A 57,671-nucleotide genomic window follows, 5' to 3' on the forward strand; every position below is an offset into this window, starting at 1 on the left:
TATTTCTGAATGAAATGTCGTCTTTTTGATGAATTCTCTTTTGGCCCTCAGAAAAGCTATGTTTTTCAGTGGCCTCCTTCTGCGGGATCCAAAAGTTATATCAGCTAATTATTCAGATGGAACGTCTTTAATTCCACACCCGGGGCAATTTGCTGCACAGCTACAGGCCGGAACCCGTATTTCTGGTACAGGGAAACCGCGGGCGTATTCAAAGTGCCTGTGGAGACAATAAACAACGGAATGTTCCGGTGCAGCTCCAGCACATGCTCAATCAGCGACCCGGCAATTCCTTTCCGGAAATGCGCGGGATGAACCATCATTCTGGAGATCGTAAGCGAGCCGGGCTGCTCCGTCTCCGTTGCGATGGCACCGATAACCTCTCCATCCTCACTGACGGCTCCGTAAAATTGTTCGCCACAGGCGCGAAGGGTGTCCATCGTATCCATCAGCGGCGGTATTTTGTCGAATCCAATTTTCTCCGCTTCCAGACGGTATGCCACATGCTGCAGCTGCCACAGCTGCTCAAGCGTATCATCGTCCTGCAGGGATAAAGCTCGAATCATGAGTATCCCAGCACTTCAACAAGCAGCTTGTTCACAAGTCCGGGATTGGCTTTCCCCTTGCTTTCTTTCATAACCTGTCCTACCAGGAAGCCGATCGCTTTTTGCTTGCCTGCCTTATAATCCTCTACAGACTGCGGATTGTTGGCAACTACTTGCTCTACAATCGCCATAATGGCGCCCTCGTCACTGATTTGAACCAGACCCTTCTCTTCCACAATCTGCTGCGGAAGCTTGCCGGTCTCCAGCATTTCCTTGAAGACCGTTTTGGCAATCTTGCTGCTGATCGTCCCTTTCTCCAGCAGTCCAATCATCTCACCAAGCCCCTGTCCGCTCAGCTTTACATCAGACAGTTCTGCATTCATGCTGTTCAGATAGCCAAGCAAGTCCCCCATAATCCAGTTGGAGACCGCTTTGGCATCCTTCGTATACTGCAGACTGTTCTCGAACAGGTCCGCCAGCGCTTTGGAGGAGGTGATAACAGCCGCATCATACTCAGGGAGCCCGTATTCCGAAGTATAGCGGGCCTTGCGCTGATCCGGGAGCTCGGGGATAGAAGCACGGATCCGCTCCTTCCAATCCACATCGATGTGAAGCGTAACAAGGTCAGGATCCGGGAAGTAACGGTAATCATGCGATTCTTCCTTGCCGCGCATGGCAATCGTCTTGCCCTGCGCCTCGTCCCAGCGCCGGGTCTCCTGAACGACGGAATCACCCGCTTCAAGGACTTGCTCCTGCCGGAACTGCTCATACTCCAGTCCGCGCTGAACCCCGCGGAAGGAGTTCATATTCTTGAGCTCCGCCCGTGTGCCCAGCTTTTCTTGGCCGAATGGACGAAGGCTGATGTTGGCATCGCAGCGCAAGGAGCCTTCCTCCATTTTTACATCAGACACTTCGCAGTACTGCATAATGGAGCGCAGCTTCTCCAGGTAGGCACGCGCCTCTTCCGGCGACGAAATTTCCGGTTCCGACACAATTTCAACCAGCGGTGTGCCGACACGGTTAAAGTCAACAAGCGATGCGAATCCGCCGTCGACATGCGTCAGCTTGCCCGCATCCTCCTCCAGATGCAGACGGGTGATACCAATTCGTTTGGTTGTGCCGTTCACTTCAATATCAATCCAGCCGTTCTCGCCAATCGGCTGATCATACTGTGAAATTTGGTAGGCTTTTGGCGAGTCCGGGTAGAAATAGTTTTTACGGTCGAATTTGCTCACGTCGCCAACCGTACAGTTCAAGGCCATGGCCGCTTTCATCGCGTATTCCACAGCCTGCCGGTTCAGCACGGGCAGCACACCCGGATGACCGAGGCAGATCGGACAGGTATGCGAATTCGGCGGAGCTCCGAACTCCGTCGAGCATCCGCAGAAAATTTTCGATTGAGTATGAAGCTCCACATGGACCTCCAGTCCGATGACGGTTTCATACTTGGATGTTGTAGACATATCGGGATAACCTCCTTCTCTCCGGATTACAGCTGCGGCCGCTGCTTGTGAAACTCCGTATTCTGTTCAAATGCATGCGCCACCCGCAGCACCTGCGCCTCGTCAAAAGGTTTGCCGATAATTTGCAGGCCGACAGGCATCCCTTCCGCCAAACCGCAAGGAACACTGATCGCAGGAACGCCAGCAAGACTCACCGGAATGGTCAAAATATCGTTCAGGTACATGGTCAGCGGATTGTCTACCTGCGTGCCCAGCTTAAAGGCCGTAGTTGGCGCGGTCGGTCCGACAATGACATCGTACTTCTCAAACACCTGATCAAAATCACGTTTGATCAGCGTGCGCACCTTCTGTGCTTTCAAATAATACGCGTCATAATATCCGGAACTGAGCGCGTAAGTGCCAAGCATAATTCTCCGTTTCACTTCCGGCCCGAAGCCCTGGCTTCTGGATTGGTGGTACAGATCAAGCAGGTTCTCCGGGTTGTCCGCCCGCACGCCATAACGAACTCCGTCGAAGCGAGCCAGATTGGAGGACGCCTCCGAGGAAGCCAGCAGATAATAGGTTGCGACGGCATACTCCGTATGAGGCAGCGACACCTCTTCCCACACTGCTCCCATGCCTTCAAGCGTCTTCAACGCTTCAAGCACTCTCTCTTTCACCTGCGGATCCACGCCTTCGCCCAGATATTCCTTCGGCACTGCGATACGCAGCCCTTTCACATCACCGGTGAGGCTGGAAAGGTAATCCGGCACATCAACCTTGGCGGACGTGGAATCCATCCCGTCGTATCCTGCGATAGCCTGAAGCACATACGCCGAATCCTCGACATTTTTCGTAATCGGACCGATCTGGTCAAGGGAGGATGCAAAGGCAACCAGACCAAACCGTGACACAAGCCCGTAGGTAGGCTTAAGACCGACTACACCACAGTAAGAGGCCGGCTGCCGGATGGAACCCCCTGTATCCGAGCCCAGTGTAAAATAAGCTTCGCCCGCGGCAACCGCTGCGGCAGAGCCTCCGCTGGACCCGCCAGGAACCCGGTCCAGATCCCATGGATTACGAGTCGGGTAAAAGCTGGAGTTCTCGTTGGAGCCGCCCATGGCAAACTCGTCCATATTCATTTTGCCCAGAGTTACGGCGTCCGCAGCATTAAGCTTCTTCACTACGGTGGCATCATACACGGGATTAAAATTGCTCAAAAACTGGCTGGCACAGGTTGTACGCAACCCTTCTGTGACGATATTGTCCTTAATACCGGCCGGAAGGCCAAACAGTAATCCGCGCTCCCCTCCTGAAGCGAGACGATCGTCCAAACGGCGGGCAGCCGCCCGAGCCCCTTCCTCATCTATTGTAAGGTAAGCCTTCACTTTCTCCTCACGGGCTCCAATATTCTTCATAGCCTCGTCAACCAGGTCCGTGGCGGAAACATCCTTGCTATTCAGCCTGTTATGTAATTCCGGCAGCGTGTTATCAAACAAACTCAACTCAAACATCCTCCTTTCACCTTCGAACTATTCCAGTATCGCAGGAACCTTAAACTGTCCGTCTTCCTCTTCGGGAGCGTTGCGCATCACCTGCTCCAGTGTCAGGCTTGGACGCACCTCGTCTTCCCGCATGACATTGCTTACATGCAGTACATGAGTCGTCGGCTCCACATCGTCCGTATCAAGCTCATTCAGCTTCTCCGCATAATGCAGAATCGCATTTAATTGCTCGGTCATGAGCTCCTCTTCCGCAGAGGTCAGGTTCAATCGCGACAGCTTGGCCACGTGGCGTACGTTTTCCAAAGAAATGTCCATGCGGTGTTTGCCTCCTTTGTGTATGTAAAGCGCTAAATTCAGGAATGATGACTCTGCCTTGGCAGGCAGCCTGTCCGCTTATTCTTAAATAAGGGGAGAAGTCCTCCGTGCTTTTAAAATAACGTTTTAATTATAGGTTAGAACGTTTTACAATTCAATGTCGCGGGGGAAAAGTTCTTGTCCATCTTCGACCTGTCTTTCCCGCAAAAATTAAAAGGGCCGCCGGATCTGGCCCGACAGCCTCAGAACCGGCCTAAGCCGGTGGTTAAATCAAATCCATGCACGCAAATTAACCTGCTTGATAAAATCCGATGGTGATAATGATTCCGCTGCGGTTTCTTCTTCCTTATTCTCTATTCCACCGTTCATGACACTACGGAACAATTGCTCATTGTGAGTAGCAAGGGCGTAATCGATCAGCGCTTCACGTTCGACCCTTTCAGCTTCCCTCTTCAGCATTTGTGTCTCAAGTTCTACGTCTCCGGCTGGAACAAAGAAATTCCGGTTGATCTTCGGCACACGGATAACATAATCAAAGGCGTTATCCGGATTCCGGTCATAGGCGATAATATAACCGTGTTCCCCCACAGGAAGATTCTGCTCAAAGGCATCCGCGACGATCATTATTTTCTCCCCTAAACGATACATCGTCTACCTCCTGGCTGTCTTAGTTATCTGTTTAGTCTACTAAAAAACGATCAAAATGTCTATGAGCAAATTCAATTGATTCCAAGTGAATTTGCGGGAAATAATAATGCTGGATACCTCATCCTATGAATCGACCATTGGAAAGGTCTCCACGACCTTCCTTATATTAACGTCTAAACCGGTGCTCCGTCAGCCGGCGATGCCAATACTGATTGCTCCAGCCTCCACACCGTCTAACATGCCTCCAGCCCGCCGGAATCTCTTTATTGCTTTGCCCCGTGCTTTCCCCTCCGGTAATCGTCTGCGAATGCGGACATATTGCATTTCTTATTTGTTCCGCAGTAAGCCGGACCTGCTGTTCCAATAGCTTTCCCCCCCAAAAAAAGACAGCAAAAAAAGACAAAAAAAGAACGCAAACCGGGATTAATTCCTCAGTCTGCGTGCTTCGCGGATGGTTATATAACTTCTAAAGAGTATATTAGCAAACGGCACCGCTCTTGTCCAGAAGGTTTTTGAAAAAAACAGCGGGTTTTGACGAATACTTGCGTATTCCGTGTCAGCGGATATACGGATTGTTTGCTTTTTCGTAACCAATCGTTGTTTTGGGACCATGTCCCGGATACACCGTCACCTCATCATCCAACCGGTACAATCGATGCACTGAATCAATCAGATCCCTTTCCCTGCCGCCGGGCAGATCCGTACGTCCTACCCCCATCCGGAACAGCACATCACCGCCGAACAGATCCTTGCCACAGTGAAAGCTCACGCTGCCCGGGGAATGTCCTGGGGTATGGTACACCTTAAACTGATGGCCGATCAATTCCAGAACCTGACCTTCACCAAGATCGTACTCAGCCGGGGCCGCCGTCACCGGCTGCGAGATTTGCGGCCACATGAGAGAGCCGTTCAGCTTGGGAGAAGTCATCCATTCCTGCTCAAGCGGATGCAGATACACCGGACAGCCTGCGGCCCGGCGTACCTCATCAACTCCTGCCATATGATCGAAATGCGCATGTGTAAGCAAAATCGCTTCAATGGTCAAACCTTCGATGGCTCTAACCAGGGAGCCAGGATTCATCCCCGGATCGATAATAAAGCCGCGGTCCGTATCTTTGTCCTGCACAAGATAAGCATTCGTCTGCAGGGCACCGAGATTAAATGAGCGGATAGTTAATGCCATTGCTTACAGCCCCGAGATGAGCTCGCGCAGCTCTTTCACGATGACGCCGTGAATCTCCGTCCCTTCCCCGTATCTGGCACGAATCTCCGCGCGGGCAGCGTCCAGCTTATCCTGGTAGTCCGGTGCTTCACGTTCGGGATTTTCTTTTTTGAACTGAACCATAACCTCCTGAACATGCGCAGGGCGGGGCCCCCAGTGGCCAAGCACATGCCCCCCGGTATCTGCAAAAATAACGATAGGGATGGAACGGCTGCCCATGGTCAGGAAATCGTTCATCAACGCATCATGATTTTCAAGGATGAGTACCTCCGTCCGTATTCCTGCACTCTCCATGGCACGGAACACCACGGGCACACAGCGCACCACATCCCCGCACCAATCGGCAGCGAGAATCAGAACGCGCAGATCGTCGCGGTGATTCAAACTTGCAAAATACTCGCGGTCGCTTTCATCCTTCCACGCAAACCGGTCATACCAGGAGCGGAATGCCTCCTTGTTCTTTTCCATGCTGTCCATGAATTGCTCGGGCGTGAGCCCTTTGCCGAAATATTGGGAAACATTGCTGCGGGCCATATTACACACTTCCTTTCCTGTTTTTGGAGATGATCCATTTGATAAGAAAATAGGCAGCCAGCAGAACAACCGCAGCCAACAATATCGGGGTTACATAAGGGGCGGCCTTTTCATCGATATGTTCCCATTGGTTGCCGAGAAGCATTCCTAAATAAATAAACAATACGCTCCATGGAATAACAGCCAAAGTAGTTAAAATGATAAAACGCCAAACATTCATACGTGATATTCCTGCGGGGATGGAGATGGCATGTCTGACTACCGGAATAAAGCGGGCCGTGAAAATAACGCCTGTGCCGTATTTGTTAAACCAGGCTTCCGCATGATCGATATGCTTTTTGTTAATCAATATGTACTTCCCGTATTTCTCAAGCACAGGTCGACCGCCGTATCTGCCAATCCAATAGATGAATAACTGCGCCAACACGCCGCCCACGGTTCCGAAAAACACGGCCGGTATAAATTTCACCTGCTCACTGTAAACCAGAAATCCTCCATAAGCGAGCACGATTTCACTGGGAATGACTTCCACCATTAACCCCAGCGCGATTCCTATGTAGCCGAGATTACGAATCCATTCGAACAATTGATGAACGATATTTGAAATGATATCCATCGTTTCTCCGCTCCCTTTATCTTCTCGTCCAGCGTTTATTCTATCACAGCGGCAGAGCGGAATGCCACCAGCCTCCAGCCTCCAGCCCCGCTTCCGCGGGCATATCGCCGGGGTAGCCGCCCCGGACCTGCCAGCATATCATGAAATGTCTTGAAAGGAGGATGACCATTGCCTGCCAACCATTTGCCGAAGCACACGCAGGGACAATCCGCTCTGCCAACGGCACGCGGGATACGCCGGGCCTGCAGCAAGGAGCTGTACCGCACCTGCAAACGCCTCAAAACATATATCCCCCCCGAATTGGTGCGGAAGGGGGAGGAGCTGTACTGCCGCAAGGTAGCCGGGAATCTGATCTGGATCACTGAGAACAGCAGCAACCGGAAGCTGCTGTGCGATTGGTGGGACGAAGAGGTCGGACCTGAGCTTGCCGAACTGTGGCAGGTGGAGAAATCCGTATTATGCACCGCCTTCCGGAGCTCTTACGGCGGATAAGCTCAGTTTAGACACAGAGAGCGGCGCCGTGCACCGGCCCCGCTCTTGCAGCACTTATTTTATTGGGATTTGGATTGCGATGCTCCGGCTCCTTCCGGGAGCAGGTCAGCGCACGCACGTTCCAGATAAGGATCGGCATGCAAAAAATCACGGAACACCGTATATTCACTCCACAGTCTGGAGCGGTCTTCTTGCTGTCCTTTTACAGCCCGGATCAGGAGATTTTTGGGCGTATGCTCCAGATCAATAAACTCCAGCAGTTGTGTACGGTAACCGAGGATGTCCAACAGCTTGGCCCGGATTCCGTCCGTAGCCAGGGCTGAGAAACGTTCCTTCAATATTCCGTGCGACAGCATTGGCTCCATCACTTCATTAGAAATTTGATTGAAGAGCTCATGCTGGCAGCAGGGAACGGACAGAATGACCGAAGCGTCCCAGCGGACGGCCTTTTCGAGCGCCGCATCTGTTGCCGTATCGCAGGCATGCAGCGTTACGACCATATCGACCTGGTCCAGCTCGTTATAGTCGGCAATATCCCCGACCAGAAATTTCAGATTGCGGTACTGCAGCTTGCCTGCCAGAAGATTGCAGGTTTCGATCACATCCGCTTTCAGATCGAGACCGACCACGTTCAGAGGCCTGCGCTGCTGCACCGCCAAATAATGATACAGCGCAAACGTCAGATAGGATTTGCCGCAACCGAAATCGACAATCGTCAAAGGGCGGCCTGCCGGCAAATTGGGCAGCACATCCTGAACCATTTCAAGGAAGCGGTTAATCTGCTTGAATTTATCATATTTGCGGGCCAGCACCTTGCCCTCTTCATTCATAATGCCCAGCTCAACGAGAAATGGGACAGGCGCCCCTTCCTCAAGCACATAACGCTTTTTGCGGTTATGTGCCAGATTGGTAGCAGACTTGGAGGGAGATTTGGTCAATATGGAAACTTTGAATTTTTTGCTGATTAACACCTGGTAATCCGCCTCAGCCGTACACAGCAAGCCCTGACGGAACGTCTCTTCGAACAGGGCAGTCATACGCCCGGCCGCTTCAGGTGGGGTCAAATTTTCGTGAGTTACCTTATTGCTGTAAACATAGGCGAACTGGTAGAACAGCTCCTTCTTCAGTTCAACCGGTTTGATTTGCACCTTGGTGAAGGAGGCCTGCTCCTTCTTGCGCAGTTGACTGAGCGTTGCTGTGATCAGCGATCCCTCCGCCAGCATCTGGTTAACAAGATTACGCAGAGATTCCAAAACAATAACCCGCTTTCTGCCTCATTAGGCCTATTCTAGCTGCAGCAGCTCTTCCTTTCCCTGCTCCGCTTCCGTGCGGGAAAGGCCGCCGCGTTCCAATTCATCAGCCGGCCGCTGCAGAAGACGATCATAGAAAGCGACCGCTTCATGAAGCAGCGGCTTCTGTTTGACGCCAAGATCAAACCATATTTCATCCGCCTGGGCGTACAAGCCCTCTCGCTCAAAATAAGCCGCAAGAAGCTTGTCCAGCTCCAGGGGAAAAAGATATTCCTTCACCTGCTCATGAACAGCCGATATTCGTTCAGGCAGCATCTGCAGCTCCCTTGAAGCGCCATTCAAAGCGCTGTATACATATAAATGAAGAGCCTTCATCAGCAGCTGCAGCCCCTGATCCGGCTCTCCCGTGTCCATTCTGATCCTTCCCGCTTCCTCCAGCAGGCGGGACGCCTGCTGCAGCTTGTCCACTTCCACGGTCCCACCCATGCGGAACAGATCAATGATCTGTTCGGGGGGCAGCGATTCCAGCAGCGGGAGCGACAGCCTGAACCTTTTTTTCAGCAGCTCGTCCAGCCTGGCGAGCGCTTCTGTATGGCGATTCTGCTGCCGTAAACCGAGGGCTGCGCCCACCGCCTCCGTCATTTCTTCCATCATGCGGAGCAAATAATCTCTTCTGAACACGACCAAATCCCGTCCTTTCACACCCGGCAATATCATGCCCTATGCCAGGACTGCAAGCCTCTCCTGTTCCAATTGTAGTTCAAACTGCCGCAAAAACCAAAAAGCCCTTAATGACCTCGGCCAGTTCACGCGGAGCCTCCATCATGCTCATATGCCCCGCCCCGCCGATCACGCTCTGCCGAATGTTCGGCTTATCCGCGGTAAAGGTACGTGCAGCAGGGACCACCTGGTCATGCTCTCCCGCTGCCAGCAGCACCGGCAGCGGCGCGGCGGTCAGCACATCACGCCGGTCGGGACGGCTACGCATGGCGAGCGCCGCTCCGACAGCTCCCTGCGGAGGAGTCGCATAGCCGAGCTCCTTGGCCTTAATCACTTTGTCTGCCATAGAATCCAGATGCTGAGGGGCAAACAGTCCCGGAACCATGCCGTCCACAAAAGCCGTAATGCCTTCCGTTTCAATCGTGGATACGGCTTTGAGACGCTTTTCTTTGCCTTCCTCCGTATCCTCATGCGCTGTCGAGTGAATCAGTCCGAAGGCGTTGAACCGCTCCGGATGTCGCTGTACGGCGGACAGCGCAATATAGCCGCCCATGGAATGGCCGAACAGCGAAGCTTTGGCAATATCAAGCGCCTGCAAAAGGTTAAGCACATCATCCGCCATTTCTTCCATGGAATAGGCCCCTTTGGGCGCATCCGATTGTCCGTGCCCGCGCAAATCCGGCACGATGCAGCGATAATGAGGGGACAGAAGCGGAATCACGTCGTCCCAATAAGCCGAGCTGCCGCAAAATCCGTGCAGCAGCACAATGACGTTGTCACCTTTTCCCTCATCCGCGTAATAGATGGTCGTTCCTTCACACACCTGTTTATTCATGACGATCGCCCTCTTTCCATATCATTTTGTCCGGCTGCTTAAAGACAGCCCAAAGCCTGCGGATGCGGCATCCGCGATACAAGCGGCCATGGTCATTACCTGATGCAGTGACGTCGTCTGCAGGGTCCAGTAAGGCTTGGGCCCCATAATGTTAACCACACCCGCAACGCTGTAATGGCCGATCGGCGGAAGCTGAAGCCCCATGGATCGCGCCGGCGCAAGCGGAGCCTCCGCAACGAGGAACAGCCCGACCGAGCCCGGCTGGCCCAGGCAGGCATCAATGGCTATAATCCGCTGTTCCGCCGGAATTCCGCGGACCTCGGCTTCCAGAGTTACTGCATCGCATGGAGCAGCCAGTGTGCCGATCACGTGCGGAAAGCCCTTCTCCTTCAACAGCGTACCGGTCAGCGGCCCAAGCGCATCCCCCGTAGACCTGTCTGTTCCGATGCAGACAAAGGTCACCTCGGCAGCCTCAAATCGCCTATGGATACTGTGAAAAAATGCTGCCAGCTCGCTGCCCGGCACCCGTTTCATACCAGACGGGTTCTTCCGTCCGCCATCCGGCGTTTCCCTCAACAACTTGTCTGTCCACCTCATCCCGTTCCGGTATTTGCTTTGATTCTAACGCATACCCGGGTGTTCAAGCAAAATAATTGGTGGCCTCTCCGCAAAACATGATACAATACTTCCAACCACCCCTTGTGAAAGGATGAATGAATACCGATGGATTTATCGCAGAAATCCCAGGCCAATATCGAATATATGATCGAAGCCATCAAGAATAAGCTGCGCATGGCAAGCGGCGCCGCTATGCAGTCCTCCGCTTTCTCCGTGGAGCAGTATGAAGATCTTCATGACATTTATGAAATGGTGATGAACAAGCCCAATCTCAGTATTTCAGAGGTTGAAGCGGTTGTTTCCGAGCTTGGACGGTTGCGCAGCTCCTAAATCGTCAAACCTGAAGCAGCTAAAGTAAACGCAGATTATGGGCCCGGGCTCATAATCTGCGTTTTTTTGTGCGGCTCCCCTTGCAGAACTTACTGTGGTTTGCGGCAGTTCTCCGGCTTTTATTATAATAAAAACGTCTATCGACGTATATGCACAGAAGACAGACCGCGTTTAGCAGTAGTTTCTATTGCGATTCTCTTACCCGGTTTTTACAGCCCTTAACCAAAGAATGGATGACAACGGACATAACGAACGAAGGACAGGAGGCTGCCAGCAAAAATGAATCATCAGACCACCCATTATTACCGTTATCTTCGCCGCATTGCCCTTGCAGTGCTCATCATACCTTGCATCCTTTGCATGCTTGTGCTCCTCGCCAGAATGATCGGAACAGGGCCGCTGCTCCGGCTGGATGTATGGCTGCAATCCTTGATATTTCCCGTCTCCGGTGACATCCTTCACCGCCTTCTCCCGGCAGCCCTTTTTATTACAACACCCGGTTCCTTCTGGGTTACCCTGCTTGCAGCGCTTGCTTCTGCCTTATGGCTCTGGCTCGGAAGAAAAAACAGGATCACCGCGTTTTCCGTTCTGGTCAGCTTTACAGCCATGTGGGGTCTGAACACCCTGGTCAAGTTGCTGCTTCAGCGCGACCGGCCAAGCCTGCAACATCTAACCGAAGCGGGAGGCTACAGTTTTCCCAGCGGACATGCCATGGTCGCCATGGGCTTTTACGGAACGCTCTTTGCGATCTGGGCCATGCACAACCGCGAGCACGGCCGCTCCATTTCTTTTCCGCTCGTTGCAGGAGCTTTATTGATATTGCTGATCGGCCTGAGCCGTATCTATCTTGGCGTTCATTATCCGAGCGACGTGGCGGGAGGATATATTGCAGGAGCCCTCTGGCTGTGGTTTACATTGCCTCCCCTGTATACATGGATTCGGGACAGCCGCGCCACGGGAAAACGGTAGGCTTGGACGCATCATGCCATCTCAACTCCTGTTTCAGCCGGCAGCACTGCGTTTAATACGAAGGTAAGCGAAGGGAATGATACAAATCTTGAAGGAGTGATTGGGATGAACAAAGCGGAAACTCAGTATCCGGCACAAAGCGGTTCCACATTTGCCAAAGGCATATTTATCGGCGGTCTTCTTGGAGCGGTTGCTGCGCTGCTATTCGCACCGAAACCCGGACGCGAGCTGCGCAGCGATCTGTCCGATAAGATGACGACAGTAACAGACAAAACCAAAGACTATGCTGCCATGGTAGGAGCCAAGACAAAGGACGTTGCTTCGGCGGTGGGCGGCAAGGCAACGGATTTGGCCAAGACCGTAACCGTAAAAACATCTGATGTTGCCAAAACCGTCGCCGAGAGCAAAGACAAAATCGCATCAACCGCAAAACAGGCTTCCGAAGAAGTGATGGAAGAAGCCGCAAAAGCGGATAAAGACGTTATGAATGCTGCGCGGGGATAACATTCATGGGCAAAGTCAGCGGAGAACGCATGCCTGCCTATGAGGTGGACGAGCATCCCTTTGAACTGCGCCATGAGGTCAAAAAGCTCAACAACCGGCTCGACCAATTGGCGGATGCCCTGGAAAAGTCCCAGTTTCGCGATATCATCGAGAACTACTCCAATCCAAAAAAGCGCATTATCAGCAATTTGACAGCAGGCATCGCGAGAGGGCTGGGCTTGTCGCTTGGCACCATTTTGATTATCGCTTTGTTAGGCTGGCTGCTGTCCTTACTGGTGCAGCTCAATCTTCCCGGCATCGGCAGCTTCCTCGCCGAGCTGCTGAAGTATGTGGAAGCAGCCCGAAACGGCTGAATGATATACAGGGACCTCTCAACAGTGATTCATTGGTGAGGGTTCTCTTTTCTTTTTTTATTCCGGGTCAACAGCGATTGTAGGAATGCTTCGTTCTCGGAGCGCCTCCCAACATACGAAAGTAGCGCCTATGGATTTTCAGTGCCTAATTCAAATGTTCCTTTCTTTTTTGCCCGCTCGCAGCAGGTCCCCTGTAAAGCCCTTCTTCCTCATCCATATGTACATGCCAGCCATGCTGATCAGGGTCGTTATCATCACCACCGTGAAGCCCCAGGGTGTCTTGATCCATGGCAGATTTTCAAAATTCATGCCCCAAATCGCTCCGACTACCGTTGCAGGGGTAAAGACGGCCGTCACAATCGTCAGTGTCTTCGTGATTTCATTGCCCCGGAAACCCGAGATGGCGTTATCTATAGAGATAAGTGTATCAATCTCCCGCTCATAGTGCTCGAATAAACGCTGCATGCGTTCCACCCGGTAAAGCATCCGCTGAAAGAACGGATTATCGTCCAGAGCATCGAGATACGCTTCACGTGATGCCGAAATCAGCTCCTGGAACGGTACAAACATATTGCTCCAATAGAGCAGCTCAAAGCGGGAATCCAGTATTTTGTCCATCAGCGTTCTGGCGTTGTTCTTCTTCATGCTCTCTTCCAGGGGCCGCAGATTAAGCTCAAAATGATCCATCCCATTCTGAAAATAATGCAGCAGAATCCGTACCAGGACAAAAAGTCCGTCCGCCCCGCTCCCACACTCGTCCAACATGCGCATTCTGTCTTCCGAGCTCATAAACATTCTGGTCCTCTGATCCAGATTAAGTGTCACCAGCCGTCTGCCATGAACAAAAAAATGAAACATGCTGGCACTATAGTTGCTGGTAAGGCTTTCTTTAACCGAATACTGCAGCGTTCCGAAGAGCATCGGGTCCCTTCCATCCAGATAGTGAACGGACAAGTAGTTGGACTCTACTTCTTTAATCACTTCCAGCCATGCCCCTGTCTCGGGCATCTCTTCTTCCAGCACAGTCAGAATCGGGGTTGACCATGCATCGGTTTCAATGTCCCACCATTCCCATGCCCCTTTATTGAACTTATGTTTATAATATTCCGGTACGCGTTTACTCAAGAATCCCCCTCCTGATCAAAATATTCTTAAAAGGACACCCTTATTCAGTCACAGAATAATGGGTGTCCTTTATGTCGGGCATACAGGGTCATAACAGCAAAATATATTCTGTTTCATAAGGGAGAATTGGACATAATGCGCTTCAGCTTCTCGGTTGCTCTTTTCTGAATCCGCGAAACGCTCATCTGGGACACGCCAAGCTTCTGGGCGATCGCCCTTTGAGATTGTCCATCCTGAAAAGCCAGCAGCAGCACCTGCTGCTCCTGCTCCTTCAACTGGCTGAGTGCCTGCTGAAGATCCATACGCTTCTCAACTGCATCAAAATCATTCGTATCCGAGCTGATCAATTCCCCGAGCGTTGCGGCACTTTCATCCTGCGATAGCGGAGAATCAAGAGATACGTAATGATAACATTCACGTCCAGCCAGCACCTCAATCGTCTCCTCGACCGGGAGATCCAGATATTCGGCAATCTCCTTGACGTCCGGAGAACGCTCCAGCTTGACGGTCAGTTCGTCTATGGCGTGCTGTACGAGGGCACCCTTCTCCTTGATCCGGCGCGGAACCTGAATATACCATGATTTATCACGGAGAAAGTTCTTCATATGCCCGATCATGCTCTTCATGGCATAGGGCTCGAATGGAATCCCAAGCTTGATATCGTATTGCTGCAGAAGACGCACCAGGGCCATTTGACCGGTTTGATACAAGTCCTCGTACAGGTCGGGCCTGTTCCGGGCAATTTTCCCAGCCGCCATTTTGACCATAGGCTCGTACTTTTTGATCAGCACGGTGGCAATCTCATTATCCTTGGTTTGTTGGTACTCCCAGATCAAACCAACGGCTTCATCCATGGACTCTGGGGGAGTTACCTTTTCCTTCATACCTTCTCCTCACTTTTTGTCATGCGTTTTACAAGGATGACTTCCGTACCCTGCCCTGCCTTGTTAATCACGTTGACGTCATCCATAAGCGCCTGCATAAGATAAAAGCCCAATCCGCCAACCTGGACGTCATCCAGTTCTTTATCATGAAGTGTTGCCCCGGTACCCGCGCCATTCATCCGCTCAAAGCTCTCCCCTTCATCTTTTACACGGATGCTTAGCTCGGTATCATTAAATTCGAAGCTTACCTCAACAAACCCTCCTTTTTGGCTATATGCGTACAATACGGAGTTATTGCAAGCCTCGGATACAGCAACTTTCATATCTTCGATTTCTTCATAGGAGAACCCCATCTTGGAGGCAATGCCATACAGATTCAATCTCACAATATCCACAAAATCAGCGGTCGCCGGCAAATTTAACACTACTTTCTGAACTTCACCATTCATCCTCTTTTCGATCCTTTCCTATTGGGAATTCTCCTATGAAGCAAAGAACTTGGCAATACCCGTCATATCGAAGAGCTTTTGAATCCGAACTGGTACCTCTTCAACCATGAAGCGTGCTTCCATGCCGTTCCTTGCCTTTAAGATCGACAGCAGAATGCCAATCCCCGTACTGTCAATATACTTCAAATCCTTCATATTAATAATCAAATCCTGCCCGGCTTCTTCCACCAGGGGTTCCATGACCAAACGGAAATCGGGTGCTACCGACAAATCCAGCTCACCGCTCAAATAAACGGTGCATGCTCTGTCACGCAATTCGGTTTTGGCGTTAAACTTATCAGTTTTATTTGTATTCATATAGGCCTCTCCCCCCGAAAAATAGTTTCTTTATTCATAACCCGTTATGTCAGTTTCTGAAACAAAAACGGGGAATTCCATTCCTCCCCCTGCTCATCCTCAGGCATCGGCTCCTGATGCAGCCCCATTTGCACAGTGAACATAAATGTCGCTCCCTGCCTGGAAGTCGTATCCAGCCGAATATCACCGCCCATCATCTGAATAAGGTTTCTGCAGATGGCCAGTCCAAGCCCGGTTCCTCCGTATTTGCGCGTCATGGAGGAATCCAGCTGCGAGAAAAGCTGAAACAATTGATCCGCTTTGTCGGGTGGTATACCGATCCCGGTATCCTTTACCGTAAATTCCAGGGTGACCTTACCCTTGCCCGACTCCCCGGCAGACACCCGTAAATGGACGCCCCCCTGATCGGTAAATTTAATAGAGTTAGAGATCAGGTTGATCAGCACCTGGCGCAAACGCGCCATATCACCGAACACCACATTCGGAACACCAGACTCCACATGGAAACCCAGCTCCAGATTCTTTTTTTCGGCATCCCTGGAGAAGAGACTGAACACCTCCTGAATACAGGAATTAAGCTTAAACGGATGCTCTTCAAGCTCCATTTTGCCGGATTCCAGCTTGGTAAAAACAAGAATATCATTGATGACAGCCACCAGCGCATCTGCACTGCGGCGTATAATATCACCGTATTCCCGCTGCTCATCCTTCAACTCCGTTTCCATCAGCAGGTCAATCATGCTGATGACTCCATTCATCGGGGTACGGATTTCATGGCTCATCATGGCCAGAAACTCGGTTTTGGCTTTCGCGGCAACCTCCGCCACTTCCTTGGCGGTGATCAGCTCCTGGTTCATCTTTTCCAGCTCCAGCGTTTTTTGCTGCAGCAGCATGGACTGGGTTTTCAATCGTTTGTTGGTCAGATACATTTGCACGAAGCCTTCAATTTTCGACTTTAGAATTTGTGGAATAAAAGGCTTCACCATGTAATCGATTCCGCCTGCGGAATATCCCGCAAACAGATGCTCCGCTTCCTTGCTGTTGGCAGAAATGAAGATGATCGGGATATCCTTCGTCTTCTCTCTGGCTTTAACCAGCTTGGCTGTTTCAATACCGTCCATCCCCGGCATTTGCACATCAAGCACGATAACGGCAAAATCATCCTTCAGCAAACAGCGCAAGGCCTCTTCACCCGAAGTTGCCTTGACGAGATTATACTGTTCACTCTCAAGAACCGCTTCCAGTGCAAGCAGGTTCTCCGGTCGGTCATCTACCAGCAAGATATGAATCGGTTCATGCAACCCCATAGAATCCTCCTAAGCTCTCTATTTAATCTTCCGGTATATTTTCTCTACCCGGTCAAGCGGCTCGTAAAAGTCGCTGTAATCCGTAAAATGGATAGACTCCTTCGCCCCCAGCACCAGCACGCCAAAGCGGCTCAGGCTTTCATGAAACAAACCGTGCACCTGATTCCGCAGCTCATCGTTGAAGTAGATCATGACGTTGCGGCAGAAAATGACGTTGAATTCATTGAAGGACCGGTCTGTAGCCAGATTATGCTCCGCAAAGATCATATTTTTGCGCAGGAAAGGATGAAACATGACCGAGTTATATTTGGCTGTGTAATATTCCGAGAATGACTGTGCTCCGCCGGAAGCCAGGTAGTTTTTAGTATACAGCTTCATTTTATCGATTCCGTAAACCCCTTCTTTGGCCTGCTGCAGCGACCTGGCATTCATATCGGTGGCATAAATGCGCGCCTTGTCATAAAGCCCCTCTTCATGCAGCATCATCGCCATCGAATACACCTCTTCACCGGTCGAACAGCCCGCATGCCAGATTCTGATATACGGGTATGTGCGCAACATCGGAATGATCTTCTGACGAAAGGTGCGAAAGAACTGCGGGTCCCGGAACATCTCCGTAACCGGAATGGACAAGCTTTGCACCAGTCTCTCAAAGCAGACGCGATCGTGCAAAACCTTCTCCTGCAAACCCGATATGGACTTTACACCTTCCGACCGGGCACAGTGATGAATGCGGCGCTTCAGCGAAGGAAGGGCATAATTTCTGAAATCATAGCCATACAAACGGTGTATACCCTCAATCAGCAGCTCCAGCTCAATTTGCTCCCGCTCATCCGCATTCAGTCTCCCTTCCTCTTCAGATTTTCCTTCCACCAGATCTCTCGCTGTCATATACTCGCTCCACTTCCTAAAGGTTTTACAGGTTGCCGGTTCAATTCCGTTCCGTTTATATCTATTACCCCGAAAAGCCGGCTACGAATACAGCCACACTCTCATTAATGATAGGAGCTGATCCGTTTGAATCGGTTTTTTGACATAATCCGAAGCCCCTGCCTCAATGCACTTCGCCCGATCTTCCTTCATGGCCTTCGCCGTAAGCGCAATAATAGGCAGCCTCTCGTATTCCGGCATGTTCCGGATATGTCCCATCGTCTCGTAGCCATCCATTTCAGGCATCATCATATCCATGAGAACCAGATCGAACTTCGTATCTCCTTGAAGCAGCTCCAGAGCCTCCTTGCCGTTCTCCGCAAAGGTGACGTTCATGCGGTAGCCCTCCAGCACACTCGACAAGGCGAATATGTTGCGGATATCATCATCGACAAGCAAAATGTTTTTCCCCTCGAACAATTCCTCTTTGTTGTACAGCTTTTGCAGAATGCGGCGCTTGTCCTCTGGCAAATTGGCTTCCACCCGATGCAGGAACAGCGTCGTCTCATCCAGCAGCCGTTCCGGAGATTTGACATCTTTGATGATGATGGACTCCGCATATTTGCGCAGACGCATTTCCTCCTTGCTGTTCAGCTCTTTGCCTGTGTAAATAATAATCGGCAGATCGCTCAGGCTCTCATCATCCCGGATGCGGTCCAGCAGATCAAAGCCAGTCATGTCCGTCAGCACCAGATCGAGCACCATACAGTCATAGTGCTGGCTTTTCAGCTCATCCAGCGCTTCTTTGCCGGTAGAAACGGCTGTAATGGCAACATCATCATGCTCGATAAGTTCAATGATGGATTGCCGTTGGGTATCATTGTTCTCCACGACCAGCAGCCGCTTCAGCTTGCTGTCCATGTAAGATGAGATTTGGGCAAAAGCTTTGTCCAGGCTTTCTTTGGTCGAAGGCTTCTTCAGATAAGCAATGGCCCCCATCATCAAACCCTGCTTGACATCATCCATCACGGAAATGACATGCACCGGGATATGCCTCGTGGCAGAGTTGCTCTTCAGCTCGCCCAGAATGGACCATCCGTCCATCACAGGCAGCTGAATATCTAGAATAATGGCGTCAGGGAGGTAGGTTTTTGCCATTTCAAGCCCCATGTCTCCCTGCAGGGCGGACAATGCTTTGTAGCCGCGGTTTCTAGCCATTTCAATCAGAATATTCGCAAAATTCACGTCATCTTCGATGATCAGCAGTACTTTATCCTTGGGGCCAATCTGCTCCCGGTCATCTTCCAGCTTGGGCGTATCCGGTACAGGCTGCTCCCTGTCAGGCTTTCTGCTCACTTCGAAAGGGAAACGACCCTCCCTGATCCTTTGCATATCAGGGTCAATCATCGGAGCCGCTTCTCGTCTTGCGTACTCGCTCACCACAGGTCCGCTCCCGGCATCTTCCGGCACCTTCGCTGCAGCCTCCGCAGGCAGGTACAGCGTAAAGCAGCTTCCTTCTCCCTGCAAGGACTCAACCTCGATGCCGCCGCCAAGCAAGCGGGACAGCTCGCGGCTGATGGACAACCCCAGACCGGTACCACCGTATTTGCGGCTCATAGTCCCGTCTACCTGCTGGAACGCCTCGAAGATCAGATCCGTTTTGTCCGGCGCAATGCCGATGCCGGTATCACGAACAGACAGTGCCAGATAAGGCTGGTTCTCATTCAGATAGGCTGGCAGCTCTTCCTTGTTCGCCTCGGCTATCGTAAATTCCACCGAACCTGACGATGTGAACTTGAAGGCATTGGACAGCAGGTTGCGTATAATTTGCTTCACACGGTATCCGTCGCTGATGATGGCTTGCGGAAGCCTGCCTTCCCTTTTACTCACTAGCTTCAGTTCTTTTTTGGCCGCTACCGGCGCAAAGTTTTGCTCAACAAACTTCTCAAGCCCCTCCAGGCTGACGGATTCATAATTGATTTCCATCTTTCCGGCGTCTACTTTGGACAGATCCAATATTTCGTCGATCATTTTAAGCAAATCGGCCCCTGACATATAGATGGTCTGGGCGTACTCGACCTGCTTCGAATTCAGATTAGCATCCCTGTTCTCGGACAGCAGCTGGGACAGGATGAGCAAGCTGTTCAGGGGTGTGCGCAGTTCATGCGACATGTTCGCCAGAAACTCCGATTTGTATTTGCTGGTCACGGCAAGCTGCATCGCCTGTTGCTCAAGCTGCGCACGCGCCTTCTCGATCTCCAGGTTCTTCTCTTCCACTTCCTGAACCTGTTCCTCCAGCACTCTTGTCTTGGCCATCAGCTCTGTATTGAAATGCTCCAGCTCTTCCTGCTGCCGCTGCAACTCTTCCGATTGGCACTGCAGCTCCTCCGTGAGCGCCTGCGATTCGCGCAGCAGTTGTTCCACGCGCAAACGGCGCTGAACGTTGTTAAGAATAACGCCAAGATTCATCACCAGCTGTGAGAACAGCCTCTGTTCAAGCTCCTCGAACGGCTTGAATGCTGCCAGCTCGGCTACGCCCAGCAGCTCGTCCTCGAACACGATCGGATAAATCATAATGCCGGTCGGCTGCGCTGCCCCAAGCGAGGAACTGACGGATAAGTATCCAGGTGGCGCCTGATCCAGAATCACCGGTTTATGATCCATAGCGCTCTGGCCAATCAGCCCTTCCCCGAGCATGAACTCTTCCTTCCTTAACATCGATTTACCCGTCCCTGCGTAGGAGCCGAAAACAAATAACGTATCAGGCTGCTTCTCTTCATCCAACAAATAAATAGAGCCATAACTGGCGCCCAGAATAGGTGTGAATTCACTGATAAACATCTGGGCGATTTGCTCGCGTGAATTCACGCCCCGCAGCAGTTCCGTAACGCGTGCCGTATTGTTGCTGAGCCAGGTCTGGTCCTTCTGCGACTGGATAATGGATTGCTCCAGCTGACGTTTCTCCTCCAAATCGTCGGCCATTTCTTTGAATACCTGCGCAATTTGGCCGATTTCGTCCCTGGAGGTTACTCTCAGCCGCCTGATGGCTTTAAAACGTCCTTTGCCGAAGCCGTTAATCATCAGCGCCACGGTGTTAAGTCCGCGCGTAATGCTCGGAAGCACCCAGAGAATGATCAGCAGAGACAGTAGCAGACCGGCAGCCATAATGAGGGTTGACGTTTGGATGGCTTCGCGGAACACCTCTCTGGAAGCGGCTATTTCGTTGTCCACCTCGGTATCCTGATAATTGGAGAGCGTATTAATTCCCTCCACTACAGCTTCCTGGGCAACCAGCCCTGTACTGTTCCTGTACGCATTGGCTTGATCATAATCTCCCTGCCCAAGAAGCTGCATAAGGTGGGCTTCATATTGTTTAAAGCTTTCCCATGAGGTTTCCACATTGTCTATCAGCACCTGTTCAGAGGCGGAGGAAGGGCTCCCTTTAATCGCTTCAAAAGTAATATCCCCTGTGGCAATCATCTGATCGAGCTGCTGCTTTCCCTCGGAAACGGAAGCGCCTGGGTTAAGCAACAAATTAACCATAACTATAGCCATATCATTCACCTGGCTGCGGATCACAGCGGTCTGACGGACCTTCAAATAACGGTCTTCATATACTTTGCCCAGTTGACTGTTCATTGTACCCAAACGGTCATAACCGATCAGGGTCAGCACGATCATGACCGCCATCAGCGCCCCGAAGCCGATGAGCAGTTTATTTCTGATTTTCATGCCAAAGCCTCTCCTTCTTTCAGCGAAATCCACACCAGACACTTATCGTCATCGCGATCCAGCGGCACTTCCACTTCAAAGAAAGCCTTCCGCATGACGTCCTCTTCCCATTCACGATAGTCGCGCAAATGATGGATCAAATATTGCAGCTGCTGTTCATGATCCCCTTCCACCGCTTCGAGCAGCCCGTCCGTATACAGCGCAATCCGCTCGCTTCCCTCGTAGTGGATCGTTTCCGCCTGGACTTCGATTTTGTCGAACAGCCCCACCGGATAGCAGACGCTGTCCAGTGTGGCGACATTTCCGTCCTTCCCGATCATCAGCCCTGGGGGATGCCCGGCGTTAACATAGTCGATGCGCTTCATCCGGGTATCGATTACCATATAAATGGCTGTAAAATAGTATTGAACAAGCTGCTTGCCCAGATCCAGCTGATTAAAGCGGCGGTTCAGCTCCTGGATCACCTTCTCGGGATCCACGTAAGTGGTGACGGTGTCTTTGAGAACCGAAGCGATGAACATACAAAACAGGGAGGAGGAAATGCCGTGTCCCATCATGTCCAACAGAATGACAGCATAACGTCCATCCCCCAGTGGATACCATGAATATAAATCTCCAGCAAGCTCAAAAGACGGCTGGTACAAAGCGTGAATATGCAAGAGTGGGTCCTCTATGGCCGGACTGAGCACAGCCTGCTGCACCATCGCGGCCAGCTTGAGTTCGTCCTGAATCCGCTGGTCCCTTTCCTTATGCCAGTCCTTCTCCTGCTTCAGACGCAGCGCCAGCCGGATTCTCGCCATCAGCTCCACTTTATTGATTGGCTTGGTTACGTAGTCCATGGCTCCCGCATCCAGTGCCTCGGCCAGCTTTTTCGAATCGCCGACCGCCGTCACCATAATGATCGGGATGTCCTTGAGATGCTCATATTCCTGAACGATACTGCAGGCTTCAATGCCGTCCATTTCGGGCATCATCATATCAAGAAGTATCAAATCAATATCCGAAGGGTGGGGACGGATTTCAACCGAACGGTCCTCCAGGCCCAAATATTTGAACATTTCTGCGGCTGAGGTGGCGGAGACCACATTCCTATAGTTTTCCTTCTTCAATATCTCCCGGATAATGATCACATTCGTCGGATTGTCGTCTACGATTAAAATTCTCATCTCTCTCTCCTTCTTCATTTGTGACTGAGCTATCATAAACATAGATAAGGAATGAGACGAGCGTGCCCCATTCCTTATCTATGTTTACGGATGATTCCAGGTAATGCCTGGAAGAGCAGCCGGTTTGAATCAGGATTTTTTGGCAATCACAAGCACTTTGCCAAGATCAAGCTCTTTTTCATAAAATGCTGCTTCGGCTTCAGTGAAGCCCATCGACACGATTTTGGCACGCAGCTCGTCGCCACGTGAGCGGAACAGGTTAGCCAGAGAGTCAAACATGCCTTCTTCCTTCATGCCAATTTCTTGTGCATCCGCTGTCCCGGCAATACGGTCCGTACGGTCCTGACTATGCGCCAATACAAACACGTCTTCATAACGATAGCCTGTATTGCGCAACTCCTTAACCGTTTCCACGGCCTGCACCCCGTTTTCCACCACTTTTGCATAAGCCTGTGCATTCGTCGAATTCATCGTTCTCACTCTCCTTAACAGTATTCTGGTTGCACTGTTTGGGCCGGCTCAGGTACGTTGTATCATTAACCTGCTGCAGCGATTTTGAAACATTTACTGAGAATTTTCAGCAAAAAACTCCACGAACTGCAGCTCTCCATTCGCCTGATCAGTATAAACTTTGATGGCTTTGTGCCCACGAATGTACACATCCCCGTCTTCTGCCGCAAACTGGGCGCCCCCCAGTTCCTGAGCAAGCGTGCCCCGGTTCAGCGGCAGCCAGCGGTCATTGATCTTAACCCGCATGGCCTCCGGGTCCACATGCACGTAATCGACATACCCGTCCCGGATGCCTACCACGGCGTCAGCATAATGGTATTCGGTTGAGCGAAGCAGCCAGTCTTTCGTAACCTGCAGTGGTTTTCCTTTTTTATGCAGAACATCTTCTTCCCGGTCATCAAGCGAGATGCCATTCAGAGTAATGAACTGGGTCATGTGAGACGGCTGCCCCGGGAACCTTGCCACCGCCTGCACCGCCTTGCCCGCAGTTGGCGGCAAAGCAGCAGTCTGAACCGCATCCGCTCCGGAAAAAGGAGAAAGCAAAGCTGCAAGCATCATCAGTTGGATCAACATCATTCTGCTCACCCTTTCAATGAGTTTCATTGCTTCCGGTAGTGCGGATTCACCGGCGGTTTATCTGCTTCGCATTCTGCTCCATGCCCCGGCCGCAATGTCCACATAGGCCAGCCAGTTTCTCGCTTTACCGGATTTGCCGTACACCGCATCATAGCTTTGGAACGTGCGGTCTGCTGACTGGGACGGGCTTGCCGGCACCCGTTCCTTTGCTGCGGCGCGGGCCGTTTTCGTCTTTTGCAGCTTGGACATGAACGTCGTGGACAGTTGCTTGCCCGCTGCCGTGATTTCCGCCAGGACATCCCCCAGATTTTTTACCGTGGTCACGACCGGATCGATCTGCTTCATTTTGTTTTCCACGTCCACCGTGATGTCGTTCGCATGTCGCAGCATCTGTTTGACCTCATAGCTTAATTCATCAATCGTTTTTTGCACCTCTTGCAGCGTATCTGTTACCTTCTCCAATGAAGCCGAAGCCGATCGAAGAGTTCTGACCATAAAAAATACAAGCACCGCAAACGCGACCGCGATCATAAAAATACTGATTTGTGTTAGCATAGCCTAACCTCGCTTTCCTGTCGCAGATGTCTTCGTTCCCCTTGTACTGCTTAGTTACCCCTACCATTAGGGCACGAAACAAACGATATGCGAAACGATATGCGGGCTATAGCCCAGAAGTGCAAGTCCTCTGCCGGAAAGATATACTGCACAAAAAAAAGCCCTGAACTCAGGCGGACATAGACCCGCCAAAGCCAGAGCTTTGCTACGATTGTTTATTTTAAAATCCGGTCGGCCACACTGCCACCAAACAGGAAATGATCCTGCCAGGTTTTGCTGAAATCGGTGACCTTCACGCCTCCGGCAGCCGCCGAGAACGTATGCAAAAGCTGGTTGTTCCCCAGGTAAATCGCTACATGCGAAATGGTGGAATTCGGCAGGCCAAGCCCTGCTTCGGCTTCCGCCCTTGAGCTTGCATAGTCAAAGAATACCAGGTCTCCGCGCTTCAAAAGGGAAATGTCGTACACTGGCTCGCTGTTCTGCTGAACCCAACTGCCCTGCTGGCGGGAATCCGCCGGAAGCTGGTAGCCCAGTCCCTCCAGAAAAATTTGCCGGATAAAGTCCGAGCAGTCAAACGTATCTGTCGTGTTCCGGTCAGAACCGAATTCATATGGGGTGCCCAAATAACTCATTCCGGTGGCGATGACCGTTTCGATCCCCTCGGACACGTCCGTTCCGGTGTAAGCAGGCTCAATCTGCTTCACCGGCGGAGCGGAAAGAACAGGAGGCTCACTCCAGGAGGAAGCAGCAGACAAAGAAGATGTAGCAGCCGGAGAGGACCCAAGGATGCCTCCCTTCTTCAGAAACTTTTCCGAAGAGCTGACATAACCGCTCAGACCGCTGAAAGTCTGCACCTTATACCAGTAAGGGTCGGTTGTATCAAGAATGGAGACTACCTCACCCGTTCCAAGCACGCCCAATACAGCGGACTGCGTGGACGGCTGTTCGCGCAAATTGACGGTGGTCTGAATCGTTCCCGTCTGGCCGGCTTGTCCGGATAAAGCAGTGGCCGTTGAATTCACTGTCACATTGACGGAAGCTAATGAACCGGCAGGCTTCTGCGGGGCGGCTGCTGTAGCAGGGACGTTTGGTGTTGGTGAAGACGCGCTCCTGCCGATCTTTATGTATTGAGAGGAGCTGCTTGTGTACCCCGTTAGACCGGCGGCTGTCTTTACTTTGTACCAATAATTGTCCGCCTGTCCGAGGATGGTGACCGTTTCCCCCTGCTTCAGAAAAGCGGCGGTTTCGCTGTCCATCGACGGTGCCATTCGCAAACGAACGGCGGTTTGAATCACGGCACTCTGTTCGGAAGAAACAGCAACCGGCGCAGCCGAGGCAGAGCCAGAGAACGCTGCATCCGTTAAAATGCCTAATACCGAAGATGCGAGCAACAGGGTTAAAGCGCTCTTTTTCATGTGTTACCTCCATGCTTTCTGCAGCTTTATTTGCTAAATTCCAACATGATTTCTCTCAATTATAATAAAGCATGGAGGAGTTCGACATAGTTCTTATGGCCCATTACCTTTTGTAGTGTTATCCCTCACGCTCAGCATAACTCCGGCAATGATCAATATCCCGCCGATCCAATCGTAAATATGCATTACCTCCCCAAGGAACACAGACGAAAATAATACGCCGAATAGAGGAACCAAGTTCATCAGCGTCACAGCCGTACTGGAGCTGAGTCCGCGCAGCCCGTAATTATAGAGCATAAATGCTGCCACCGAGCAGAAAATCCCCAGATAAAGGAGCATCCATAGCGACTCCGCAGTTGGCGCCTGCCATCTGGACCTTTCGAGCAGGGCAAGCGGGATAAATGCAATCGTTCCGGTGATGGTCTGGTAAAATGAAACGGTGACCATCGAATAACTGCTGACCACTTTGCGTGTTGTAAAGTTGTAGGCAGCAAATACAACGCCGGCAGCAATCAAAATCAGGTTGCCTGTCAGCTGCCCCGAGCCGGCTCCCTGACTACCGCCTGAAATCTGGTATACCCCCGCTATAGCCATTACAATCCCCAGCCCCTTCAGCCAGGAAATTTTCACACGGTAAAATATAAATTCAAGCAGTGCGGTAATAGCCGGGTAAGAGGCGACGATCAAAGCGGCGCTTGAAGCCGTTGTCAGTTCAAGTCCGATATTTTCCAGCGCGAAATAGAGCGTTGTTCCCAGAATTCCGCTCAATGCCATCCACCCCAGGTCCTTCGGCGCGGGTAAGGCAAATTCTTTTCTGACCAGCATCACCACTCCCAAAATGACCGAAGCTATGAGAAAACGGGCTGCCCCCAATGTAAGAGGAGGAAAGGAATGATAAGCGACCTTGGTCCCTACAAATGAGGTACTCCAAATCAATATGGCAGCAACAGCGGCGGTCAAGTAAAGGCTTCTGCTGCTTTGTGCTTGTTCCATACCCGGCCTTCGGGCATCAGTTGAAGTATCCATGCTCTACCTCCTGGCTATTATGACTATAATAATTAGTCGCTACTTATGTAGTCACTACATAAAAGGTATAGCATTGGCATGATAGGGTGTCAAGTGTAATAATGGAGTATAATCGGATAAACGAACGAAAACGGGCTTTTGAGCGAAGCGAGGATCAGGAGGTTCAAGGATGAAATCGGAAATCATCAAAATGCTGCAGAATTTGAATTTTACTGAGTATGAAGCCAAAGCGTATTTGGCGCTGCTTGATAAATCGCCTTTATCGGGGTATGCGATTTCTTTGAATTCAGGCGTGCCCCGCTCCAAAATTTATGAGGTGCTGAGCGGCCTGGTGGAGCGCGGTGAGGTGATGGTCAGCCATGAAGATCCGTCGTTGTATACCCCGCTGCCGCCGCAGGAGCTGATCCGGCTGAAAAAAAGCAAAATGGAATCCTCTTTTGAGACTGCCGAAGCAGCGCTCTCCCACTACTCCTATGTTTCTCTGAACCGGGAAAATATTTGGAATATCACCGGATATGAGGCCATATTGAGCCGTACAAAGGAAGCGATCCACCGGGCGTCAGGGCGTATTTTGCTGGAGATCTGGACAGAGGAAGCACAGCTGCTGGAACCGGAACTACGGCAGGCGGCAGAGCGGGGCGTAGAGATTCTGATTGTTGTATACGGAGAATTGGAATTCGATTTTGCACAGATATATCCACATGATTCGAGTGAGGAGATTACGCAGGAATACGGCGGCCGTTGGATCGTAGCAAGCACGGACGACCGCGAAGTGGTCGCAGGCATCGTGTCCCTCGGCACCGACAGCCGCGCCGCCTGGACGATGCACCCCGGCCTCGTCATGCCGATCACCGAGGTCATCATCCACGACCTGTACATCTATGAGATGCTGCAGGCGCACCGTGAAACGCTAGAGCACACCTTCGGCCCCAATCTGATCGAGCTGCGAAAAAAATATAATTTCGGACCATCCGGCTACAGCATGGCGGTAAGGTTGGGGCTAGGAAAATAACACTATTCACTCATCCCGTTCCTGAGGAAATCCTTCGCTTTTTACTTCACGCTGCTCGGTTCTACGTGGACATGCACATGCATAATGTTGTGCGCCTTTTTCATCCGCTCTTCAATCTTGTCGCTGATTTGATGGCTCTCAATAAGCGTCAAATCGGGCTTGACCTCAATGACGACATCCACCAGCACGTGATTGCCATGGACACGCGCCTTCACATCCCGTATCGCTTCCACCCCCGGTGTTCTGGCTATCGTGCTGCGCAGGTCAGACAACTGACTTTCATCAAAGCCGTCCGTCAGCGTGTGCGTGCAATCCCTGAAAATTTCCCAGGCGGTTCTACAGATGAGCAAGCCTACAAGAATGGCGGCCACCGTATCCAGCCACGGCAGGCCGAACTGTGCGCCGATAATCCCGACCGCGGCCCCGATACTCACCATAGCGTCGGACAGGTTATCCTTTGCCGCAGCCATCAGGGCCTTATTGTTGATCGCGCGGGCAAGCCTCCGGTTATACAGGTACACGCCCATCATGGCGACGGCACTGATCACCGCAACTCCCGCACCAAGAATATCAGGCTCCTGTTTGCCGCCCTCGAAGATGGACCGGACAGCCTCCACCAGCACCTGCAACCCCACCGCAGCCATAATGAAGGACGCAATCAGGGCGGCTACTGTCTCTGCACGGAAATGCCCGTAGGCATGGTCGGAATCCGGCGGTTTTTGGGAAATGCGCAGGCCGATCAGCACAGCAACGGAAGCCACGATATCCGTCACGTTGTTAAATCCGTCCGCAAGCAGAGCGCTGGAGAACAGCAGGTACCCGCATATAATTTTAAAGGCCGAGAGAATAAGATAAGCCGCTATGCTGACCCAGGCTCCTTTTTCACCCCTGCGAATTTCCTCGTACACATCCGGCAATGTAGACACTCCTCACCCAAAATATAAAGGCCAAACCAATTTCCTTATGGTAACAGACAATGCTCCAGTGGGTCTAGAGAAACAGTGTTTCTTGTCTACAGGGCTGTAGTGACAGCGAAAAAATATTGCTTATGCTCATTCGTGTAGTGTATTAGAAAATATTTTTCCCTTGAACAAAATGTCTGTTTTAATCCTATCCGCTCTTATTCATATTGCCCTTGTCCAGCCTGTTAAAAACGTATAAAATGGGTTCAGTATGCGCCGCATGCAGTCCCATTTCCGGACCCAATCTGGCGGCATCAGGAGGAGTTTACAATGAGTGATAATCAGGATAACCAGAACCGTGAGGAACCCCGTAAAATTGATTTGGCGGAAGCCGTCCGGCAGAAGCTGGCCCAAAAGAAACAGCAAGCGGGCAACCCGCAGGGCGGCGGATTTCATGGTGGCCAGACCAAGACGCTTAAAAGTCAAAATACGAAAAAACCGAATAACCAGCGTCGTCGTACCGGAGGCTCCTGAGCTTGTGCCCGTAAGATAAAAAAGCGAAAAAAAGGGGAGTCCCGGGTCAATAGACCTTTGGGACTCCCCTTTTTTGTTCATATGAAAGTTCTGTGGAAAGTCATTAAGAGATTTCCACAGGGTACATGCGCTCACGCAGTTGCTTGATTTCTTCGCTCTCCAGATATTCGTCATAGGTCATCACGCGGTCGATGACACCGTTTGGCGTAATCTCCACGATGCGATTCGCTATGGTTTGAATAAACTGATGGTCATGGGAGGTAAACAGAAGGGTGCCGTCAAAGTCAATCAGGCCGTTATTGAGCGCCGTAATCGATTCGAGATCCAAATGGTTCGTCGGCTCATCCAGCAGCAGCACATTGGCTCCGTTCAGCATCATTTTCGCCAGCATGCAGCGCACCTTCTCGCCCCCGGACAGTACGCTGGCCTTCTTCAAGGCTTCTTCACCAGAGAACAGCATGCGTCCCAGGAAGCCGCGCAGGAAGGTCTCATCCTGATCCTTGGAATATTGACGCAGCCATTCGACCAGATTCAGCTCAACCCCGTCGAAATATTTGGAGTTGTCTTTCGGGAAATACGCCTGGCTCGTTGTAACTCCCCACGTGAATTCCCCGGATTCCGCCTCCCTCTCGTTCATCAGAAGTTCGAACAGCGTGGACTTGGGCAGCCCGTTCGGGCCGACAAATGCGATCTTGTCGCCTTTGTTGACCACGATGCTGAATTCGTCCAGTACCTTCTCCCCTTCCACCGTTACGCTCAGGCGGTCCACCGTCAACAGCTGCTTGCCGGCTTCGCGTTCAGGCTTGAAGTTGATGAAAGGATATTTCCGGTTGGAAGGCCTGATGTCCTCCAGCGTAATCTTCTCCAGCTGCTTTTTGCGGGATGTCGCCTGCTTGGATTTGGAGGCATTGGCCGAGAAGCGCTGGATAAATGCCTGCAGCTCTTTAATTTTCTCTTCTTTCTTCTTGTTCGCATCGCGTGTCAGCTGCAGCGCAAGCTGGCTGGACTCGTACCAGAAGTCGTAGTTGCCGACGTACATCTGAATTTTACCGAAATCGATATCCGCAATATGCGTGCAGACCTTGTTCAGGAAGTGCCGGTCATGGGATACAACGATGACGGTACCTTCATAGTCCATAAGGAAATTCTCCAGCCACTGGATCGACTCCAGGTCCAAATGGTTCGTAGGCTCGTCAAGCAGCAGATTGTTAGGGCGTCCAAACAATGCCTGTGCAAGCAGTACCCGCACCTTCTCATTGCCGCTCAGTTCGGCCATCTTCTTGTCATGAAGTTCGCGTGCAATGCCAAGGCCAATCAGGAGAGCAGCAGCGTCAGGCTCGGCGTCCCAACCGTTAAGCTCCGCAAATTCTCCTTCAAGCTCGCCGGCGCGCAGTCCGTCTTGCTCGGAGAAATCAGCCTTCGCATACAGTGCGTCCTTCTCCTTCATAATTTCATAAAGCCGGGTGTGTCCCATAATAACGGTCTCCAGCACCGGGTATTCATCGTATTCATAATGGTTCTGCTTCAGTACGGCCAAGCGTTCGCCCGGTGTCATATGGACCTCGCCGCTGTTAGACTCAATTTCCCCGGACAAAATTTTCAAAAATGTCGATTTGCCGGCTCCGTTTGCACCGATCAGGCCGTAACAGTTACCTGGTGTAAATTTAATATTTACATCTTCAAAAAGTGGGCGCTTGCCATATCGAAGCGTTACGCCGCTTGTACTGATCATATTTGCATTACCGTCCTTTATTCATTTTGGCATAAATCCGTGTCCTAGCTTCGTATTATAACACAGAACAAGGGCGGATTTGAACCTTCCGCCCTTGTTCTAGCTGATTTTCTATTTCCAGGATAAGGAACCCGCCTTAACCTTCCGGTTTTCAATCCGCAGCATTTCCCCATGTCCCAGCACACGGATGCGTTTTCTGGCGATGCCAAGACGCTTTCGCTCCGCCTCCAGCCTGTCAAGCGCTTCCTTCGGTGTATCGTCCGCCAGCTTGAACGTCCCGTAATGCATAGGCACCATCAACTCGGACCCGGTATCCAGAAACCCCTGCAGCGCTTCTTCCGGCGTAACATGCTGTGAGGTCATGAACCACTCCGGCTCATAAGCACCAATCGGCATCAAGGTTACATCAATATCAAACCGTTCCCCGATATCCTTAAAACCGCGGAAAAATCCGGTGTCTCCCACAAAGTACAGCGTAGGCGGCACAGGCTCCTCAGCCTCGCTGCCTTCATTCTGCAGGATTCTTCCATGGCTGGGCAGATGTTTCCCGGATTCCAGCACATATCCGCCCCAGTGGGAGGTGTTGGTATCCGTAAGCGTCCGGCGTGTCCAGTGCTGTGCAGGCACAAAGCTGATTCGTACCCCGCCGATCATGACATGCTCCCACCAATTCAACTCCACACAGTTATGGAACCCTTTTCTGATCATTTTGGATTTCAACCCGGACGGCACGATCAACTGGGTCTTCGCACTGTATAATTTGCGCAGGGAGTTGATATGCATGTGATCATAGTGGGAGTGGGACACGAGAATGACGTCAAGCGGAGGGACATCCTGAATGGGGATGCCCGGACGCGCAAGACGGCGGTTCAAGGCCATGCGTTCAGCCCATACCGGGTCGGTCACGATATTCAGCCCAAGGTACTGGATCAGAAACGTGGAATGTCCGATCCACGTCATTGTGGTCTCCTCCCTATTGCCATGAAGAAACTCCACATCCGCCGTATGGAACGGGACCGTAAAGGAATAATCTTTTATCTTGCGGCGGCGCTCTTCACGCCATTGCCGGAATTGTTTGAGCGTTTTATCCGTACTTACATTGTCGATGTTGTTGAAGCGGTACTTGGGCATTCCCTCATGGTCTCCTCTCCTTGATGGCATCCGTCCGGGAAGCTATATCTAATCGGCGGATGAATCCGGGTTATCTCTCTATATAAGTATAAATCAAGCAAGAGCAAAAGGAAAAAAGGCGTTTTTTTCCTCCAGATCATACGTATTATATGCATAATACACGCCTCTGATTGCAATCCGTACGAGTGCTTTCCGATACATGGCGAGCCCTCCTTTTCTCGATTGGAATATATATGCATTTTGTATATTCAAAGCAGCTTTTATCCGAACTCCCCGTTATACTTCAAAAATCAGTCATACTTTTGAAGCGCCAGACAAATGATGTACAATAGATTACAAGAAATTTTAAATTATTTTGCTGTAAGGAGGCTCGCTGGAATCCATGAAAATTACTTCAATCGAACCGACTCCGAGTCCGAACACGATGATGCTTCACCTGGACGAATCGCTGGAGCCGGGAATTCGCAAAACATATACACTGGAAACAGAACGTTCCGCGCCTCCTTTCATCCGCCGTATGCTGCGGATCGACGGGGTAAAGAGCGTATTTCACACCGCTGATTTTGTCGCGCTGGACCGCAAGGGCAATGCCGACTGGGCAGCCATTCTCGGAGAGGTGCGCGAGCAGTTCGGCGCGGACGCGGCGGACACGAACTGGGACATTCCCGGGGAAGGTGAAGTTGAAGCCTTCGGGGAAGCACACGTATTCGTGCAGTTCTTCCGCGGTGTTCCCATGCAGATTCGCGTCAAAGCAGGCGGACAGGAGGAGCGCATTTCCCTTGCCGACCGCTTCGTCAACGCGGTCACTGAGGTGGCCAGCGCTACCCTGATCAAGGAACGAAAGCTTGTTGATTACGGCATCCGCTATGGCGAGCTGGCTGATATCGCACGTGAGGTGGAGCAGGAGCTTGAAGCCGCATATCCGCCCGAGCGCCTGTCCAAGGTAGTGGAACAGGCCATTGCCCATGGCAAGGACAGCGGCGAATTCATCGAGCAGCGGCGCGCATACACCGACGCAGAGATTGAAGAAGCGCTGGGCAGCGAGGATTGGCGCGTACGGTATGCGGCCATTGATGCCATGGAGCCGGCCCCCGAGCGTCTGTCGCTGATCACCCGCGCGCTGCGTGATGAGAAGATGCAGGTTCGGCGCCTGGGCGTAGTCTATCTCGGCGATGTGCGCACTCCCGAGGCCATGGAGCTGCTGTATGAGGCGCTGCGCGACCCTTCGGCTTCCGTACGACGGACGGCAGGCGATACCCTCTCCGACATCGGCGATGCTGCCGCTACCGCTCCGATGATTGCGGCGCTGAAGGACAGCAGCAAGCTCGTGCGCTGGCGGGCAGCGCGTTTCCTGTATGAAGTCGGAACCGAGGATGCCCGCGATGCGCTGGAGCAAGCGGTGGAGGATCCCGAGTTCGAAGTCAGCCTGCAGGCCAGAATGGCCCTGGAGCGGATCGAATCCGGAGAGCAGGCCGCAGGTACGGTATGGCAGCAGATGGCGAAGCGCAATTCCTGAGGAAGCCTGAAAGGTATGATGCACAACGAAACATCCGCAGCTTCCCTGAAGAAGGAGCAACATAGCAATAACACAAAGACCGTCCCGGCAGCTATTTAGCTCCGGGACGGTCCTGCAATCCATTAATCCATTTCCATTATGTCTTTTGTTCTCTCAGATGCAGCAGCTATCAATAGATATACAATCACGATTCCGCACGAGATGGGTCCCAGCATACTAACACTCTCTCCTTTTTAACTAGGATATGCAGAGGTAAGCGGCCGAATGCTACTTATATTTTCCCCAGAATCTCGTTGGATAAACAAATACAGGTGAGAATCAAGTATAATTCCTTTGTAACTGTTTAGCATCAGGTCTGTCGAAAGAGACCATAAGGAATTTAGTGCAATAATCATGAAGAAATAAAGGATGAGGCGAGCTTCTTACGGTGTGGACTATATCGTAGGGAACCTTATGTTTGAATGCCACAACGGTATCTATTCGTTCGACCACGGGTTATAATGGGGATAAGGAGTTGATGAGAATGGCGGGTTTGAAGAAAGTCACCTTGGATAATCAGACGCAGGAAGCGCTTTGGAGTCTGCTTCATGATCAAAATGAAGTTATAGCCGATGTTTTGGGCACAGAAGTAAAATTGACAGTACTTGCGAAGCTTGCAGATCATGCCGATACGGATGATATTGTCGCCGAGATCGAGTCTGACCCGGAATTGAAGGCAATGCTGCTTGCATCTGATGAAGATATCAAGGCCGGAAGGGTATACACGGCAGAAGAAGCTATTCAGTATCTTAAGGATTACCATTCCAAGTAATGCGCAAGGTTAGCTTTTCCCAGAGCGTGTTAAATCGGATTGCCAATATACGAAGTATTCATTTTTCATCTCAAGAAACTGCACGTTTCCAAGTTGAACTGATCGGAACCATTCGTGACCGACTTTCCACGATCACGCCATTAGCGGGATACCATGAATACAAGAGAGGACCTTGGGCGAATACACGACGTATTCTTGTTTTTGATTATAAGGTCTATTACGTTTATCTCTATGAAAGTGATGAAATCATTGTAAAAGGTATTAAAGCGCCGTGTATGAAATGATACCTTTCTTCAGATGAGTCGATCACTTTTCGCAATTTTATTGAAATGGAATCTTTCCCTCGATACCTATACCGATAGTTAGTCCTCAGAGATTCGCGCGCAAGAGCCGAACACAGGTGACAGTGTTCGGCTCTTTAATTTGCCAAGGGAGGTGGGGTCAACTGCGATGGGAGGAACGCTTCGCTCTCGGAGCGCCTCACAACAGTCAAATGGAATCCCCTGGGCTTTAAATATGATTAGTCCAAAAAGCCAGTCGAGCCGGAGCTGTTGATTGCATCCGTCTTGCCGGAGTTGCCAGGCATTAATCCCAAGCGGTTATGTACCTGTTGATTAATTTCGTGCAGACGCTTGGTATGCTCGGTAGCCGATTGAATGATAATCCGGTTCGATTGCTCATATTGGTCCATGGCGCTGAACAGATCGCTCATGGCTCGGTCAATGGATTCGAGTTGAATTCCCGGCCTTCCCAGCAGTTCCGTCGTTTTTTGCGTCGTTTCCTTCAGTAAGCGCGCGTTGTCTTCAAACATATTTTGCAGCGTATGGTTTGCGGCATTCACGGCATTGATCGTTTCCACTTGATCCTGAAGCGCAAGGGCGATCATCGCGGATACCGTAATCAGATGCTGCGTTTTATCAATCGTCGCATCTACCGAGTCGATGAGTTTATCATTATTATCATTAATAATATCTGCACCGGCGATCGCTTGCTGGTACAGCATCACCATTTCCTCAAACGACTGAATGCGGGTTACAACCTTGCGCAGCCCTTTCTCCAGCTGTGTTTTGCGAAGCTCATTTGCCGGCTTGGCAATCTCGGCTTCAAACATTTCTTTCAATTTATGTCCCATTGCAATACGAACCTGCAAATTATAAACGGATTCGATAGAAGACCTTTTCAGATTCTTCATATAAGCAACGTTTTCTTCCAGCGTCTCTTTGCCATTTCGCAGCGAGGAGACGATGGCATCGACATTCGTTTTCACCGATTGATATTTATAAATATAATTTTTGAGCGGGCTTTTTTTCAGAAGCCTATCAAAAAATCCGATTTGCTTGCTCTTGCTTAATGAATCAATCTCGCTTCTCAGCTTCAGTATGCTATTGGGAACCTCGGACCGGTTACCGGACATTAAATCATTCACAGGACGCTGCAGCATGGCCAAGGATTGACCGGCCTGCTCCATCGTTTTTTGGCCCATTCTGCCGATGGAATCCATCAGAGTTTCAAGCTCAAGGTTGTCGGAGGTTGAGATTTTGGAAATGAGCTGCTGGGCTTCAGATTCAACCTTCGTTAAATCTACCGGTTTGATTTGAACAAGAGTTGTTGACATGCTGTTCCTCCTTAATTTGACGCACTGTATCTTTGCTGAATTAAATCCATGCGTGTTTTTAATTCAATTAAATCTTTTTGTTCGATGCTTTCGACGTATTGAGAGAGCTTCGAATTAATATCCTTCATTCCGTTCAGCAGCAGACGCCGGTTTTGGCGTTTCGCCTCAGGTCCCAAATTAAGAAACGGATTGACGGCTCCGTTAATATCTTTAAAGACCAAGCGCTGAATGTTGTGATTAATGTTGGGATCGTTCATCTTCTTTAATTGAGGAATCAGCCGCAGCACACGGGTGAGCACCTTTAGTGTCTTCTCTACAATTTCATCATCAAGGGTATTTTTCTGCCCTTCGGATATGATCATTTCTTCTAATACATGGATGTATTGAATCACCGGTCCCCAAAACGGATCATTTTCTTCTTGAGCACGCTCGTTCTGGTCATACACCTGATTGCTTGCCTGATTTTGTACCTGGTTATCGTTAGGTGAAGCCTGTGTTTCCCTCCGCTCATTCACAGGCAGGTAAGGCTTGTACTTGATTCCCTTTTGCGAACGGCGCAAGTAGCCAATACTCAATAATGCAAAAATTGTCGGTATACATAGGTTCAGGAAATCGGGAAGGATGCGGGATGTTATAAACTGTGAAATTAAAAATCCGACAATGGATATCCCTGCTGCTACACCATATCGCATAATTGTTCTCACCTCTTACTGATTGCTGTTGGACATGCAACGCCCTGCCATTACTTGGTATTCTCTAGCCTTCATGATACAGGGCGCCCTATTATACTGTCAATTTTTGAATATGCCCTTTATGGAAAGATCCGCTTCATGACCATCTCTTTTTCGACATGGGTTGCCATAATTCCGAATTCAGGATCAGGTACCTCCACCTCTTCATCCAGGAGCAATTTAATCGCAAGATAAGGAAAATTGATCCCGGTCAAGCAAGAGGTATAAAGACCGCCCGATGTTCTCGGGTTAATCTCAAGCAGCTTGGGCTTGTCCCCCTGATAAATCACCTGAATATTGAAGTTATACTGGAGTGGTAATACTTGATGGATTTGATGTGCCCAATCTATTAACAGCTCGTTCTTCTCCAACAGGCGCACCCGGCCTTCCACCTTTTTACGCGGTACAGCAGCCAGCAAGGAGGATGAGGACGCAAGGCAATCAATGCTGTATTCATGCCCCTTCATGAACTCCATCACCATCAGTGGCGGGAACGCGGGAACACTTGAAAGCAAACGAATCGCTTCATCCAGATGAATATAGGGTCCGCATGTGTCATAAAGACTCATAATCGATGGCCGTGCTTCCTGGATCACCCGAAAGCCTGCGCCCCCTTCTCCGCTCGCCGGTTTAAAGCAAACCTTGTACCCCTTTGCTTTCAGTCGGTGATAGGCTTCTTTAAATTCCTCCACAGTTGACACGACCTCATAATCCGGCAAAGTGATGCCCTCTAGAGCTGAGAGTGCTGAAAATAATTTGCCTTTATCAGATACCAGGCCGATAAGATCGGCATCTCCGGCAGCTAATAGCTTTGTCCCGATGCTGGCAAATTCCGCATGATGCTTTACAATTTCCGACATTCCGAAATGAGGGATGAAAATATCAATGCGATGTTTTTTGCAAAAATCGAGACAATACCCTGGATACTCATGAACAGGCAAGCTGGGCTCAAGCTCGGCATAATCTGCAATCTGTAACATCAGAGAGTGTTTTTTTGGATGTGTCACATAAATCTCAAACTGCCTTTGATCCGCGTTATGACGAATCATTTCAGCATAGTGGCTTGCGGTTGAAAAAGTCCGATTATACCAAATACGTAAGCCCATAAAGTTCTCTCCTTCATTATAAAATGCCGGAAACCTGCTGCTGTATATTCAAAAAATAGTCTGTAATCTCCTCAATGAGTTCTTCTGCAGCCTTTATTCCTGACAGCCGTGTATATCGTACCCCCTCGTTCTCCGGCTTGCGGGCATACAACTCGCCATGCCTTGGCGATAAAGCAAGATCGGAGATGCTCAGCAAACTTTCATCCAGCAGGGAATCCCCTGCCGAAGCAATATACCGTGCTCCCACAAGCTCGCGAATATAAAGAACCGCATCCCCTTTATTGACGCCGGCAGGCACTAAATACAGCTTTCTCCCCTGAAGTGATACATGCCAGCCCATGCCCTCCAAACGGTGCCTGAATTCTTCAATAATGGGAACCGGTACACGCTCGGGATCCAGAATAACGGTAAAGAACAGCTCATCCGAAAAATTCACTTTCTTGACCCACTCCGGTGAGCTAATCTGCTCAAACGCTCTTCTTACCTCCTCGAAAGAGGCGCTCTCCATCAAAGCTCTTTGAATTTGAGCCGACCATTCCCGATCCATGACCCCGTTAACCAAAACTTTCCCGCCGTTGCTTGTCACCGCATATTTCGGCTTCAGAAATTCCTGAATATAGAAAATCCGCTTATACTGCTCCTCTGTCCTGGTCGTAACGGGAATGAACAGCGCTTGATCAGCAAGGTTTTGCAGTAGTTCGATAGAGGTTTGAGTCATATACGAAATATATTCCCCTTGGTAAAGCTCAACCGGAACAAGCTCATGCTCCGGAACTGCGCCCATTGATTTTCTGGAATAAATAAGAGTCCTGTCCAGATCGCTTGAAAAGATCATACTTTCTCTCCTTTGGCCGGCCGAATGATTCCACAGCATGAGTATGTTAATTCAGGGTAAACCTCAACTGGGACATTTCTGTCCTGTGCCAGCAGACGAATATGCTCCAGATTCGGATTGTCCTCCCGGTCAACAAGTATCTTCCAGGGCACTCGTCTCAGCAGCACCCGGGTCGTTTCACCGACGCCCGGCTTGACCAAATTAACGTCACTGATGCCGAAGTCATGCTGAATGCGCGTTATATCCTGCATTCCCTTCCATGATTCTTCTTCCGGATACCGGTATAGCTGCTCGGCTTGCAGCTTCGCCTGCTCAGCAACTTCGGCGAAGAAGGCTGATACCTGATCGGCAAACAGATTCGACACATCTTCAGCCAACCATTCACGATAATATTTTGCTCCATGAAAATCATGTGGGCCAATAAGGTCAGGGCGTAGAACAGTCCGGCTTACCAATCCGGAGACAGTAGAATTTAATGCAGCGCTCGGGATCAGAAAATCTTCACGGGTTCCGAAGGTCAGGGAGCAGTGGCCGGGATCTGCAAGGACAGCCAAGTCATCGTTCAGGCGAAGTTGATATTTTTCGTAAAATGCTTGGCAAGCCTCTATAAGCACTTTGCGGATCGCTCCCTTGCCTGTCCAGCCGTCCACAAACTGAATCTCGCTGGATGGATGATTTTGCAGCATATAAAGAAGCGCATTTTCATCGATCCCTTTACCTCTGATAATCGAAATACTATAGTGCGGCAAGGCTGTATCATAAGTTTTTTCAATATAACGTTTGATCAGTATCCCAATGGGCGTTCCGGCACGGGCCAGAGATGCCAGCACCAGGTTAAATCCTCTTTTTTTCAGAATAAGCTCTGCAGCCACCGCCGCAGCCAGAGCCACCTTTTTGGCGGTGCTTTGCAATGTTCTGTGAAATAAATCAAGGTACTCCTGCGTAGGCTGGTATTCTACCGGAAGCATTTCGGAGTAATGCCTGCCCGCCTGGATCGCTTCTTCCCGGTCTTCTGTCGGAACTTCAAGCTTGGCGTCGCTTATATTCTTTAGCAGAAAAACAACATCCTCCGCTTTATAGCTGCCCATTAACGGCGGAGACAGCAGTCTGGTGTCTAGTATCATAATGTACACTCCTTATCCTTAAAACAAGACCATATTGATTTGGGGGATGCCCGTAGACAGAAGAGCCTTTTCATAAGATTTAAGAGCATCGGGATGGCTCGACCGTTCTATAAAAACAAAGAGCTCTCCGTACACTCCCTTGGGAACATTATAGAAATAGTAAGGAATCGCCGGATCATCCGGAGATTGAAAAGCAAATTTGTTCTTGACTGCATATGCTTCATCCGCAAACGGATGAATCGGGCTCCTTGTGCTTGACTGATAGAAAATACCTTCTCCCATTTCCGCCGCAATTCTCATGGGAATATACATGAATTCTCCCGTACCCAGACAGAGGGTGCTTTTGTCCGTTCGATACTGCATTAGACACGCTGCTGCATTCGAGATAGATTCATCCAATGCATAGCTTTCCTGGGCACTCATTCCAAATCGTCCCGATAGTTTCAGATACGGCTCTTTATTCACATCACCAAGAGAATTGACGGAAGAATAGCCGAGATGATCAAAATATTCAGACAGCGAGATACTGCGGATTCTCTGTTCTCCAGCCTCATCCGTCGGCAGATGCGAGAGGTTTGCCATAACCTCCGGCGTTCCGCTCACGCTAATTTTTCCTTGTATCAGGGAGATACAATCTATCGTAATGCCCATGCTTTGTTCAACCTGCGTGAATTGCGACTTTTGCTCTTCTGACCGCCAGTCCAGGAGACTTGCCAGCACATAGTGCCTTCTGGGATGCTTTTGCTGGATATCCTTAATAATGTTAAGGGCCGTTTTGCCGGTTGTGATTTCATCATCGACCAAAACAATCGTATCCTCACCCTTGAAAAAATCAGCATCAGCCGCATAACAACGGTGGGCTGTGGCATGAGAATGCTCCTCCTCGAAGCTCAAGCGGGGACTGGTTTCATGAATGTTCTCCCTTGTCGTATGAATAAATCTGGCTGGACCTGTAAACAGATCAAACATCCCATGTCCCAAAGCTGTCGCGGTTTCTGCAAACCCGATAAATATTGTGGGCTTGGGGACGGGAAGACGATTCTGCTTCAATTTCTCATGCAGCTTGGCAGCTTCCGCCGGATCGCTGAATCCCCGCACAATCTCGTCCATTTCGACCGGAAGCTGCTCCCCGTTTTGAGCCTGGAGCAGAAGCCCCAAGCTTAATGCGCCCAGCAAACCAGTGTGAGGCTTAACAGGGATATGCTTGCCGAGAATTTTGCTGACAAATAAAAAGCTTCTTTTCTTATTGATCCGCGCTGCCAGGGCAAAGAGATCATCCAGTGGAATCTGATACGGATTGTCCGTAATTTGAATATCCAGGTTTAATTGATCCAGCACATTAAATGAGTATTTGTTCATGTTCTTTTTCTCCAAGGAGTAGAGTTGTAAAATTAACGTTTTCTTGAAGCACGCCATACACCCTTGCCCGTGCCAGCATTCGCTGCGCCCAGTTGAGATGGGGTTTGATTTCATTCATTTTATTGGAATATTTGCTTTTGAATACGCCCAGCATACCGGTGTTATTGTCGATAATAGACAATGCGTCCATATATTCCTCATGTGTCACAACATACATCGATTGAACCGGCAGAATGTGGGTTGGATGAATGATCGTTTTTCCAATAATTCCATTTTCCTTGTCCATGGCTATCTCACGGATCAACCCGTCTACGTATCTATTCAAAATTTCCATTCTGCGCTTTCTGCCTACCCTGCCTGCGGTTTCTTCAAACAAGGTCTGTCTCAGTTGCGGCTTAAGCACCCGATCCGACTTGAAATACTCCCATACAGGCCCGGAAATGACATGTCCGTCTTCCGCACGTCCAAAGTAATTTATAATATCGGTAATACAATCCCGGATCACGGAGATATCATAAATCGTCATGTCAGGGCTTCTGCGCAAGCCAAACAAACTTGAAAAATCAGTAGCCCCAATCCGGATGTTCAATATGCAGCCTTTATACTGTGCGATGAGTTGTCTGAGTGCCGATAAGGTCTGGTATCTTACTTCTTTATAGATGACATCCGATGATTCAAGAATGGGCAGTCCATATAATGTCGGTGATGAGAGCGGCTTGGTATAATTATAGCTTTGGATGATTTCAAGATATTGCTGCCCATTGGAAAGCGAGAATTTCGGCAGCATAAATCCTGTAATCATTTCCGTCGTTTCTTCAAAGATCGTAATGATGCGTTTGAGCTGCTGCGGTGACCGTACCCGGATAAATATTAATGGGATGCTTTCTTCACTGACTGCTCCCAGCTTGATCATGGTGTAGAGACGATAGATTTGATCCAGCATGGAGGCCTCCGCCTGTTCAACTTGATGGTCGCCAACCGCATCTTCCAAGTCTATAACCATGGAGGTAAGGCCTTTGATTTTATTGTCTATAATGTCTTCCACAATAGCAGGCCTTGTAGCCGGCATGTATAAGGCGGCGCCCACTGCATACGCCAAGGTCTCTTTTGGGGTCCGGTTGGTAAAATGAGACGGGGCTATATGAAATATTCCGGCTTCCTCTTCCGGCTGCAAATAGTTAAAATAGCGCACATTTCTTCCTCCTTGACATGCAGCGTAATTCCAGGTTGCGGCACCTGCCAACAAAAATGCGAGTACACTCTAAAATCCAAAAAAAACCCTCCCAGTGAAAGGAGGGACCCGAAATTTAGACTATGCGGATTTTACAGAGCTGGATTTTTTGCGGATGGAGCTGAAAATAATGGTCCCGACAAATACAGCGATCAGGATAGCAAAGAAGAGATAATGCGACATCTCAAATCCTGCTACAGCCGCAAGCATTTTAGCCCCGATAATGATGATGAGAATAAACGCCGCTTGTTCAAGTTCCGGATACTTGTCAATCAATTTCAGGAATACCTGTGCGACCCCCCGCATCATCAGCACACCCAAAATGCCGCCAAGGAACAGCACCCAAACTTCATTGCTTACGCCAAAAGCTGCAATGACGCTATCAATACTAAAGGCAATATCCATAGCTTCTACGGCAAGCACGGTTTGCCAAAAACCTTTGCCTTTATTTTGGACCTCTTCTCCTCCCTCTTCCTCGCTGGCAGGCTGACGGCGAATATAAGGAAGAATTCCATAAAACTTGATTTCAAGCTTGAACAGGTGGCTGAGCGCAATCCACAAGAGATAAAGACCCCCGACAATCTTGACCCAAGTGATTTTAACAAGGAAGGTGCCAATGCCGATGGCGATGAACCTGAAGACGTAGGCCCCCAATAGACCATAGAACAATGCTTTCTTCTGCTGCTCTTTAGGCAAATGTTTGACAAGCACGGCCAGCACCAAGGCATTATCTGCCGAGAGCAGCCCTTCTATGATAATCAGAGAGAATATAATTCCCCAGCTTGCCGGCTCGCTTAAAACTTGCCCCATATGCTCCCAGTTAAAAAATGAAGAAAAATTATCTATTAAACTCTGGAAAAAACCGCTCACTTACTTTCCCCCTTTAAAATATCGGACCTATTTCCATCCGGTTGTCCACTGCATATTCCAGCCGTAAGCTCGATCAAGCTCCTTATGACCTGAGGTATAGTGGACCAGCTTTTCCACACTAAAGGTCTGATTGTTAACATTGGTAATTAATGCAATACCACACATGCCCTTTCGGTTATTATGCTCGTCCAGGCGAACCTCGATATCGGGGCCTCCGCTTTGCTTGATAGTAACGATACCATCAGCTTCCGCCCAATTCGCAATGCCTTCATAGATATAAGCGAAGACCAGTATACGTTTGATTTCCGAGAGATAATTGCCATTGATGCGAAGGTTTTCCCCAGTCTTCACCATCCCGGTCCGGTCGTCCCCATCCAGCGCAACATAGGGCTCGTCATCTAAAGAACCAAACTGTCTTCCCAGAGCTTGAACGACGCCTTTATAGCCGTCTTGTAATTCGAAGAGACACCCGAGATCCAGATCAATTTTTCTTGCAGAACCAAAGACAGACTTTTGGCCCTGGGTCCAATTTAGATTGATCAAAATCTCGCCCAGCGGGCCCGCACCCTTTTGCAGATTGATTTTGTCTCCGCGTTTCTTGAGCTCAATCTTCGACAGGTTGACAGGCTTAGGGGCCGGAAGTGGAGGCGTGTGCTTTTGCTCATTCACAGGCGCCGGAGCAAGAACGCTCTTGGACGGTTGAGGAGCCGGTGAAGATGCGGATTCTTCCTTGACTTCGATGCCATAGCTTTGACAAAGGGCTTCAAGCCCGCCGGAATAGCCTGCAGCGATGGAATTGAACTTCCATTGCCCCTGATGCCGGTAGAGCTCCCCTACAACAATGGCAGTTTCCACACTGAAAGGAGTGTCTATATTGAATCGGATAACCTCCTGGCTGTTCGCCGGATCAATGATTCGAATATATGTATTTCGAACCCTTGCAAAGCTTTGTGACCGTTTTTCTCCCTCATAAACGGTGAGAGAGAAGGAAATTCTTTCGTACTGGTCAGGTACGCTGTTAAAATTGACCTCCAGTTGCGCTTTATCCGCTGCCCCGGCCAAATTTGCAGCCTGCTGCCGGACAGTTACACACTGATTGGGACCGGCAGGATTGCCGTAAAAGATCAGATCGGAATCCTGCGTGACCTTGCTATTTCCAGACAGCAGAAAGGAGGAAAAATCGATATCCACGCCATGAGCAACTTCCCAGCCCATGCCAATAACAACATTTTTCAAGTGAGGGTTCGTTTTCGTAAGATCCGCTTTTTGGCCTTTGATCAACGTAATCGTCATCTATACCAACCTTTCAAAAAACTCATTACCGGGTGCTGATGACCCCGCACCCGGCTTGATATTACTGAGCATCTAAGCCGTAACTCATAACCATTCCCCTATTAAACGGTTACTCCGTAATCCCGGCACAATCCGGCAAGCCCATCCTGGAAGCCGCTGCCAACCGCACTAAACTTCCATTCGCCATTATGCCGGTACAGCTCTCCCACAGTGATAGCCGTTTCAATGGAAAAGTCTTCACCGAGATCATAACGGATCAATTCTTCGTTGTTTGCTTCATTCACAACACGGACATATGAATTGGCCACCTGGCCGAAATTTTGATTTCTCTCTCTTGCTTCATGGATCGTAATGCAGAAAGCGATTTTATGAACCTCAGCCGGCACATTGGCCAACTCTATCATGACCGACTCGTCGTCCCCCGCACCTTCACCGGTACGGTTATCACCAGAAATGGCTATGGAATGATTGCTGTTCGACGGATTATTATAGAAGATGAAATCCTGATCGGAACTCACTTTGCCTGCGGCATTCAGCAGAAAGGCTGAGGCATCCAGGTCAAAGTCAGCACCACCATCATATTTGTTGGTATCCCAGCCCAAGCCTACGATCACTTTCGTAAGACCCGGATTCGTTTTCGTCAGATCGATTTTTTGCCCTTTGGATAAACTGATTGCCATGATTAAATTTCCCCCTTATAAGTTATAATCAGAGCCCGAAATCTCCTGGTGCTACACCAAGCACCTCACAGATCTCTCTAACGGATTTCTTTTCCAACTCGTCGAAGTCACCGTCAGCCGCCCCCACTGCACAGCATACTCCCACAATGATTCTTCCAACTTCAGGTTTGGATTTGAATTTAGCGATGACTCGCATCGCTTCCTGCTTGCCAACCATAACATCAAAATCCATATTGCCGGCATAATGATTGAAACGTTCAATCACTTCGCTCATGTTAAATACCTTCAATTCCTCGCTGCGGCCCAAATATCCGGCCATCTTTTGCTTTTCTGAAGCATCGATGGTTCCGTCAGCAACGGACACAATGGCACATCCTGCTACGATCGCTTCAAGCAAATCCTTGTTTTTAAACTTTTTCACATTGTCGGAAAGAGTTCCTTTTGTACGAGACAGCCATCCTTGGAAAGCGTTCATAGCCCCTGACATTTAGGTTAACCTCCAATTGTTTAATTACGATAAAATGATAAAAAAAGTCGTATCAGCTCGTTGTTTGTTTCATTACCAGCATAAAGTATGAAATGCAACCAAAATGCTTACTTCTTTCTTGTTTGGATCACTGTCCGGTTAAGCGGAAAGGCCAAAGTCACGGATCAACCCGGCGAGGCCGTCTTGATATCCACTGCCGACAGCGCTAAATTTCCATTCGCCGTTATGACGGTACAATTCGCCAACAACGATCGCCGTCTCCACGGAAAAATCCTCGCCAAGATCGTAACGGATCAGCTCTTCGCCGGTTTCTTCATTGACTATCCGTGCAAAAGCGTTCGATACTTGTCCGAAATTCTGGTTGCGTTCCGCACCCTCATGGATCGTGATGCAGAATGAAATTTTCTCAATGTCTGCAGGAACGGCAGCCAAATCCACCTTGAGCTGTTCGTCGTCCCCTTCGCCTTCTCCAGTGCGGTTATCGCCGGTATGTACAACAGATCCGTTTGCATTTTTCGGATTATTGTAGAAGATGAAGTCTGTTTCTGTCTGGGCTTTTCCTGCTCCGTTCAAGCAAAAAGCAGAGGCATCCAGGTCAAAGTCGGCGCCGCCGTCATATTTATTGGTATCCCAGCCCAAACCTACAACCACTTTCGTAAGACCCGGATTTGTTTTTGTCAGATCGATTTTTTGTCCTTTGGATAAGCTGATTGCCATGATTAAATCTCTCCTTTATATAGCTTATATAGTTCAAATCTACAATGAATTATTGGAACCGTTGCGCCAAAATATCGATATGAGCAGCGTGAGCCCCTTCGCCCACAGCGTTAAACTTCCATTCTCCATCATGCCGATAGATTTCCCCGGCCAGCAGAGCTGTATATCCGCCGTAGTTATCCGTCAAATTAAAGCGGACAAGCTCCTCATTACTCTGTGAATTCACAACCCGAATATAAGCGGATTCTATCATTCCAAAATCCTGGCCGCGTTGTTCACATTGATAGATATTAACGACCATCAAAATCTTCTCGACATCGGCGGGAACCTTTTTCAAATCAATCATAATTTGCTCGTCATCCCCGTCGCCTTCACCCGTTAAGTTGTCGCCGGAGTGTTTGACAGAGCCGCATCCGCTAACTTTATTATAGAAGCAGACCAGATTGGAATCTTTCTCAAGTCTTCCTTGTCCATTCAGCAGGATAGCCGAGGCGTCACAATCAATGTTCGCACCTCTTTTCCTCCCGAAAAAGCCTTTTGTCTGAACCGGGTCCCACCCCAAACCTACCGTAAGAAATGAGAGGCCTGAACTCCCTTTTGTCAGGTCAATCTTCTGCCCTTTAACCAACGAAATCCCCAAACTCGACACCCTCCCCGGGATTTTTCTCCCAAACTTAAATATAGTACTAATAACCCAAAAAAAACTAGACGCATGCATCTTACTCTTCTACTACGCATAGGGGAAATATATGGTTTCATTTGCATAATATTTTTGCGTCTATTGGGTCGTTATCTCAATTATACCTTATAATTCTTCGCAATGTCCGATTTTTCACCAAAAAAATGCAAATTTCTCCTGCTCAAAAAGGAAATTCTCCCAGATCAAAATAACATTTAGGAAAAACAGATTATATCTTTGGAACTACTAGCAAAAGATGTGTACTGGTGCCGTAGTCTTGATAATAATGAACAATAAACAGCCCGTTCCCCCTGGAAACGGACTGACTCTATAATTTTCAAATCTCTTCTATACAATTAATGCATTCCGGAAACGGCGTGATCCCGAAAAAACCTTCTGCACAACAAACCGATCAAAGCCGCAAGACCTGTCAATCCGGCAGCAAACAGGTACAAATTCACGATCCCGAACCTTTCGGCGATCCAGCCCATCAGCAGCAGGGAGACACAGAACATCAGATTCATGAGCACCGCCTGGGCTGACAGCACTTTCGGCAAATCCGCATCCCCCACGCTTTTTTGAATTAAAGTTCTTCGACTAACAATTGACAGCTCTGCGGGCGGACCCATCAGCAGCACGATGAGCAGTGTCAGGGCAGCCGATTCGTTCAGTGCGTAAAACGCTGTCAATACACCATAGCCGAACATGCCTGCCACCATTGATCCGAACAGCCTCTTCTCCAGCAGACGGGTGCAAGCCAGCACCAGCAGCCCCCCTCCTATGGCTCCCGCAAAATAGGCAGCATTAATGTATCCCCACCAGGCCTCGCCTTTATGCAGCACTTCCTGGGCAAACGCCAGGGTAAAGGCCCCTACCCAGACCGAGCCGCCAAGCATATCCACCATATCGATGAACATAAGCAGCTTCAGCCTGCTGCTGGCAGCGATCAGCCTCCAGCCTTCCTGCATCGTCTTCCACCGCTCCGTCTTTCCGGAATGTCCGGAATCGTCCTGCGGAGAACCCGCCATTTCTGCCCCTTCCTCAGAACGGACACGGGTGTGGGGATTCAGCCAGTATCTGTCGTCCGTTTCCAGCGGATCACGGATCAATGCTGTAAAAACAAGCGCGACTGCATAGAGTCCCCCCGCAAGCAGCAGCGTTTTCTCCGCTCCCAATACGGCCACCAGCACACCGCTCAAACCCCAGCCTGCAAGCTGAACGGTCTGGTCGCTGACAGAAATCAGGCTGTTTGCCTTCATTAAGGCAGCGCCGGGGGCCAGCCGCGGCACTAGTGAGTTGCGCGCGGGAGTAGTCCAGCCATCCAGGAAGGATAAAGCTATAACCAATATAAATACGATAGTCCAGCCCCCGGAGGGCCCTGTCATCCACAAATGGAATATTAGAATTGCAAACAGCAGCAGCTGTCCCATTTGGGAGATAAACAGAATGAGCGGAAGCTGGAATCTGGCCAGCAGCAGAGGGGCGAAGAAGCCGCTGATCATCTGGGTCCCCATGCGCAGCAGCGGAATCAGAATGGCGGTGATGATCGAATCGGTCCCATGAAAGATCAGGGAGATTAACGCCATAATGTACAACACATCCGCAGCGTTCGACATCGACTGAGTACCTATCAAGTAAGTAAATGACCTTTTGTGCATATGTACTCCTTACTCTGCATTTTTCGGCACACTTTCCACTGTGCAGCAAAAAAGCCGCAGTGTACTGCGGCCACAAGTTTTAAAATCATATTATCAATTATGTCCACGAAAGCTCTACCCTGAGCCCGCCCGTCCCCTTTAAATCGCTCACTTTATAAGAAACAGACTTGACCCCCAACTTGTACAGCACCTGCAGATCCTGCTTCAACTTGCTCTCGCTCCCCTTGTAGACAAAAAGCAGAGAACGCGAACCGCTCTTCATCGCTTTGCTGGCTAATGTCTTAATGTCACTGGCCGTACTCAGCGTATTTCCATTCTGAGTCAAATCGTATTCGAGGGCTTGATACAGCTGCTTGTACGCCTTGGATGCTGCGCCGCCTGGCGCGATCAAGCTGTTCAGCGTGTCCCGGTAGGACGTGCTGGCAGCCGGATATTGCTTGGTCCAGGCGTGATCCTGCCGCATTTCCGTATCAGTCAGCATATAGTATGTGGTGCTCACTTCATTGGGACGGTCCGGCGTCGGGTCATCCCAAGTGGTATCCATATGATACCATTTGCCGTCCAGCTGCACAAGATTCCAGGCATGAAGCTGCCCGCCTGCTCTTCCTTCTATGATCCGGTTGGGGATGCCGGCCTGATTAAGCATCTTATATGCCAGCAGAGCATAGCCCTGGCACACTGTACTGCCTGTACTCAGCCCGTCATAGGCCGTATATTTCTGCAGTGTCTCATCATACTTAAGCCGTTTTACAATCCAGTCATGTATAACCTTCGCCTTTTCATGATTAGACATGCGCGGAGTTATCATTTGGGCGAGTGCCGTCTTAACCGTACTGTCTACGAAAGCCGTTTGTTCCTTGGTCTCCCGATAGTTCAGTTTTACGGTTACATCAGCCGATGTGGCAGTCCCCTTGTAGCTGAATTCATAGCTCTTGATCGTATAGTTTATGTAAGGGTCAATTATCATGGCCTGATCAATTGCGGTCTGAAGCCTGCTTTTGAGCTCCTGTACATTGCCTTTGTACGTGAAAGATATCGTTTCACTGCGGGTCTGCATCGCATCGGCCAGCTTTTGCTGCAGCTGATCGGCTGAGATGGAGGCCGCCGTATTCACTGCACCCGCCGCATATGCATTGTCCCAATCCATAACCTGCGGAACCATGACGGTGAGGAGTGAGCCTGCTACCAGCAGCCTGGACATTCTGGAGCCAATGGTTTTCTTCATGAGCAGCTCCTGCCTTTCTTAGTAATTTAGCAGCATGAAATATGTATATCCCAAAAAAATATCATGCTTTGGACCTATAATCAGCTAAAGCAATTCAGGAAATTACAACCATTTTACCATAAAACGATTACAGTCCGTATAAAAAATATTGCAGATTTTTGCGAATTTTGCCGTTTTTTTTCGGTCGGGATCATCTGGAATATCACTTTTTCCCAAAGAAGTAGCACTTGCGAGGTGTCGTTTTAGAACAAAAAAGAGCGCCCCCGGGTCCATGGACCCTGAGACACTCCCACTGGCTTGCTGTTCTGTGCCACACTTATCTGAATTCGGATAATTGGTTATTTAGACCACGGGTTGCGCCGTATACCTCACGGTATAGAGCGAACAGCCTTTCATACTGCCGTACAGCCTCTTCATCCGGAGAATAACGCTTGGCCGGCCGGATAAACGCCTGTGCGCAAGACTGAAGAGAATCAAACCATCCGCAGCCATATGCCGCCAGCATCGCAGCCCCCAGCGCCGGACCTTGCTCGCTTTCCAGCTTGATGACCGTGGCATTGAACACATCCGCCTGCATCTGCAGCCACAGCTCGCTGCGGGCGCCACCACCGATGGAGACCACCTCGTTTACCACCTTGCCGGTGCTCCGCAAAATATCGATGGATTCTTTCAGTGAAAAGGTGATGCCCTCCAGGACAGCACGGGTAAAGTGGGGCAGCTTGTGGCTCGCATCCATGCCGATAAAGCTGCCGCGGATTTGCGAATCCGGATGTGGCGTGCGTTCACCGACGATATAAGGTGTAAAGAGCAGCCCCCCGCTGCCGGTCTGAACGCCTTCCGCCTGCTGCAGCAGCTCCTCGAACGGCTGCTCAGGGGCAAACGTCTCCTTAAACCAGGTAAGGCTGTAGCCTGCTGCCAGCGTCACCCCCATAATATAGTAGGCATCTTTCTCGCCATGATTGAAAAAGTGAGCTCTGCCTTTGATATCCAGATCCTTGCGTTCCTCGTAAGAAAGGACAACCCCCGACGTTCCGATGCTGCACATCGTCTGGCCTTCGCTTAGAATGCCGGAGCCGATCGCTCCGCATGCGTTATCCGCTCCGCCGGCGTATACAGGCGTTCCTGCCGCAAGTCCTGTTCGTGAGGCGATTTCCGGCAGGAGACCTCCCGTCTGATCAAAGGATTCCACCAGCGGAGGGCACAGCGACAAAGGCAGGTCGAACGCGGCCGCGATTTCTTCGCTCCAACGCTTGCCCGCCACATCCAGCAGCAGCGTTCCCGCCGCGTCTGAATACTCCGACGCCAGCTCGCCGGTCAGTCTGAAGCGCACATAATCCTTCGGCAGCATAAAATGTGCCGCACGTGCCAGCAGTTCAGGTTCATGCTCTTGTACCCACAGAAGCTTGGGCAGCGTGAAGCCCTCCAATGCCCGGTTGCGCGCGATGCCCAGAAGCTTGGGACCCAGGACGTTTTCAATCCGCCGGCACTGCTCAGTCGTACGGGTATCGTTCCACAGAATGGCTCTGCGCAGCACCTGTCCTTTTTCGTCCGTCAGCACAAGCCCGTGCATCTGGCCTGAAAAGCTGATGCCATCCACGCTTTCAGCCTGTATTCCGGCCTGTTCCACCAGCTTGCGCAGCGAAGCCACGGTTCCTTCCACCCAATCCTGCGGGTCCTGCTCGCTGTATCCCGGCTTGGGCTGATGCAGCGGATAAGCCTCCGATGCCTCGTAAGCCACCTTTCCTTCACGGGTCACCAGTACCGTCTTCACCGCACTGGTCCCCAAATCCACGCCGATCACATAACGCTCCATGTTCTCATCCCCTTACCGGTTGCTCATATGAGACACAGCTACCGCTGACTGCCGCCAGCGGTAACTTTTTTCAAATCAAACGAACTATTATTCAGCCAAAATGTACTGGTTAAGCGTCGCCTTCAGCCATTCCTGGCGTCCGGATTCGTTTTTGCGCGGTTGATCGTTATTCAGCGCATACTCCGCAAGGGAGGCAAGGGTAGCTTTGCCTGATACGATATCCTGTCCGATGCCTTCCTTGAAGCTGCTGTACCGTTTCTCGATGAAATCCTCAAACACACGGTCTTCGATCAGCTTTGCCGCCACCTTCAGCCCTTTGGCATATGTGTCCATACCGGCAATGTGCGCCAGGAACAGATCTTCCGGCTCAAAGGATGCGCGTCTGACCTTCGCGTCGAAGTTCACGCCCCCTTTGCCAAGGCCGCCGTTTTGCAGCACTTCATACATCGTAAGGGTCGCATCGTAAATGTCGACCGGAAACTCGTCTGTGTCCCAGCCGATCAGCATATCTCCCTGGTTCGCATCCAGCGATCCGAGCATGCCGTTCATACGGGCTACACGCAGCTCATGATTGAACGTATGCCCTGCAAGCGTCGCATGATTTGCTTCAAGGTTCAGTTTGAAGTGCTTATCCAATCCGTACTTTTGCAGGAAAGCAATCGTAGTGGCCGCATCAAAATCATACTGGTGCTTCGTTGGCTCTTTTGGCTTCGGTTCGATCAGGAACTGAGCCTCAAAGCCGATTTCGCGGGCATAGTCGATGGCCATCTGGAACATGCGCGCAAGATTATCCTGCTCCAGCTGCATGTTCGTATTAAGCAGTGTTTCGTAGCCTTCACGGCCGCCCCAGAACACATAGTTTTCACCGCCGAGGCGTTTGCCGATTTCCAGCCCTTTTTTGATCTGGGCAGCAGCATGTGCATATACATCGGCATTGCAGGTGGTAGCCGCACCGTGCATATAGCGAGGATTTGTAAACATGTTGGCCGTATTCCAGAGCAGCTTCTTGCCCGTTGCTTTCATTTGCTCCTCAATCAGATCCACAATCGTATCCAGGTTGGCATAGAATTCCTTCAGACTGGAGCCCTCCGGAGCAATATCCACATCATGAAACGCAAAATATGGAAGGTTCAGCTTCTCCATCAGTTCAAAGGCAGCTTCAACCCGCGCTTTAGCCAGGTCAAGACCTTTAAGGTGATCCCATGAACGAACGGCCGTTTCTGCACCGAACGGGTCAGAGCCGCCTGCAGTCAATGTATGCCAATAAGCCATGCTGAATTTAAAATGCTCAGCCATCGTTTTTCCTGCGACAACTTCGTCCGGATTGTACCATTTGAACGCGTACGGATTCGTAGAGTTTTTGCCTTCATAACTAATTTTTGAAACGTTTTCAAAGTAAGCCATTTGATTACGCCTCCCGGTCTCATATTAGGTTCTTGCGGATTTTATTTATCTCTCAATATCATTTACACCGCTATACTAACACAGCCCACAGAACTTTGTCTATTGCTTAAACTAAGTATTTTTTTTAAGATAGTTAAAAAGTATTCAGAACAGGAAGTGGGCACATGAACGTCACAGGTGATCAGGCACTCGTCAAAAAGCTGAACAGATCGATTGTGCTCGATACCATCCGGTTCCATGCCCCGCTCTCCCGCGCGCAGGTGTCAGCACGCACCGGGCTGAACAAGGCCACGGTTTCCAATCTGGTCTCCGAATTAATGGCAGATCAGTTGGTACGCGAAACAGGCCCCGGGGAATCCAGCGGAGGGAGAAAACCGCTGATGCTGTTATTTAACCGGGGAGCCGGTTATGCCATCGGAATTGAGTTAAGCGTAAGTTATGTAAAAGGGGTTTTAACCGATCTGGAAGGCCATATTGTGGAGGAACGGAATGCTGCGCTTGAGGCTACGGAAGTCACATTCGTGCTTGATACGATGCGCGGCATGATTGCTCAGCTTATTCAGGCCGCTCCCTCTTCCCCTCACGGTATCGTCGGCATCGGAATTGGTGTGCCGGGCATGGTCGATGCCGAAGGCACTGTTCTGTTCGCCCCCAATCTTGGCTGGGACAATACCGCGCTGCGGCAGCCGCTTGAACGGGAATTCGGCCTCCCTGTTACGGTGGACAATGAAGCGAACGCCGGCGCACTGGGCGAACTCCATTACGGTATGACCGGCGATGAGCAGCATGCACCGCGCCATCTTGTCTACATCAGCGTAGGTTCGGGGATCGGCTCCGGCATCATCATGGATGGCAAACCATACAAAGGTGCATGGGGCTATGCGGGCGAAACCGGGCATATGTCCATCGATTGGGACGGCCTTCACTGCTCCTGCGGCAGCAGGGGCTGCTGGGAGCTCTACGCTTCCGAAAGAGCCTATGACCATACAGCGTACGACCTGCCATCCAGCAGCACGATGCGATTGCTTGAGCTTGTCCGCCAAGGAAACGAAGCAGCCCGGCGCGTATATGAAGACATCGGTACGTATCTTGGCATCGGCATTACCAATATCGTCAACAGCTTTAACCCGGAGCTCGTCATCATCGGCGGCCACCTGTCCGAAGCCCGTCCCTGGCTTGAGCCATCGCTGCAAAGCAAGGTTGCGGAGCGCACGCTGCCGTACCACAGGAGAGAGCTGAATGTCCGTTTCTCACAGCTGGGCAGCCGCTCTACCGTGCTGGGCTCTGCCTATTCAGCCATCTCCGCATATCTGGGTCATGTCCGTGTATCGGTCTAACGGGTTATGACATTGGCAACCAGCCCTGAAGCCTCTGGTGAGCGGGGCTGCTGCCTCAGACTGGGCCACACTCCGCCTGCTATTCCCTTTCAGAGGTTGTTCAAAAAGTCATCTTTTGATCACGAAGGAAGTCAGGAAGCGGACTCGACATCGAATCTTGAATTCAGCCGGGCCTTCCGGTGCTCACGTACCCCATGTACGCTCCGCTCCTCAATCCCTAGCTTCATTCAACCTTCTCGGTGCTGAAAACCTGACTTTTTGAACACGCATTTTTATATCAGCCCGACACCATGACCCCAGTAGTTCATCCCTTCAGCCATCGAAGCATTAACCGTTAACACCTGGACCGACAGCATGATGACTGTTCTCCTGCGCTTCATTGCTTACCACCTTTCCGCAAATATAGGCATACAGGTACTGCAGACGGACTGTAGCATAATTGCGGTATTGTTCAAATAGAGTCATACATTTTATGATATGATCCTGCTGGTTGATTTGAACTGAAAGATGAAAGCCGTCCAGAATATTTTGGAGTCCTTCCTCAAACCGTTCTTTCCTGAAGTTGTAGACAGCAAGATGTCTGTAATACGAAGCAAGACGGACAAAATTAAACTCCTCTTTATACCGGCTCTCCCACTGGCCCGGATCCGTGACACTGTAGTAGTTCAGATGGCCGGCGAACAGCCCAAGCTGCTCATCGATAAAGTAACCGTACTTATTGGCGGATTCCAGCAGCGTGATCACGCCCTCAAGAATCTCTTCCGGCTGCTCCAGCAGCAGCTCCACATAAGGAGCGACCGCGCCCTTCTTTCCCATCTTGACGTCTACGCACATCGTGTTGGCCCTGGCGAACAACCGGAATAGCTCAACATAGCGCTGCCCTGCCTCATCCAGATCACGGAACCAGCCCAGCTCCGCATACTCGGCGATAAATTGCCTGGACTCCTCGCATCTGCCGGAATATTCATAGGCGCTGGCCTTGAGAAGACGGCTCTTGCCGTAATAAAACACTAGCGGACGCCGGAGCGCATAACGTTCAGCATCCCAATCGCGTCTGCTTGTCCGGCATAATCCCCCGGTCAGTTCACACAGCTCATCCGAATAAAATATAACTTTATCCCACTGCTGTTTGACCGCGAAAAACTCGGCCAGCATATGCAGCCCGTCCAGCACAAGGGCCTCGGGAAGCCGCCAACGGTATGAATGAAAACGCAGGGCAGACTCCAGATTGCTGCGCTCATCCTTCTCGTGAATTTGAAAAAGGCGGAGATGGCTGACCGCGAGCCGTTCGGAATGACTGTACTTTTCACTTTCAATGACACGCTCGTAGAGAAACAGCGCCGCCTCATGCCAGCTATTCTCATACATGATCTCGGCCGTATCAAAGATGTCCGGGATATGCGACAAATTATCCGCAAGGCGATCCAGTACTTTGTTGATACAGTCAAGCTTCTTTAACTGCGCACAACGAAGCAGAAACGGACGAAGGCGCCTCCAGTGGGCAGCCGTCTCGCGAAAGCACTCGTCTGCATACATTTCATACAGAGCTCCCTCGGGCAAACCCATGCCTGCCGTGATCAGATCCAGTTGACCAGGCGAAACTAATCTGGGAGGATTCCCGTTAATAATGCCGCTGAGCGTTCCTCTGTTAACACCGGCTGCATCTGCAAAGCTCTGAAGTGTCTGTCTCTCCCGTCTGATATGCTCTTCCAATTGTGAACGAATCGTGGTGTTATGGTCCAAGTTAACACCCCCTGTAGACTAAACAATCCCTTTCAGGAAAACCCGCATATTTTGCAAGCCATAATTGAATATACCAAGATTATATGTCTATATTTTACAGTGGTCAATCCATTTGCATCAACTTAAGCAAAAGAAGCCACTACCTTATTTAAGGCATTGGCTTCTACAATTTAAAGGATGAAGCCTCCTTCTACAGAAGCTTATTTATTCAGAACTTTGGCAAACTGGGTTTTATTCATACCCGAAATACGTGTTTCACCAATCAGCGTCAGAGGCACGGCGCGGACACCCATATCCCATACTTCCTGCGCATAGGCTTCATTCGTTTCGATGTTGCGTTCTTCGAATTCGATCCCCTGCTCTGTCAGATAGCTCTTCACCTGCTTGCAATGCGGGCAGTTTGTAGATGTATACACGATCGCTTTTTCCACTTTAATCACCTCATTTAAATTATAACCTTACTCACTATTTTACAGCGAAACAGGGCTGTGTTCCAGACTTTCGATGAATTTTTCCGCATCCATTGCGGCCATGCATCCGCTGCCTGCCGCTGTAATGGCCTGTCTGTAACGTGTATCCTGCACATCTCCACAGGCAAAGATACCGGCGATATTCGTTTCGGAGGTGCCGGGAGTCGTTACAATATAACCGTTCGCATCGGTTGTAATCTGACCGTTCAGGAAGCCGGTGTTCGGATGATGCCCGATAGCGACAAACACACCGCTGGCTTCGAGCAGCTCTTCTTCGCCTGTTTTATTATTTCTTACTTTCAGCCCTGTAACCCCTTGTTCAGAAGCGACCACTTCGAGCGGAGTACGGTCCAAAGCCCACTCTATCTTCGCATTTCCGCGCGCACGGTCCTGCATGATTTTGGAGGCCCGCAGCTCTTCACGGCGGTGCACCAGCGTCACTTTTGAAGCAAAGCGTGTCAGGAAGTTCGCTTCTTCAAGAGCGGAATCTCCGCCCCCGATCACAATAATCTCCTTATTGCGGAAAAAGAAACCGTCACACGTAGCGCAGGTGCTTACGCCCCGTCCAACATTATCCTGCTCTCCAGGAATCCCCAGATATTTAGCGGTTGCGCCGGTCGAAATGATCAGCGTTTCCGTAACAAGCTCGCCGATTCCTTCTACTTCGAGCTTGAAGGGACGGCTGCTTGCATCCACACTGTTGACCCAGCCTGTCCGGAATTCTGCGCCGAAGCGTTCAGCCTGCTTGCGCATATTATCCATCAGTTCCGGTCCCATGATTCCATCAGG

Annotated in this window: 58 protein-coding genes and 1 pseudogene (1 of these 59 running past the window's edge); 10 read left to right on the forward strand and 49 right to left on the reverse strand. The window is 50.3% G+C overall.

Features of this window, described 5'->3' with window-relative positions; all coding sequences use genetic code 11:
• Positions 1–104: 104 nt before the first annotated feature.
• From ACE41H_RS16805 to uptA, 9 genes are all read right to left on the reverse strand, one after another.
• On the reverse strand, positions 105–563 hold the full coding sequence (locus ACE41H_RS16805; RefSeq protein ID WP_375356627.1) for a GNAT family N-acetyltransferase: 459 nt from the start codon (positions 561–563) through the stop codon (positions 105–107).
• Complete coding sequence (gene gatB / locus ACE41H_RS16810; RefSeq protein WP_375356628.1) at positions 560–2,005, reverse strand: Asp-tRNA(Asn)/Glu-tRNA(Gln) amidotransferase subunit GatB; 1,446 nt, start codon at positions 2,003–2,005, stop codon at positions 560–562. Before gatB ends, ACE41H_RS16805 begins: the two co-directional genes overlap by 4 nt.
• A gap of 26 nt (positions 2,006–2,031) precedes the next feature.
• The gene (gene gatA, locus ACE41H_RS16815; protein WP_375356629.1) at positions 2,032–3,489 is read right to left on the reverse strand and encodes an Asp-tRNA(Asn)/Glu-tRNA(Gln) amidotransferase subunit GatA; all 1,458 of its coding nucleotides are present in this window, start codon (positions 3,487–3,489) and stop codon (positions 2,032–2,034) included.
• Positions 3,490–3,516: 27 nt separating this feature from the next.
• A complete protein-coding gene (gene gatC / locus ACE41H_RS16820) occupies positions 3,517–3,804 on the reverse strand; it encodes an Asp-tRNA(Asn)/Glu-tRNA(Gln) amidotransferase subunit GatC (RefSeq protein ID WP_375356630.1) in 288 nt (95 codons plus the stop codon).
• A gap of 270 nt (positions 3,805–4,074) precedes the next feature.
• Positions 4,075–4,452: an ATPase gene (locus ACE41H_RS16825; protein ID WP_375356631.1), complete on the reverse strand. Its 378-nt coding sequence runs from the start codon at positions 4,450–4,452 to the stop codon at positions 4,075–4,077.
• Between the two features lie 166 nt (positions 4,453–4,618).
• Complete coding sequence (locus tag ACE41H_RS16830; protein WP_375356632.1) at positions 4,619–4,816, reverse strand: hypothetical protein; 198 nt, start codon at positions 4,814–4,816, stop codon at positions 4,619–4,621.
• A 192-nt stretch (positions 4,817–5,008) separates the two neighbouring features.
• Positions 5,009–5,635 (reverse strand): MBL fold metallo-hydrolase, encoded by a 627-nt coding sequence (locus ACE41H_RS16835; protein ID WP_375356634.1) that lies wholly within the window; start codon positions 5,633–5,635, stop codon positions 5,009–5,011.
• Positions 5,636–5,638: 3 nt separating this feature from the next.
• Entirely contained in the window at positions 5,639–6,208 is a 570-nt protein-coding gene (locus ACE41H_RS16840) for a thioredoxin family protein (protein ID WP_375356635.1), read from the reverse strand.
• Between the two features lies 1 nt (position 6,209).
• Positions 6,210–6,824: an undecaprenyl phosphate transporter UptA gene (uptA, locus tag ACE41H_RS16845; protein WP_375356637.1), complete on the reverse strand. Its 615-nt coding sequence runs from the start codon at positions 6,822–6,824 to the stop codon at positions 6,210–6,212.
• Between the two features lie 168 nt (positions 6,825–6,992).
• Between uptA and ACE41H_RS16850 the strand changes: the two genes are divergently transcribed.
• Entirely contained in the window at positions 6,993–7,316 is a 324-nt protein-coding gene (locus tag ACE41H_RS16850; RefSeq protein ID WP_375356638.1) for a dehydrogenase, read from the forward strand.
• A 59-nt stretch (positions 7,317–7,375) separates the two neighbouring features.
• On the opposite strand, the gene ACE41H_RS16855 is transcribed toward ACE41H_RS16850, so the two are convergent.
• Genes ACE41H_RS16855 through yyaC form a run of 4 tightly spaced genes read right to left on the reverse strand, consistent with a single transcriptional unit; the run spans position 7,376 to position 10,655 of the window.
• Positions 7,376–8,539, reverse strand: a complete 1,164-nt coding sequence (locus ACE41H_RS16855) for a class I SAM-dependent methyltransferase (RefSeq protein ID WP_375356728.1) — start codon at positions 8,537–8,539, stop codon at positions 7,376–7,378.
• A 60-nt stretch (positions 8,540–8,599) separates the two neighbouring features.
• The gene (locus tag ACE41H_RS16860; RefSeq protein ID WP_375356730.1) at positions 8,600–9,268 is read right to left on the reverse strand and encodes a DUF6483 family protein; all 669 of its coding nucleotides are present in this window, start codon (positions 9,266–9,268) and stop codon (positions 8,600–8,602) included.
• Positions 9,269–9,326: 58 nt separating this feature from the next.
• The gene (locus ACE41H_RS16865) at positions 9,327–10,121 is read right to left on the reverse strand and encodes an alpha/beta fold hydrolase (protein ID WP_375356639.1); all 795 of its coding nucleotides are present in this window, start codon (positions 10,119–10,121) and stop codon (positions 9,327–9,329) included.
• Positions 10,122–10,142: 21 nt separating this feature from the next.
• Positions 10,143–10,655: a spore protease YyaC gene (gene yyaC / locus ACE41H_RS16870; protein WP_375356731.1), complete on the reverse strand. Its 513-nt coding sequence runs from the start codon at positions 10,653–10,655 to the stop codon at positions 10,143–10,145.
• Positions 10,656–10,844: 189 nt separating this feature from the next.
• Here yyaC and ACE41H_RS16875 point away from each other — a divergent pair, with 189 nt between their 5' ends.
• The 4 genes from ACE41H_RS16875 (at position 10,845) to ACE41H_RS16890 (ending at position 12,895) form a co-directional block, all read left to right on the forward strand.
• Positions 10,845–11,069 carry a DUF1128 domain-containing protein gene (locus tag ACE41H_RS16875; protein WP_375356640.1) on the forward strand — a complete coding sequence of 75 codons (225 nt, stop codon included), beginning with the start codon at positions 10,845–10,847 and terminating at the stop codon, positions 11,067–11,069.
• Between the two features lie 279 nt (positions 11,070–11,348).
• On the forward strand, positions 11,349–12,038 hold the full coding sequence (locus ACE41H_RS16880) for a phosphatase PAP2 family protein (protein ID WP_375356642.1): 690 nt from the start codon (positions 11,349–11,351) through the stop codon (positions 12,036–12,038).
• Positions 12,039–12,143: 105 nt separating this feature from the next.
• On the forward strand, positions 12,144–12,542 hold the full coding sequence (locus tag ACE41H_RS16885) for a YtxH domain-containing protein (protein ID WP_375356644.1): 399 nt from the start codon (positions 12,144–12,146) through the stop codon (positions 12,540–12,542).
• Between the two features lie 5 nt (positions 12,543–12,547).
• Positions 12,548–12,895 (forward strand): DUF5665 domain-containing protein, encoded by a 348-nt coding sequence (locus ACE41H_RS16890; protein ID WP_375356645.1) that lies wholly within the window; start codon positions 12,548–12,550, stop codon positions 12,893–12,895.
• Between the two features lie 150 nt (positions 12,896–13,045).
• Here the strand turns inward: ACE41H_RS16890 and ACE41H_RS16895 are convergent, their stop codons facing one another.
• The 13 genes and pseudogenes from ACE41H_RS16895 to ACE41H_RS16955 form a co-directional block, all read right to left on the reverse strand.
• Positions 13,046–14,020, reverse strand: a complete 975-nt coding sequence (locus tag ACE41H_RS16895) for a magnesium transporter CorA family protein (protein WP_375356646.1) — start codon at positions 14,018–14,020, stop codon at positions 13,046–13,048.
• Positions 14,021–14,133: 113 nt separating this feature from the next.
• On the reverse strand, positions 14,134–14,904 hold the full coding sequence (locus ACE41H_RS16900; protein WP_375356648.1) for a sigma-70 family RNA polymerase sigma factor: 771 nt from the start codon (positions 14,902–14,904) through the stop codon (positions 14,134–14,136).
• Positions 14,901–15,353 carry an anti-sigma B factor RsbW gene (gene rsbW / locus ACE41H_RS16905; RefSeq protein WP_375356649.1) on the reverse strand — a complete coding sequence of 151 codons (453 nt, stop codon included), beginning with the start codon at positions 15,351–15,353 and terminating at the stop codon, positions 14,901–14,903. Before rsbW ends, ACE41H_RS16900 begins: the two co-directional genes overlap by 4 nt.
• 33 nt (positions 15,354–15,386) lie before the next feature.
• Positions 15,387–15,710, reverse strand: coding sequence for an STAS domain-containing protein (locus ACE41H_RS16910; RefSeq protein WP_375356650.1), 324 nt, complete (start codon positions 15,708–15,710; stop codon positions 15,387–15,389).
• 68 nt (positions 15,711–15,778) lie between these two features.
• Positions 15,779–17,017, reverse strand: a pseudogene (locus ACE41H_RS16915) (response regulator); the annotation flags it as partial.
• 18 nt (positions 17,018–17,035) lie between these two features.
• Complete coding sequence (locus tag ACE41H_RS16920; RefSeq protein ID WP_375356651.1) at positions 17,036–17,908, reverse strand: CheR family methyltransferase; 873 nt, start codon at positions 17,906–17,908, stop codon at positions 17,036–17,038.
• Between the two features lie 81 nt (positions 17,909–17,989).
• Complete coding sequence (locus ACE41H_RS16925; protein ID WP_375356652.1) at positions 17,990–21,619, reverse strand: response regulator; 3,630 nt, start codon at positions 21,617–21,619, stop codon at positions 17,990–17,992.
• A complete protein-coding gene (locus tag ACE41H_RS16930; RefSeq protein ID WP_375356654.1) occupies positions 21,616–22,785 on the reverse strand; it encodes a PP2C family protein-serine/threonine phosphatase in 1,170 nt (389 codons plus the stop codon). The genes ACE41H_RS16925 and ACE41H_RS16930 overlap by 4 nt, the downstream gene beginning before the upstream one ends.
• Positions 22,786–22,914: 129 nt before the next feature.
• On the reverse strand, positions 22,915–23,256 hold the full coding sequence (locus ACE41H_RS16935) for a YflT domain-containing protein (RefSeq protein WP_375356655.1): 342 nt from the start codon (positions 23,254–23,256) through the stop codon (positions 22,915–22,917).
• Positions 23,257–23,349: 93 nt separating this feature from the next.
• On the reverse strand, positions 23,350–23,871 hold the full coding sequence (locus ACE41H_RS16940) for a hypothetical protein (RefSeq protein WP_375356657.1): 522 nt from the start codon (positions 23,869–23,871) through the stop codon (positions 23,350–23,352).
• A 57-nt stretch (positions 23,872–23,928) separates the two neighbouring features.
• Complete coding sequence (locus tag ACE41H_RS16945) at positions 23,929–24,426, reverse strand: DUF948 domain-containing protein (RefSeq protein ID WP_375356659.1); 498 nt, start codon at positions 24,424–24,426, stop codon at positions 23,929–23,931.
• Positions 24,427–24,641: 215 nt separating this feature from the next.
• A complete protein-coding gene (locus ACE41H_RS16950) occupies positions 24,642–25,841 on the reverse strand; it encodes a C40 family peptidase (RefSeq protein WP_375356660.1) in 1,200 nt (399 codons plus the stop codon).
• Positions 25,842–25,934: 93 nt separating this feature from the next.
• The gene (locus ACE41H_RS16955) at positions 25,935–26,867 is read right to left on the reverse strand and encodes a DMT family transporter (protein ID WP_375356662.1); all 933 of its coding nucleotides are present in this window, start codon (positions 26,865–26,867) and stop codon (positions 25,935–25,937) included.
• Between the two features lie 169 nt (positions 26,868–27,036).
• Here ACE41H_RS16955 and ACE41H_RS16960 point away from each other — a divergent pair, with 169 nt between their 5' ends.
• A complete protein-coding gene (locus ACE41H_RS16960; protein WP_375356663.1) occupies positions 27,037–27,879 on the forward strand; it encodes a TrmB family transcriptional regulator in 843 nt (280 codons plus the stop codon).
• Positions 27,880–27,920: 41 nt separating this feature from the next.
• Here ACE41H_RS16960 and ACE41H_RS16965 read toward each other — a convergent pair whose 3' ends face one another.
• Positions 27,921–28,796, reverse strand: coding sequence for a cation diffusion facilitator family transporter (locus ACE41H_RS16965; RefSeq protein WP_375356664.1), 876 nt, complete (start codon positions 28,794–28,796; stop codon positions 27,921–27,923).
• A 315-nt stretch (positions 28,797–29,111) separates the two neighbouring features.
• Here ACE41H_RS16965 and ACE41H_RS16970 point away from each other — a divergent pair, with 315 nt between their 5' ends.
• Positions 29,112–29,315 carry a hypothetical protein gene (locus ACE41H_RS16970; protein WP_375356665.1) on the forward strand — a complete coding sequence of 68 codons (204 nt, stop codon included), beginning with the start codon at positions 29,112–29,114 and terminating at the stop codon, positions 29,313–29,315.
• Positions 29,316–29,418: 103 nt separating this feature from the next.
• On the opposite strand, the gene ACE41H_RS16975 is transcribed toward ACE41H_RS16970, so the two are convergent.
• On the reverse strand, positions 29,419–31,047 hold the full coding sequence (locus tag ACE41H_RS16975) for an ABC-F family ATP-binding cassette domain-containing protein (RefSeq protein ID WP_375356666.1): 1,629 nt from the start codon (positions 31,045–31,047) through the stop codon (positions 29,419–29,421).
• A 111-nt stretch (positions 31,048–31,158) separates the two neighbouring features.
• Positions 31,159–32,178, reverse strand: coding sequence for an MBL fold metallo-hydrolase (locus ACE41H_RS16980; protein ID WP_375356667.1), 1,020 nt, complete (start codon positions 32,176–32,178; stop codon positions 31,159–31,161).
• 382 nt (positions 32,179–32,560) lie between these two features.
• Between ACE41H_RS16980 and ACE41H_RS16985 the strand changes: the two genes are divergently transcribed.
• Both ACE41H_RS16985 and ACE41H_RS16990 read left to right on the forward strand, forming a co-directional pair.
• A complete protein-coding gene (locus tag ACE41H_RS16985) occupies positions 32,561–33,694 on the forward strand; it encodes a virulence factor (RefSeq protein WP_375356668.1) in 1,134 nt (377 codons plus the stop codon).
• A gap of 523 nt (positions 33,695–34,217) precedes the next feature.
• Positions 34,218–34,505, forward strand: a complete 288-nt coding sequence (locus ACE41H_RS16990) for a hypothetical protein (RefSeq protein ID WP_375356669.1) — start codon at positions 34,218–34,220, stop codon at positions 34,503–34,505.
• Between the two features lie 520 nt (positions 34,506–35,025).
• Here the strand turns inward: ACE41H_RS16990 and ACE41H_RS16995 are convergent.
• From ACE41H_RS16995 to xylA, 17 genes are all read right to left on the reverse strand, one after another.
• Positions 35,026–36,120 (reverse strand): toxic anion resistance protein, encoded by a 1,095-nt coding sequence (locus ACE41H_RS16995; protein WP_375356670.1) that lies wholly within the window; start codon positions 36,118–36,120, stop codon positions 35,026–35,028.
• Between the two features lie 11 nt (positions 36,121–36,131).
• The gene (locus tag ACE41H_RS17000; protein ID WP_375356671.1) at positions 36,132–36,812 is read right to left on the reverse strand and encodes a hypothetical protein; all 681 of its coding nucleotides are present in this window, start codon (positions 36,810–36,812) and stop codon (positions 36,132–36,134) included.
• 119 nt (positions 36,813–36,931) lie between these two features.
• A complete protein-coding gene (locus ACE41H_RS17005; RefSeq protein ID WP_375356672.1) occupies positions 36,932–37,957 on the reverse strand; it encodes an ATP-grasp domain-containing protein in 1,026 nt (341 codons plus the stop codon).
• A 16-nt stretch (positions 37,958–37,973) separates the two neighbouring features.
• Positions 37,974–38,792: an HAD family hydrolase gene (locus ACE41H_RS17010; RefSeq protein WP_375356673.1), complete on the reverse strand. Its 819-nt coding sequence runs from the start codon at positions 38,790–38,792 to the stop codon at positions 37,974–37,976.
• Entirely contained in the window at positions 38,789–39,916 is a 1,128-nt protein-coding gene (locus ACE41H_RS17015) for a cysteine protease StiP family protein (RefSeq protein ID WP_375356674.1), read from the reverse strand. Before ACE41H_RS17015 ends, ACE41H_RS17010 begins: the two co-directional genes overlap by 4 nt.
• Before the next feature lie 18 nt (positions 39,917–39,934).
• Positions 39,935–41,275, reverse strand: a complete 1,341-nt coding sequence (locus tag ACE41H_RS17020; protein WP_375356675.1) for a phosphoribosyltransferase family protein — start codon at positions 41,273–41,275, stop codon at positions 39,935–39,937.
• Positions 41,256–42,467, reverse strand: coding sequence for an HpcH/HpaI aldolase/citrate lyase family protein (locus tag ACE41H_RS17025; RefSeq protein ID WP_375356676.1), 1,212 nt, complete (start codon positions 42,465–42,467; stop codon positions 41,256–41,258). The genes ACE41H_RS17020 and ACE41H_RS17025 overlap by 20 nt, the downstream gene beginning before the upstream one ends.
• 120 nt (positions 42,468–42,587) lie before the next feature.
• A complete protein-coding gene (locus ACE41H_RS17030) occupies positions 42,588–43,316 on the reverse strand; it encodes a MeeY/MeeF family manganese export membrane protein (protein ID WP_375356678.1) in 729 nt (242 codons plus the stop codon).
• An 87-nt stretch (positions 43,317–43,403) separates the two neighbouring features.
• Positions 43,404–44,669: a TerD family protein gene (locus ACE41H_RS17035; protein WP_375356679.1), complete on the reverse strand. Its 1,266-nt coding sequence runs from the start codon at positions 44,667–44,669 to the stop codon at positions 43,404–43,406.
• Between the two features lie 101 nt (positions 44,670–44,770).
• Positions 44,771–45,349 carry a TerD family protein gene (locus ACE41H_RS17040; RefSeq protein ID WP_375356680.1) on the reverse strand — a complete coding sequence of 193 codons (579 nt, stop codon included), beginning with the start codon at positions 45,347–45,349 and terminating at the stop codon, positions 44,771–44,773.
• A 28-nt stretch (positions 45,350–45,377) separates the two neighbouring features.
• Positions 45,378–45,824 (reverse strand): tellurite resistance TerB family protein, encoded by a 447-nt coding sequence (locus tag ACE41H_RS17045; RefSeq protein ID WP_375356732.1) that lies wholly within the window; start codon positions 45,822–45,824, stop codon positions 45,378–45,380.
• A 150-nt stretch (positions 45,825–45,974) separates the two neighbouring features.
• Positions 45,975–46,553, reverse strand: a complete 579-nt coding sequence (locus ACE41H_RS17050; RefSeq protein WP_375356681.1) for a TerD family protein — start codon at positions 46,551–46,553, stop codon at positions 45,975–45,977.
• 49 nt (positions 46,554–46,602) lie between these two features.
• Positions 46,603–47,193 (reverse strand): TerD family protein, encoded by a 591-nt coding sequence (locus ACE41H_RS17055; protein ID WP_375356682.1) that lies wholly within the window; start codon positions 47,191–47,193, stop codon positions 46,603–46,605.
• Positions 47,194–47,588: 395 nt separating this feature from the next.
• Positions 47,589–48,890, reverse strand: coding sequence for an MFS transporter (locus ACE41H_RS17060; RefSeq protein WP_375356683.1), 1,302 nt, complete (start codon positions 48,888–48,890; stop codon positions 47,589–47,591).
• 97 nt (positions 48,891–48,987) lie between these two features.
• Positions 48,988–50,115 (reverse strand): transglutaminase domain-containing protein, encoded by a 1,128-nt coding sequence (locus ACE41H_RS17065; protein WP_375356684.1) that lies wholly within the window; start codon positions 50,113–50,115, stop codon positions 48,988–48,990.
• Positions 50,116–50,431: 316 nt separating this feature from the next.
• Positions 50,432–51,928 carry a xylulokinase gene (xylB, locus tag ACE41H_RS17070; protein ID WP_375356686.1) on the reverse strand — a complete coding sequence of 499 codons (1,497 nt, stop codon included), beginning with the start codon at positions 51,926–51,928 and terminating at the stop codon, positions 50,432–50,434.
• Positions 51,929–52,015: 87 nt separating this feature from the next.
• Complete coding sequence (xylA, locus tag ACE41H_RS17075; RefSeq protein ID WP_375356687.1) at positions 52,016–53,332, reverse strand: xylose isomerase; 1,317 nt, start codon at positions 53,330–53,332, stop codon at positions 52,016–52,018.
• Between the two features lie 164 nt (positions 53,333–53,496).
• On the opposite strand from xylA, the gene ACE41H_RS17080 reads away from it, so the two are divergent.
• Positions 53,497–54,669 (forward strand): ROK family protein, encoded by a 1,173-nt coding sequence (locus ACE41H_RS17080; protein ID WP_375356688.1) that lies wholly within the window; start codon positions 53,497–53,499, stop codon positions 54,667–54,669.
• 327 nt (positions 54,670–54,996) lie between these two features.
• Here ACE41H_RS17080 and ACE41H_RS17085 read toward each other — a convergent pair whose 3' ends face one another.
• From ACE41H_RS17085 to trxB, 3 genes are all read right to left on the reverse strand, one after another.
• Complete coding sequence (locus tag ACE41H_RS17085; RefSeq protein WP_375356690.1) at positions 54,997–56,412, reverse strand: DNA-binding protein; 1,416 nt, start codon at positions 56,410–56,412, stop codon at positions 54,997–54,999.
• Between the two features lie 200 nt (positions 56,413–56,612).
• Positions 56,613–56,843 carry a glutaredoxin family protein gene (locus ACE41H_RS17090; RefSeq protein ID WP_375356691.1) on the reverse strand — a complete coding sequence of 77 codons (231 nt, stop codon included), beginning with the start codon at positions 56,841–56,843 and terminating at the stop codon, positions 56,613–56,615.
• Between the two features lie 39 nt (positions 56,844–56,882).
• Positions 56,883–57,671 carry the 3' portion of a thioredoxin-disulfide reductase gene (trxB, locus tag ACE41H_RS17095; protein WP_375356692.1) on the reverse strand. 153 nt of this gene lie beyond the right edge of the window, so only the last 789 of its 942 coding nucleotides appear in the window; its start codon lies off the right edge, out of view; its stop codon occupies positions 56,883–56,885.

Origin of the sequence: Paenibacillus enshidis, assembly GCF_042136365.1 — a bacterium.
Lineage (GTDB): Bacteria > Bacillota > Bacilli > Paenibacillales > Paenibacillaceae > Paenibacillus > Paenibacillus enshidis.

Bases quoted from the DNA above. Each gene is read 5' to 3' on its own strand.
- ACE41H_RS16955 (WP_375356662.1), bottom strand. From the start codon at position 26,867: ATGGATACTTCAACTGATGCCCGAAGGCCGGGTATGGAACAAGCACAA.
- ACE41H_RS17060 (WP_375356683.1), bottom strand. From the start codon at position 48,890: ATGCACAAAAGGTCATTTACTTACTTGATAGGTACTCAGTCGATGTCG.
- ACE41H_RS16910 (WP_375356650.1), bottom strand. From the start codon at position 15,710: ATGAATACAAATAAAACTGATAAGTTTAACGCCAAAACCGAATTGCGT.
- ACE41H_RS16925 (WP_375356652.1), bottom strand. From the start codon at position 21,619: ATGAAAATCAGAAATAAACTGCTCATCGGCTTCGGGGCGCTGATGGCG.
- gatB (WP_375356628.1), bottom strand. From the start codon at position 2,005: ATGTCTACAACATCCAAGTATGAAACCGTCATCGGACTGGAGGTCCAT.
- ACE41H_RS17035 (WP_375356679.1), bottom strand. From the start codon at position 44,669: ATGACGATTACGTTGATCAAAGGCCAAAAAGCGGATCTTACGAAAACG.
- ACE41H_RS16970 (WP_375356665.1), top strand. From the start codon at position 29,112: ATGAGTGATAATCAGGATAACCAGAACCGTGAGGAACCCCGTAAAATT.
- ACE41H_RS16980 (WP_375356667.1), bottom strand. From the start codon at position 32,178: ATGCCCAAGTACCGCTTCAACAACATCGACAATGTAAGTACGGATAAA.
- ACE41H_RS17080 (WP_375356688.1), top strand. From the start codon at position 53,497: ATGAACGTCACAGGTGATCAGGCACTCGTCAAAAAGCTGAACAGATCG.
- ACE41H_RS16990 (WP_375356669.1), top strand. From the start codon at position 34,218: ATGGCGGGTTTGAAGAAAGTCACCTTGGATAATCAGACGCAGGAAGCG.
- ACE41H_RS16885 (WP_375356644.1), top strand. From the start codon at position 12,144: ATGAACAAAGCGGAAACTCAGTATCCGGCACAAAGCGGTTCCACATTT.
- ACE41H_RS17010 (WP_375356673.1), bottom strand. From the start codon at position 38,792: ATGATCTTTTCAAGCGATCTGGACAGGACTCTTATTTATTCCAGAAAA.
- ACE41H_RS17020 (WP_375356675.1), bottom strand. From the start codon at position 41,275: ATGAACAAATACTCATTTAATGTGCTGGATCAATTAAACCTGGATATT.
- ACE41H_RS17045 (WP_375356732.1), bottom strand. From the start codon at position 45,824: ATGAACGCTTTCCAAGGATGGCTGTCTCGTACAAAAGGAACTCTTTCC.
- ACE41H_RS16805 (WP_375356627.1), bottom strand. From the start codon at position 563: ATGATTCGAGCTTTATCCCTGCAGGACGATGATACGCTTGAGCAGCTG.
- ACE41H_RS16950 (WP_375356660.1), bottom strand. From the start codon at position 25,841: ATGAAAAAGAGCGCTTTAACCCTGTTGCTCGCATCTTCGGTATTAGGC.
- ACE41H_RS16855 (WP_375356728.1), bottom strand. From the start codon at position 8,539: ATGCTGGCGGAGGGATCGCTGATCACAGCAACGCTCAGTCAACTGCGC.
- ACE41H_RS16975 (WP_375356666.1), bottom strand. From the start codon at position 31,047: ATGATCAGTACAAGCGGCGTAACGCTTCGATATGGCAAGCGCCCACTT.
- ACE41H_RS16890 (WP_375356645.1), top strand. From the start codon at position 12,548: ATGGGCAAAGTCAGCGGAGAACGCATGCCTGCCTATGAGGTGGACGAG.
- ACE41H_RS16900 (WP_375356648.1), bottom strand. From the start codon at position 14,904: ATGAAGGAAAAGGTAACTCCCCCAGAGTCCATGGATGAAGCCGTTGGT.
- ACE41H_RS16985 (WP_375356668.1), top strand. From the start codon at position 32,561: ATGAAAATTACTTCAATCGAACCGACTCCGAGTCCGAACACGATGATG.
- ACE41H_RS16865 (WP_375356639.1), bottom strand. From the start codon at position 10,121: ATGAATAAACAGGTGTGTGAAGGAACGACCATCTATTACGCGGATGAG.
- yyaC (WP_375356731.1), bottom strand. From the start codon at position 10,655: ATGAAACGGGTGCCGGGCAGCGAGCTGGCAGCATTTTTTCACAGTATC.
- ACE41H_RS16880 (WP_375356642.1), top strand. From the start codon at position 11,349: ATGAATCATCAGACCACCCATTATTACCGTTATCTTCGCCGCATTGCC.
- ACE41H_RS17000 (WP_375356671.1), bottom strand. From the start codon at position 36,812: ATGCGATATGGTGTAGCAGCAGGGATATCCATTGTCGGATTTTTAATT.
- ACE41H_RS17050 (WP_375356681.1), bottom strand. From the start codon at position 46,553: ATGGCAATCAGCTTATCCAAAGGACAAAAAATCGATCTGACAAAAACA.
- ACE41H_RS17030 (WP_375356678.1), bottom strand. From the start codon at position 43,316: ATGGGGCAAGTTTTAAGCGAGCCGGCAAGCTGGGGAATTATATTCTCT.
- ACE41H_RS16825 (WP_375356631.1), bottom strand. From the start codon at position 4,452: ATGTATCGTTTAGGGGAGAAAATAATGATCGTCGCGGATGCCTTTGAG.
- uptA (WP_375356637.1), bottom strand. From the start codon at position 6,824: ATGGATATCATTTCAAATATCGTTCATCAATTGTTCGAATGGATTCGT.
- gatC (WP_375356630.1), bottom strand. From the start codon at position 3,804: ATGGACATTTCTTTGGAAAACGTACGCCACGTGGCCAAGCTGTCGCGA.
- ACE41H_RS16935 (WP_375356655.1), bottom strand. From the start codon at position 23,256: ATGAATTCGACGAATGCACAGGCTTATGCAAAAGTGGTGGAAAACGGG.
- ACE41H_RS16840 (WP_375356635.1), bottom strand. From the start codon at position 6,208: ATGGCCCGCAGCAATGTTTCCCAATATTTCGGCAAAGGGCTCACGCCC.
- ACE41H_RS17005 (WP_375356672.1), bottom strand. From the start codon at position 37,957: ATGGGCTTACGTATTTGGTATAATCGGACTTTTTCAACCGCAAGCCAC.
- ACE41H_RS16995 (WP_375356670.1), bottom strand. From the start codon at position 36,120: ATGTCAACAACTCTTGTTCAAATCAAACCGGTAGATTTAACGAAGGTT.
- ACE41H_RS17040 (WP_375356680.1), bottom strand. From the start codon at position 45,349: ATGGCAATCAGTTTATCCAAAGGGCAAAAAATCGATCTGACGAAAACG.
- rsbW (WP_375356649.1), bottom strand. From the start codon at position 15,353: ATGAATGGTGAAGTTCAGAAAGTAGTGTTAAATTTGCCGGCGACCGCT.
- ACE41H_RS17065 (WP_375356684.1), bottom strand. From the start codon at position 50,115: ATGAAGAAAACCATTGGCTCCAGAATGTCCAGGCTGCTGGTAGCAGGC.
- ACE41H_RS16940 (WP_375356657.1), bottom strand. From the start codon at position 23,871: ATGATGTTGATCCAACTGATGATGCTTGCAGCTTTGCTTTCTCCTTTT.
- ACE41H_RS16960 (WP_375356663.1), top strand. From the start codon at position 27,037: ATGAAATCGGAAATCATCAAAATGCTGCAGAATTTGAATTTTACTGAG.
- xylB (WP_375356686.1), bottom strand. From the start codon at position 51,928: ATGGAGCGTTATGTGATCGGCGTGGATTTGGGGACCAGTGCGGTGAAG.
- ACE41H_RS16875 (WP_375356640.1), top strand. From the start codon at position 10,845: ATGGATTTATCGCAGAAATCCCAGGCCAATATCGAATATATGATCGAA.
- ACE41H_RS16920 (WP_375356651.1), bottom strand. From the start codon at position 17,908: ATGACAGCGAGAGATCTGGTGGAAGGAAAATCTGAAGAGGAAGGGAGA.
- ACE41H_RS16930 (WP_375356654.1), bottom strand. From the start codon at position 22,785: ATGAGAATTTTAATCGTAGACGACAATCCGACGAATGTGATCATTATC.
- xylA (WP_375356687.1), bottom strand. From the start codon at position 53,332: ATGGCTTACTTTGAAAACGTTTCAAAAATTAGTTATGAAGGCAAAAAC.
- ACE41H_RS16835 (WP_375356634.1), bottom strand. From the start codon at position 5,635: ATGGCATTAACTATCCGCTCATTTAATCTCGGTGCCCTGCAGACGAAT.
- ACE41H_RS17015 (WP_375356674.1), bottom strand. From the start codon at position 39,916: ATGATACTAGACACCAGACTGCTGTCTCCGCCGTTAATGGGCAGCTAT.
- ACE41H_RS16945 (WP_375356659.1), bottom strand. From the start codon at position 24,426: ATGCTAACACAAATCAGTATTTTTATGATCGCGGTCGCGTTTGCGGTG.